Genomic DNA, 55,738 nt, shown 5'->3' with positions numbered 1-55,738 from the left:
GTGGCCTACCGCTACTTCGCCACGCCCAAGCGCAAGTTCATCATCGCCGACACCCCCGGCCACATCCAGTACACCCGCAACATGGTCACCGGCGCGTCCACCGCCGACCTGGCCATCGTGCTCATCGACGCGCGCAAGGGCGTGGTCGAGCAGTCGCGCCGCCACGCCTTCCTCACCACGCTGCTGCGGGTGCCCCACCTGGTGCTGGCGGTCAACAAGATGGACCTGGTCGACTACGGGCGCGACCGCTTCGAGGAGATCCGCGAGGAGTTCACCGCCTTCGCGGCCAAGCTGAACGTCGCCGACCTCACCTTCATCCCGATCTCGGCACTGCACGGCGACAACGTCGTCACGCGGTCGGAGAACATGCCGTGGTACCAGGGCACCTCGCTGCTGCACCACCTGGAGAACCTGCACATCGCCTCCGACCGCAACCTGGTCGACGTGCGGTTCCCCGTGCAGTACGTGATCCGCCCCCAGCGCGCCACCGACCCGGCGTTCCACGACTACCGCGGGTACGCCGGCCAGGTCGCGGGCGGCATCCTCAAGCCGGGCGACGAGGTCATGCACCTGCCGTCGGGTCTGACCACCCGCGTGGCGGCCATCGACACCTTCGACGGCCCCATCGAGGAGGCCTTTCCCCCCATGTCGGTCACCCTCCGCCTGGAGGACGACATCGACATCTCGCGGGGTGACATGATCTGCCGTCCGCACAACCAGCCTCAGGTGGCCCAGGACATCGACGCGATGGTCTGCTGGATGACCGACGGCCTCAAGCTCGGCCCGCGTTCCAAGCTGGTCATCAAGCACACCACCCGCACGGCCCGCGCGCTGGTGCGCGACCTGCACTACCGGCTGGACGTCAACACCCTGCACCGGGACGAGTCGGCCGGCTCGCTCGGCCTCAACGAGATCGGCCGGGTGTCGCTGCGGGTCACCCAGCCGCTCTTCGTGGACGACTACGCCAGGAACCGCATGACCGGCGGCTTCATCCTGATCGACGAGGCCACCAACGGCACCGTCGGCGCCGGCATGATCGTCGACGCCCGCTGAGGCGTCCCCGCGGACCGATCGCGTCATGCGGGCCGCTGCCCGCTCGCATGCCCTCGTGGGGCGATGAGGTCCGTCGGCGCGTTCTCGCGGCTCTGTTTCGCGTCCGATGATGGTCGCCCGGCGGCGTGTTCGCCGCCGGGCGGCCGATCTTCCGGACGTTCGTCCGTGGCTTCCTGTCGAATTCGCGTGGCCTGTGTCGTCGCCTGGTATGACGGCTCGCGATTCGAGAGGTGCACCGATGGACGACGAACGCCACGACCCCGGCCCGGGAACCCCCGTTCAGCACACCGCCGATCTGGTCGCCTCCACAGAACTACGAGAGCTGATCGGCGTCCCCGACGCGGCTCACGCCTCCGACGTCGCTGATCCCTCCGGCGCCGCTGACGCCCGGTCGGGGTGAGCCGGGGGCGGTGCCGGACCGGCTCAGGTCAGGACGAGCCAGGTGCGGCCGTCGATGAGCTCGCGGGCCGCGTCGAGGTGGCCGGCGTGGCAGGCGGTCTCGGTGATGACGTGCATCACGACCTCCCGCATCGTGTGGAGGCGCCAGTCGCCGAACAGGTCCCCAGGCCACCAGGCCGGCGGGGCGTCCAGCGGCGTGGCGGTGAGCACGGCGTCGGCGGCCTCGATCTCCCGCCGATAGAGGGCGAGGATCTCCTCGGCGGGCACGTCCGGATCGACCTGCCAGGCGTCGTCGGACGGGTCGAGCGCGTCGATGACGGCCGGGTCTCCGGCGATGACGGCCCTGAACCAGAATCGCTCCACGTCCAGTGCCAGATGCCGCACCAGGCCCAGGCAACTCCATCCCGACGGCAGCACCGGCCGCCGCAGGTCCTTCTCGCCGAGCCTTTCCAGGATCCCCAGCACGTGGCGTCGTTGATCGTTCAGGGCGTCGAGCAGGACCTCGGTCTCAGTGGGAGCCGTTCGCGGCATGCTTGTCATCCTCCTCATCGGCGCGGTCGAGCAGGGCCCGGCGCTCCGGCTCGCTGTGGACGGCGGTGGCGGCCCGCCGGAACAGGGAGGCGGCCCGGGCGTGGTCGCCGTCACGGGCGGTGAGATCGGCCTCCGCGGCGACCGCGAGCGGATAGTCGTCCAGCGCGCCGCCGGAGCGGGCGCGGGCCAGCAGATCCAGGCCGGTCGCCGGACCGTAGGCGTAGCCGTGCGCCACGGCGCGGTTCAGTTCCACCACGGGGGTGGGTTGCAACCTGGCCAGCCGGTCGTAGCAGCGGGCGATCGCCGGCCAGTCGGTGCCGGAGGCCGACTCCGCCGTGGCATGGCGCGCGGCGATGTGCGCCTGCAGCGCGTACGGGCCGTCCTGGCCGAGACCGGCCAGGATGTCCAGGCCGTCGGCGATCGCGGCGTGGTCCCACAGCGACCGGTCCTGCTTGGCCAAGGAGAGCAGGTTCCCCTCGGCGTCGCGGCGGGCGTCGCGCCGGGAGTGGTGGAACAGGAACAGGGCCAGCAGGCCGGCCACCTCGGGCTCGCGCGGCATGAGCAGCCGCAGCAGCCGCGCCAGCCGGATCGCCTCCTCGGCGAAGGCGGGCTCGCCGCCGGCGGTGTAGCCGCGGGTGAACAGTAGGTACAGCACCGCGAGGACGCCGGGCAGCCGCTCGGCGAGCGCCCGTCCGGTGGGCACCCGGTAGGGAATACCCGCACCGGCGATCTTCGCTTTCGCCCTGGTCAGGCGGCGGGTCATGGTCGACTCGCTGACCAGGAAGACGCGGGCGATGTCGGCGGTCGGCACGGCGCAGATCGTCCGCAGGGTCAGCGCCACCCGCGCCTCCATCGACAGCGCCGGGTGGCAGCAGGTGAAGATGAGCCGGAGCCGGTCGTCCACGATCGTGTCCTCCGCTTGCGAGGCAGGAGCACCCCCGTCCTCGGTGGTGAGCGCGAAGACCGCCAGCTCGCGCAACTTGCGGCGCTCCACCGACGCGCGCCGCAGGGTGTCGATCGCGCGGTTGCGGGCCACCGTCATGAGCCAGCCGCCCGGATTGTCCGGCACTCCGTTCACGGGCCACCGCTGCAGGGCCAGCGCCAGCGCCTCCTGGGCGCAGTCCTCGGCCAGCGTCCAGTCACCGATGACGCGGATCAGTGCGGCCACGATGCGGGGGTAGGCGTCGACGGCCGTCGCCGCGGCGGCCGCCTCCGCCGGGGACCCGTCAGGGCGACTCGTCACTGCTCGAAGTCGGCGAACGGCCGCAGCTCCAGCCGTCCCTCCCTGGCCATGGGGTGGGCGCGGGCCACCTCGATCGCCTCGTCGAGGTCGGCGCACTCCAGCAGGTCGAAGCCCACGATCACCTCCTGGGTCTCGGCGAAGGGGCCGTCGGAGACCAGCAGCTCCCCGTTGCGCACCCGGACCGTGGTGGCGGTGGACGTGGGAGCCAGCGCCATACCTTGCAGGCGCCGGCCCTTGGCGTCGTTCTCCTCCACCCACACGTCGATGTCGGGCACGTTCTCCTTGTCGGTGTCAGGCTCGGTATCAGTGCAGACGAACATCATGTACTTCATCTCAGTGCTCCTCGGCTCGGTGTCGATCGCACCCTAGTGACGAACGACCCCCCCGTTTCCGGACAACCCGCGCAGATTTCTCCCTCCAGCATGTCGCCCCTCTCACTGGCCCCCTGACCAGCCCACTGGCCCACAGCAGAGCAGGGATGTTCTCATGGGGTCGAGCCCGCGTTCTTGAAGGTCGAGCCCCGTCTTTAGGATCGAGTCGCGCTCCGGGAAGCGGTGCTTCTGGCGCTGTCTTCTTGGGTGACCCTCACCTCGTGGGCGATCCATCGTGGCGCACCGGATCGGGGCCGCTCCCGCCTGACTGTGCGGTCTCTTCTCTGGCGCCGTGACGGTGGGGTGTGGTGCGGCGATGACGGCGCCGTATGCGGCGGGCGACCGGTCCTGCGGCGGTCACACGGTACGAACGGACTCTCGGCGGGGGTGCTCGGGATCCAGGTCGGCAGGCTCGGTCGTGATCTCGCACCAGACGGTGCAGCCGGGGCCGTCGGGGTTGGAACGGAAGCCCCAGTTCCCCGCCGACAGCATGTCGACGATGGCCAGGCCCCGGCCGCCTTCCCCGAGAAGGAACGACGGCTCCACCTGGACCCGCTCGGCCAGGAGCAACGCCTGCTCCACCCTCACCCGAGGACGCGTGGTTGACGGGCCTCTGTCCGTCACCTCGACCCGGAGCCGATGCCCGTCCGCGAGCAGTCGAAGGACCAAGGCTCGGGCGTGGTCGTCGTGGTCGTTCTGGCCGTCTTGGGTGTCCTGGCCGCTTTGGTAGGCAGCGGTGGCGTGGCGGACGGCGTTCGTGACGAGTTCGGAGACGGCCAGGCGTACCGGCTCGTAGGCCGGGTGCTCCGTTCCGAGCCAGTTCCGGACGGCGGAACGGGCCTGCGAAGCCGACTCTGGGGTGCTCGGGAGGTAAAGCTCTTTCAGCGTATCCGGCGCCATTGACATGCCTTTCGCCCGGTCGGTCCGACGGAATTCTCATTTCACTCGGCCGGGCCGGCCGAGGCGCCGCCATGGATCCGGGGCGGTTCTCATACGGTGGCAAACAATGGGAGACGGTAATGGCGCTTCGGGGTTCGCATTGTGTTCACAATCGCGTGAACCTCCTCGCGGTACTTCGCGAACTCCCTGCATGATGGCCTGGAGCCGTTACCGGCGGAGAGAAGGGAACCCGGCGATGACCATCCCCCTGGCACCGGATCCGTCCATATCCCCGCGCATTCAGTTCGGTACAGAGCTACGCAAATTCCGACTTTCCGCCGGGTTCACGCAGCGGCAACTGTGCGATGCGATTCACCTGTCCGTCAGCCAGCTCAGCATGATCGAGAACGGACACCGGGCGCCGACCATGGATTTGGCGCAACACGTGGACGAGGCCCTCGGGCTCGGCGCCACCCTCACCGGCCTCCTCGACCGCCTCAACCGCGCCGCCGCCCAACTACCCCGCTGGTTCCGCCCCTGGCTCGACTACGAACGCGAAGCCGAGGCCCTGCGGATGTGGGAGCCGCTCATGGTCCCCGGTCTCCTCCAGACCGAGGAGTACGCCCGAGCCATCCTGAGCCGCGAGCCAGGTACCACCGCCGAACAGACTGAGGAGCAGGTCGCTGCGCGACTTGATCGGCAAAGCATCCTAAGACGGCCGATGCCGCCAATGCTCTGGGTCGTCCTTGATGAAGGTGTCCTCCATCGCCCCATCGCAGTGCATGAAACCATGAGGGGGCAGTTCGAGCACCTTCTCGGCGTGGCGCAGACTCCGCGCATCTCACTGCAGGTGCTTCCTTATAGGGCACACAGCGTGGTCGGGCTACTTGGTGGCTTCGTCATCGCCGACATGCAAAGGGGAACTTCCTCCGTCGCCTATATCGACTCCCAAAGCAGGGAGGATCGGGTAAGCGATCGATCGGAAGAAGTCGAAGCTCTAGCATTCAGATACGACGTGATCCGAGCAGACGCCCTGTCGCGGCAGGACTCGCTGAGCATGATCAAGGAGGCGGTGCGGAGATGGACGACGTGACGTACGAACTCGCCGGAGCCGACTGGCGTAAGTCTTCTTTCTCTGGGAGTGACGGAAGCAACTGCGTTGAGGTGGCTCGGTTGTCCAATGGGCGGCGCGGTGTGCGCGATAGCAAGGACCACTCCCGGGTATCCATCGTCGTCAGCCCCTTGGAGTGGAGCGTCTTCCTCGACCACGTGAAGACCCAGCACTCCGCCTGACCTTGATCGACCAGCGGGGGCAGGAGCGGAGGCGGACGGCGAACACTTAACGGGCCGAGCCGTGACCAGACGATTGGACGGCCCGCCCGGCATGCAGGTGGGTGGTCCAGGTGTGGCTGCCCACCCCCATTGTCAGTCCCGGGCGCAGGCGGCAGTCGTTGGTGCCCGACACGACACAGGCGGCAGGCGTTGGTCCCGACAGGACACGGGCGTATGGCTCAGCTACGACCGCTGACCCTTGGGGCTGATCACGTGGTTGGACGGTGCAAGGTGCGCAGGACGTCGAACTCGTTGCCCTCGGGGTCGGCCATGACCACCCAGCTCCGGTCGGGGCCCTGTCCCACGTCCACCTTGGAGGCGCCGAGGCCGAGCAGCCTGGCCACCTCGTCGTCGGTACTGCGGTCGATCGGGCTGACGTCGAGGTGGAGCCGGTTCTTCACGGTCTTGCCCTCGGGCACCGGGATGAACAGCAGGGTGGGCGGCATCTGACGGGCCCGGACCTCCTCGACGGTCGGCTCCCAGGAGCCGATCTCGACCGTGCCGTCGCTCCGGTCGATCACCTTGAAGTCCAGCACCGCGCACCAGAAGGCCGCGAGCCGCTCCGGATCGTGGCAGTCGACGACCAACTCGGTGAACCTACTGGTCATGACTCCCCCAGACAGTGCGGACGGGGGCTCAGTCTATTGGGGCCGCTCAAGCTGGCCGGCGCGCCTCCGGGTCGCGTCACGGGAGCGAACCCACATCTGTGCGGGCCCCGGCCAGGAACTCGTGCTGCGGACCTCTGAGGTGGTCCCACATCGAACCCTCGGCCGCGATCTGATCAGGCAGGCGCCATAGGACGTGGTCCACCGCGCTCGCGTAGGCCCGAGCGAGCTGGTACATCTGAGGGCTGAACAGAACCTCGACCATCCGCTCGGCCACCCAGAGACGGTCGATGATGTTCCGGGCCGCCGCGAACCACTCAGGCGTTCCGGCGGCATCCCAGTCAGGGGCCTGATCCCGCTCTTCGGCGATGCGAATACCTGCCTGCGTGATCGCGATGAACTCGCGCAGCAGTTCCAGCCGCTCCGAGCGTCGAGCCTCGGCCCGCTGAGCCGTCTGCCGCTTCTCCTCATTCCTGCCGGCAAGTCGCACGGTGGTGAACTGAGCCAGATACGACAGCAGTCCTCCTAAGATCACACCGAACAGCGAAGCCCAGACCTGCATCTCCATGGCAGTTGTTTATCAGCTCGTAGCCGGGATGGGTCGCCGCTCTGCTCAGCGGCGCCTGGACTCACTTCCGCGACCATTCGAACCGCCCACCATCAGCTCGGCGGCCCGATCGTGCTGATCTGGGACTTCGCCAACACCTACCTGACCACCGCGACATCCTCGACGCTGCCTCCTCGGCACCGGAATTCGTCCCCCCGCCGGCTCGGCGTGACTATTACGGTCATCCCCCATGTCGAGTAACTTCGATCCTAATCCTACTTGCTCTTGGAGCTCTGATCACGATCAGTACGAATTCGTTGCGATGGCTGAGCAGACCTGATACAGCAGGACATGATGCGGTCATGTCGATTACCTAGGGGTGTGGTGTGCGTCCAGCAGGGATTCTCCTGGCATGCATTGTCGGACTGATATTGGCGTGGAAATGGGGCGCTTCCGTATATTCGGGTGACGGCAGTGCCGCATCAACGCCGACACCTGTCATCACGGTCCTGTCGACGGTGACGGTCACCGCCACCGCCACCGCCACCGCTAATGCTGCACCTGCGTCGGTGTCGAGTTCCAGACAGGCGTCTGACGTCTCTCCGGTGCATGGATTCACATTGATGATCTGTGGGGCCGCCGTGACACTCATGTGCGTAACGCTTGCGAAGGTGACTCGGAGGGCGACTTGATGATTGGTATCGTACTGGCTATTACGTGCCTCCTCGTCGCCGCGATTTCGTTACACTTGGCGAGTGGGTTTCAGCGAAGTATTAAGAGGGTCGAGGATCTGGTCGGCAACGTTCAAGGGGACATAGATGACATGCGAGGAGGCACTGAAAGCTCGCATGCAGAACTGAAGAAAATCAATGAAGATCTGCAGCGGCGGATGGCCCGAGCCGAGCGGGCCCTGAGTGGATACACTGAATTGGATCGCAGATTGGAGGACTATAAAAGCAGCACGGCAAAGCTGTCCGACAGATTGGACGACAGGCTCCAGAAACATTCAGAGACGTTGTCGGGCGAGGTTCGATCTCTCGTGGTCGCCGAGCTCAAGAGGGAGAGGGCCCGATCTAATCGAGATTCGTCCATGGCGGAGAATGCTGGGGGAGTTACACCGAACGCCCCCTTGACCGTCGATGTTTATGCTCACGGTGAAAATGAGGGCCCAGAGGTAGGTGGGAGCAGAACTGTAAGAGTCGCAATGATCGAAGCATTGCTTGCCACCGTAAGAAATGTCGGAGCCACGGATATAGTCTTGGACGGCCAGTGGGGAGGATCCTGGCATGTGCACTACTTGGCGTCCTTTCCTTCCAGATCGAGTCTTGAAGGTCTTCGTTCCACTCTCTTGTCAGTGATAGCCGCTCCCGTAGAAGGAGAGCAGCGTACGGCTGCGCAAGAAAGTTTGAAGCAGGTGATCGCAACTGCAAGCATCGCCGGCGCTGCGGTAGCCCTAGGTCCGCTCATCATCGACGCGGGGAAGGACTCGGCGAAGGTGGCTGTCCTCACGGTTGATGAGTTTCGGCGCGCGAGCCTTGACAATGTTTTCGAGGACCCTGTGCGATTGCGTCATACTTTCGGCGTGATGGAGCCCTTTAGGATAGCTTACTTGGATGTACACGAAGCTGCCATTTCGCGGCCGGTCGACACTCCAGCGTCTGCACCGGTTGATCCATCAAGCATAAGGCGCGACCCGCCCCCCTTCGGGCGCGACGATCCCGTGGACCTCGATTTCCCTGGTCCAGATAGCTGGGGCGGCCTGTGACACCCCATGTGAGAGGTTGCGATGACTTCGTTAGCAGCCCAGATCGGCACGATGATAGCTGCTTTGGTTGCCGCGATAGCCGCATTCAGCGTGGCTTATCTCGCCCGTCGCCAGGTTCGCGTGGAGGCGGAGGCCGCCCATAACCGCAATGTGCAAGTGCAGCAGGAGCAGTATCGGAGAGAGCGTCGGAAGAACCTGTACGAGATCAGAATGCGCGTCTATTCAAGACTGTTGCTGAACCTACATGAATCTGTGGACGCGCTTCTTCTTTACCAGGAGGGTGGCTCGCAAGAAGCGTGGGCGGACTGCTCAAAGAAGCTGAGCGCTCTCGTGTTGAGCCGTGAAGAAATGTTGTTAGTGGCGAGTTTGCCTGCCGCCGAGGCGGCCAGTGGTGCGGTGGACACGCTGTTGAAGAGAGCGAAGATGGTAGTGGAAGGCGATGAAACCCTTGTTCAGATCGATGGTCCGATGAGGAGTCTGTTGGTCGAGATGCGGGCGGATTTGGGGCTGTGGGAAGCCGAATCTTCGGACCCCTCGAAAGATGTGGTTCGGAGGTCACGAAAAGGAGAAGAGTGAACGGCCTGGTTCGGCCCGGTCTTCGGACGCGATCGCCGGCTCGGCCCGGCCTGCTCCTCGGAGGTGACCGCTATCGCCACCGCGTGGAGGTGACGACCGGGATGGGCAGCCGCACCTGGACCACCAGCCTGCTCGCCGGGTGGGCCCGTCCGATTCTCGGTGATGGCTCGGCTCGGTCGGCTGTTCGGCGAAGGTGTTCCGCGATCGGGATGAGCGGCGGGAGATCCGGATGAGGGCCTTCGGCGCACTCCCGTTCTGCGCTGTGGGATCTCGGTTGCGTGCGTGTGAGGTGGCGTGGGAGGGTCGGACACGTTCAGGTGTGCAGGTACACGGTGAGGAATGAAGTCCATGGTTTCGGCGAGCCTTAGTGGCCGCCGTCGGCGCTGATCGGGTTCTCTGCCAAGAGCACCTTCAGTGTCCGCGTCCGTCTTACGGCGGCCCCACGTGCGGTGTCCGACACCGCTCCATCTCCTTCTGCGGAGATGGCCCCGGCCCGAGGCCGGGTCTGACAAAGCATGCGGCTCCCGATCGCGGGAGCGCGCTTCACCATGTCATCTACGTGAGGTCATCATCACCGTGGGCACCAACGTCCAGAGTTTCGCCGTCGCCAACCTCCGCCGCCGTCCCGTGGTCGTGGAGGTCGGTGGCTTCGTCGTGGGGGTCGACCCCAGCACCACCAGCCCATTCATCAACTACGCGACCCCGTTGCCCGGCGCTCGGCCCACCGGCCGGGACGTCGCCGCGCTGATCGACGCGTTCCGTGAGCGCGGTCTCAAGCCGCGGCTGGAGTTCGCGCCGGACGCCGCGCCCGCCGTGGAGGCGGCGCTGAGCGAGGCTGGATTCACCGTGGAGGAGGTCCACGAGTACCTGGTCTGCACCCCAGCCACGCTGACGATGCCGCCGACGCTCGGTGAGCTCGCATCCGCGTCGACGTCCACGTCCGCATCGGCAGCCAGGTCATCGGCATCCAGGTCATCCGCATCCACGTCGGCGTCGTCATCTACGTCGGCATCCGGAACCGCATCCGCGGCCACGTCGGCAGGCGCGGAGTACGGATGGTTCCGCGTGGAGAGTCCCAGTAAGGAGGCGGAGTACAGGGCGATCGACGCGGCGTTGGCCGAGGCGTTCAGCGGGGTGTTCGCGTCGTCTCCGGAGGGGGCTGCGCGGCTGCGTCGTACCGAGGACGATGGCGGGGCGGTGCGGTTCGTCCGGGCGTCCGAGGGCGGCTGCGCCGGCGCGGCCATGTGCTCCGCGCCGGCCGAGGGGACCGCCGAGCTGGCGGGTGTGGGGACCCGTCCCGCCTTCCGTGGCCGAGGCATCGCGGCCGCGGTCACCGCCGCGCTGACCGAGACCATGTTCGCCCGCGGGGCGCGGTCGGTGTGGCTGGAGTACTCCGGTGACGGCTCGCGCCGCGTCTACGAACGCGTCGGCTTCCGGCCCGAGGGCACCCGCCTCTACATGTCGCTCGAGCCTGCGGATGAAGTCGACTCGCCGGCCGGCGGGTGATGATTCACCTGCTCGGTTGACCAGCGCGAGTCTGCCGGTCGGCGGCTGGTGGCCGCCGACCGGCCCTCAGCCGGCCGCCGGCCAGCTCTGAGCCAGCCCGCTCGACCGGCCGCGGACCAGCCTCACGAGCGTCGGCGCGCTAGCGGTAGTAGCCCTCCACCGGGACGCGGGCCTCGTCGAAGAGGGCGGGGCCTTCGGCGGGGGCGTCGGTGAAGGCGGTGCCGGGCGGCTTGAGGGTGTCGAGCTGCTCGCCGGACAGGGCGTAGACGACCCGGCCCAGGCCCGAGCGGGCGATCGCGCCGGCACACATGCCGCAGGGCTGACAGCTGGTGTACATCGTGGTGGCCGCCGCGGTGGCCGGGTCGAGCTCGCGGGCGGCCCAGCGGGCGAGCTTGAGCTCCGGGTGGGCGGTGATGTCCCGATCGGTGAGGGAGGTGTTGTGGTCCTCGGCGAGGATGGCGCCGTCCGGGCCTGCCAGCAGCGATCCGAACGGCGGGTTGCCGCCGGCGCGTGCCTTGGCGGCCAGCTCGATGGCCCGGCGCAGCAGTTCTTCGTCCTGGTGTGTCATGGTCAGTCCTCCACGGTCTGTTCGGTCGTGGTCCACCGGCTCGCCACGGTCGCGAGGGCGTGCCAGGCCCGCTCGGGGCGCAGGGTCTCGTCGGGGTCGCCGTCGAACGGGTCGAGGACGACGGTGGTGGCGCCCAGGTCGCGCAGTTCGCGAAGGTCCTCGTCGATCTGGTCGGCGGTCCCCACGCCGGCGAGACGGTCGGGGGAGGCGACGGGCATGTCGGTGACCTGAAGAGCGATGCGCGGCACGAGCTCGGGAACCGGACGTCCTTGCTCGCGGGCGAACTCCCGAATGCGTTCCAGCGCCCCGTGCAGCCATGGCATGGTGAAGCGCAACGGGTGCCATGCCTCGCCGAAGCGGACGGCCCGGCGCATACCGGCGTCGCTGTTGCCGCCGACCCAGATGGGGATGCCCGCCGCCTGGTAGTCCTCCTCGTTCTCCCAGGCGGCGCGGATGGCGCGCAGGTTCTCGTCGGTCAGCGCGCCGCGCCGCTCGTAGGGCACGTCGAGGGCGGCGAACTCCTGCCGGGCCCAGCCGACCCCCACCCCGAGGACCAGGCGTCCGCCGCTGAGCTGGTTGAGGTTGGCGGCCATGCGGGCGGTCAGCAGCGGGTGGCGGTAGGGGAGCAGCAGCACCGTCGTGCCCAGCCGGATCCGGTGGGTGATGCCGGCCAGCCACGCCAGCGTGGTGAACGGCTCGTAGAACGGCGGCGGGTACTGCTCGGCGACGTCCGGCGTCACCACGAGGTGGTCGGAGACCATGAGCAGGTCGAAGCCGAGGCCCTCGACGGTCTGTGCCCACTGCCGTAGCGTTCCGGGGTTGGTGCCGGGGCCGAAATTCGGGACGTTCACGCCTATTCGCACAGCTTAAGGCTAGCCAGCCGCCATGATCGCGGGAAGGGACTGTTCCCGGCGTTGGGGCCGCTCAGCCGGGATATGTGCCGGTATATTCGGCGAATGGCCGTGAATCTTGATGCGACCGACTGGTCCATCCTGGCCGAGCTCCAGCGCGACGGCCGCGTACCGCTCACCGAGCTGGGGCGCCGGGTGAGCCTGAGCGCCTCCGCCGTGACCGAGCGGGTGCGGCGGCTGGAGGCCGAGGGCGTCATCACCGGATACCGGGCCGAAATCGACCTGCCGAAGGTCGGCCTCGCCGTGCTGGCCGTGGTGCGCCTGAAGTACCCCGGCAGCCGTCACGAGCCGCTGCACCGGATGCTGGCGGAACGCCCGGAGATCCTGGAGTGCCTGCGCACCACCGGCGAGGACTGCTACACGCTGAAGGTCGCGGCCACCTCCATGGTCCACATGGAGAAGGTCGTCGACGAGCTGGCCGGCTTCGGCAGCACCACGACGAACATCGTCTACAGCCACACCCTCCCCTACCGGGGCCCACGGACGCCCGGTTCCTAGGTTCGCCTCGCGAAACGGGCGGTGCCGGCGGCGGGACGTGCGCTCGGACCGGGGGTTCCGGCGGCGGGACGTGCGCTCGCGGGCCGGGGCGTGAACTCGTCCCGGGGGTTGTGGAGAGACATGGGCGACACATCCCCCACGGGAAGGCCGGCTCGATGCCATGGTGCCGACGATGACCGCACCCCCCACCGCTAGGAGCGTCCTGGACTCGGACCTGATCGCCGAGTCCAGAGGACGACCGGAGGCGTTCGCGACGCTGTTCGACCGCTACGCCGCGATGCTCTACCGGTACGTCTCCCGCCGCCTCGGCCCCGAGGTCGCCGAGGACCTGGTGGGCGAGACGTTCCTCATAGCGTTCGGCCGCCGGGACCACTATGACCTGGCTTATCCCGACGCGCGGCCCTGGCTGTTCGGCATCGTCACCAAGCTGGTGTCCCGGCACCACCGCGCCGAGGCGGCCCGCTACCGCGCCCTGATGCGCAACCCCGTGGACGCCGTCGTGGAGGGGCATGCAGAGCAGGTCGCGAGCGAGGTGACCGCGAGAGCGTCCCGGTCGGTGCTGGCCCCGGCGCTCGCGGGGCTGTCCCAGGGCGACCGTGACGTCCTCCTGCTGATCGCCTGGGGGGACCTGTCGTACGAGGAGGTCGCCCACGCGCTCGGCATCCCGGTCGGCACGGTCCGTTCGCGCCTCAACCGGGCCAGGCGCAAGGTGCGCGCCGTCCTCGGTGACACCAACCCCATGCACGAGCAGGAGGAGGACCGATGGACGAGCTGAGGGTGCTGCGCGACTTCGGCCGCGACCTGGAGCACGAGCCCCCTGCGACGCTGGCCGGGCAACGCCGCCGGCTCCTCGATGTGATCGCCGCCGCCTCCGAGACGTCCTCCGATCGGGCCCCCACGGGCGCCACCCATGACCGGGCCTCCTTCACCACGGGCGCGACCTCTGACCGGGCCTCCTTCACCACGGACGCCGCATCTGACCGAGCGTCCCTCGCCACGGGCGCCGCCGCCGATCGAGGTTCGGCCGCCTCGGCAACCCCGGCCACGGTGGCGTTCGGGGGCCCCGGGGCGGGCGCGGGCCGCGGACGGCGCGGGCGATGGGCGGCACTCGCACGGCCCCGGCGCGGCGCGGGGTGGGTGGCGCTCGCGGGGGCCGCCGCCGTCACCGCCGCGCTCGTGATCGTGCCCACGGTGCTGCTCCGCGGCGCCACGCCCGCCGGGACGACCGTGTCCGCGCCGACCTGGGACCGGCCCGCGAAGCCGGGCGGCGGCGCGCTCAACGTGCTCGTCGTGGGCTCCGACCAGCGGCCGGGGCCGAAGGGCATGCCCGCCGGCTCCCTCGGCGAGCGGAGCGACGTCATGATGCTGGTGCACGTGGCGGCGGACCGTAAGAAGGTCCAGGCGATCAGCCTGCCCCGGGACTCCATGGTCCGCATTCCGGCGTGCCGGTCGCGGTCCGGTCAGGACATCCCCGCACGCACGGACATGATCAACCAGGCGTTCGCCGCCGGGGGACTGAGCTGCGCCTGGAAGACCGTCGAGAGCACCACCGGGGTCCACGTCGACCACGCGGTGGAGATGCGCTTCTCCGGGTTCAAGGACATGGTCGACGCGCTCGGCGGGGTGGAGGTCACGCTGCCCACGGCGGTGAAGGACCCCAAGTCCAAGCTCGACCTGCCCGCCGGCCGGCAGTTGCTCAGAGGCGAGCAGGCGCTGGCGTACGTGCGGACCCGTTACGCGCTCGGCGACGGGTCCGACATCTCGCGAATTCGACGGCAGCAGGCGCTCCTGCGTCCTCTGCTGGACCGGGTACTGGCCAGCGTCGACGAACCGGACAAGCTGCTACCACTGTTCCAGGCCGCGCGGAGGGCCTTCACCACCGACGTCGACATGGACTTCGACACCTTCCTCACGATCATGCAGGGTGTCCGGGCGAACGGCGCCGGCTCCGTCCGGATCATGATCGTGCCGGTACGTCCCTACCCTGCCGACCGCAACCGCCTCGAGTGGGTCCAGCCGGACGCCGCCCGCCTGTTCGCCCAGCTCAGAACGGACTAGACGAATCCGGCGAACCGCCACCCCGGACCGGCCTCCGGGGTGGCGGACTCCGGCGAGGGATCGGTCAGGGGGCGACGCCGTTCAGAACGGGGATGAGGTGCTCCTCCTCGTAGTCCAGATGGGCTTCCAGTTCGGCGGTGAGCCGTTCCACGTCGGCGAGCACGGAGGCCGTGTCGGGGGCGGTGGCAGTAGCGGTGCCGGCAACGGTGCCAGGAGCGGTGCCAGGAGCGGTGCCGGGAGCGGTGGCGGGGGCCGTGCCGGGAGCGGACCCCTCGCCCGAGAGCAGGTTCTGCAGCTCGTCCAGCAGCCGCTTGATCGTCTCGTGCTCCTCGCGCAGCCGCGCCAGAGGCGCGGCGAGCTCCGGATGCCGCTCGCCGAGGGTGGGGAGCATGTAGGCGTCCTCCATCAGGTGGTGGTGGTGGAGCCCCTGGCAGACGGTCAGGCAGTTGACGCGCAACTGCGCCCCGAGGCTCCGGCCCGACGCGGCGACCTCCTTGCGGATGAGCGCGAGCTCCCGCCGGAAGGCGTCGTGGACGGCCTTGAGGAAGTCGCCCGGCGCGCCGGAGGGGGGAGGTGGGCCGAGGGGGCGCAGGGCGACGACCGGGATGATCCGGGAGGTCTTGGCCTGATAGGCGGCCCATCCCGGGTCCGCCTCGGCGGCGCGAGCGAAGATCTCCTCACGTTCCTCCCCTTCCAGGACGACCGCGTCCGCCTCGTAGGTGAAGATCCCGTTCTCGACGGTGACCCGTGGATGGGCGAGGAGGTTGTGGTACCAGTCGGGATGCTTCGGACTGCCGGCGGCCGAGGCGATGATGACAAGCCGCTCGCGGTCCGGCAGGTAGGCGACCGGGGTCGTATGACGGGCTCCGGTTCTGGCCCCTGTCGTGGTCAGCAGGAGGAGCCGCGCGTCCTCGAAGGGGGCGCCCACTTTCCCGCGGTTGGCGCGGAACTCGTCGATGATCTTCTGGTTCCAGTTTTCGGGCATGGTCAGATCTGCTCCTGGCGTGTTCGGGTCCGCGGACGCGCCGCGGCGATTTCTCGTCCGTGGTCGCGCCGCGGTGATGGGTCAACGGCCGGTGTCCGGCGGGCCTGGGGCGGATCCACGCGCGACGCGCCGCCGTACGCCCGTGCTGGAAGATCGCCGGACGACGGCGGAGCGGACGTGCGGAACCGCGTCGGCACGCGGTGCACTGCTGTGGCCGTACTGGGGGTGGAACGGCGTGACGTCACCGCGCGTGGTCGGGCCGCCGGAGCGGCGCATCCGTCACCGGGTGGTCAGAAGCGAGGGCGACTCTCCGAGGGAGGCGGGTTTTGTGCCGCCCAAGGGAGTTCTGTGCCGCCGGAAACAGCTCTGGACCGCCGGAGGGAGCTTGTGTCACCGGAGGAGGGGACGACGCGCGGGCGCGACGCGATGATCAGGCGCGGCCTGTGGAGTAAGAACTCACGACATCATCCCCTATAGGTCGGGTGCCGCCCTGCCCGTCGCCTTCGCGGCCGACGTCACAACGACACGCGGATCATTACAGGCCGTCCCCGCAAACCCTGTCAACCCCCCACCATCAATCTCACACCGGCACGAGCACCATGGCCACGTCCCCACCGCCCACCGGCGCCGGCCTCACCGCACCCCCATCCCGCCGCCGCGGCGTCGTCAAGGTGTCCACGTGGGATGCGGTGTGACGCTGATGTGGCGCGCGCGATGCCGGGGCTCACCGCACCCCCATCCCGCCGCCGCGGCGCCGTCAAGGTGTTCACGTGGGATGCGGTGTGACGCTGATGTGGCGCGCGCGATGCCGGGGCTCACCGCACTTCCAGTACGCAGTCGCGGCGCCGTCACGCTGTCCACGTGGGATGCGGTGTGACGTGGGGCACGCGATGCCGGGCCGGCCACCCGCATCCCGCAGCCGCGGCGGCGCCGTCGAGCTGTCCACGGGGAATGGGGGTGTGGGGCCGATGTGCGATGGCGGGCCGGTCGGCCTGGTCGGACGCTGTCGTGGCTCCGCCGCATGGTCTTGGGGAAGACATGGTGGACGGCGGGAAAAGGAGGTAGATCCTTTACTGTTTCGGCACGCCTCGATTACTGTGCGCGCTAATCTGTGCACGTTGTGTAATGGCCGTCCATCGGGGGTCCGTCGCAGTGGCTGTTCGTGTGGTCTTCATCGGTGGGCTGGGGCGCAGTGGGACGACGCTGCTCGAGCGGCTGCTCGGCGAGATGCCCGGCGTCACGCCGCTCGGCGAGGTCGTTCATCTGTGGGAACGTGGTGTGTGCTCGCGCGAGCCCTGCGGATGCGGTGAGCCGTTCACCTCATGCGCGTTCTGGCGGAGGGTCGGCCTGCGCGCGTTCGGCGGGTGGTCCCCGGGCCTGGCCGATCGAGTGCTGACCCTGCGGCGCCGGGTCGACCGCACCCGGCACATCCCCGCGCTGGCTCGCCGCCGCTGCCGGGTCGGTCTCAGCGGGTACACCCGGGCCTACACCCGCGTCTACGAGGCGGCCGCGCAGGTCGCCGCCGCCCCGGTCGTGGTCGACTCCAGCAAGCACGCCTCGCTCGCTTTCTGCCTGAGCACCTCCCCGGTCGTCGATCTCAGTGTGGTGCACCTCGTCCGCGATCCCCGGGCGGTCGCGCACTCGTGGGACCGGCGGGTGAGCAGGCCCGAGAACGGCGCCCGCATGACCCGCTGGCGGCCGTGGCGCACCTCCCTTCACTGGGTCGTGCAGAACCTCGCCTTCGAACTGCTCGCACGGCGCGGCGGCAGGGTGATCCGCGTCAGGTACGAAGACCTGCTGGCCGATCCGCGCTCAGTGCTGGGCGCGTTGCTCGCCGATCTGCGGCTGGACGGGGGTGACCTGCCGTTCCTGCGTCCTGGGCTCGCCGAACTGTCCAAGTCCCACACCTGCGCCGGCAACCCCATGCGCTTCAGGGCCGGCCCGCTCCAACTCGCGAGGGACGACTCCTGGAGCGAGCACCTGGCCTGGCGTCACCGATGGCTCGTCACCGCGCTGACCTGGCCGCTCATGCTCCAGTACGGCTACCGCGTACGCGATCGGCATGCCGCGGAGCCCCTGCCCGAGCCCGCGGCCGGCCCGTGGCTCACCACCGGCGTCACCGCCCAGGAGTGCCGATGAGCCCGTCGGTCGGCGTGGTCGTCCCCACCCGCGGTGACCGGCCCCGGCTGCTCCGCGCGGCGGTGGCTTCCGTGCTGGCGCAGGCCCGCCCCGAGGCCGCGGACGTCATCGTGGTCGTCGACGGTCCCGCTCAGGTGCGGGCGGTCGCCCGACAACTGTCCGACGGCGCGCCCCCGGCGGCGCCGCGCACGGCCCAGCCCGCCGAGGACGCGGTCCAGGTGGTGCTTGATCGGCCGGGTCCTGGGCTGTCAGGACCGGATAGCGGTGCGGTTGGGGTGGTGTGTGATCGGCCGGGTCTTGGGCTGCCGGGGGCGGATGGCCACGGTGCGGTCCGAGTCGTGGTCAATCGGCCGGATCTTGCGCTGTCGGGACCGGATAGCGGTGCGGTCGGGGTGGTGGTTGACCGGCCGGATCCTGCGCTGTCAGGTCCGGATAGTGGTGCGGTCCGGGTGGTGTGTGATCGGCCGGGTCCTGGGGTGCGTCGTGGTGCGGTCCGGGTGGTGGCCAATCGGTTGAGTCCTGGGCTGCCTGGGGCCCGTAACACCGGCATCGCCGCGTTGGACACCGATCTGGTGGCCTTCTGCGACGACGACGACGTGTGGCTTCCCGGCAAGCTGACCGCCCAGCTCGCGGCGCTCGACGCCGACCCGGACGCCGAGTTCGCCGGGTGCGCCATCGAGGTCGAGTACGGCTCGCACCGCGTCGTCCGCCTCGCCGGCACCGACCAGGTGACCAGGCGGCATCTCACCCGCTCCCGCATGGTGATGGTGCACTCCTCGACGTTCCTGTTCAGGCGCGGCTCGATCTGGCCGGACGAGAGCGCCCCCGGCGGGCAGAACGAAGACTGGGACCTCGCCCTGCGCGCCGTCGGCCGCCACCCGATCGCCTACGTCGACCGGCCCCTGGTACGGGTTCGCTGGGGCGGTTCCGCGTACGCGACACGGTGGGCCGACCGCATCGCCGGCCTGGAATGGATGCTCGCCCGTCATCCCTACCTGGCCGCCGACCCGCGCGGAGCCGCGCGCATCTACGGCCAGCTCGCCTTCCACCACGCGGCGCTCGGACGCCGTGCGGCCGCATGGCGGTGGGCGCGCCGCGCGTTCGCCGCCCGCCGGGGCGAGCCGCGCGTCCCCATAGCCCTCGCGGTGGCCTCCGGCCTGGTCCCCGCCCACACCATGCTCGGCCTGCTGCACACCCGAGGGCACGGCATCTGATGACGCCCCGCACACTTCCCGGTCACCCTCTTGTCGCAGACATCGCGGACGCCGCCGGAGGCCCCGGTTCGGTGGCCATCACGGGAGCCGCCGGTTCGACGGATACCGCCATGTCCTCAGGGGCCGCCGGAGCCGTCGGCGGTGCCGTTGACGCGAGGCTCGGCGGCCGGGCGCGGGTCACGGTGGCGGGGGTCACGGTCGACACGCTCACCGAGGAGCAGGTGGTCGAGCATGTCGTCACGGCCCTGCGGCAGGGGCGGGGCGGGCATGTCGTGACCCCGAACGTCGACATCTGCCGGGCCTGCTCCCGCGACCCCGAGGTGCGGGCCATCGTCGAGGGCGCCGACCTCGCCGTGCCGGACGGCATGCCGCTGGTCTGGGCCTCCAAGCTGCTGGGCACCCCGGTGCCCGAGCGCATCACCGGGGCCGATCTGATCTGGTCGCTGTCGGCGGCGGCCGCGTCCGCCGGGCTGTCGGTCTACCTCGTCGGAGGGCTTCCCGGCGTCGCCGTACGCGCCGCCGAGGTGCTGAGCGACCGTCATCCGGGGCTGCGCGTCGCCGGGGTGGTGTCGCCTCCGTTCGGGTTCGAGACCTCGGCGGAGGGGCTCGCCGCCGTGCGGGAGGCGTTGCTGCGAGCCCGTCCCGACCTGGTGTTCGTGGGTCTGGGCTTCCCCAAGCAAGATCGCCTCATCGGCCTGCTCCGCGCCGACCTCCCCCGGGCGTGGTTCGTCGGCTGCGGCTCGGCCATCGGGTTCGCCGCCGGGGCGGTGCGGCGGGCGCCCGAGTGGATGCGGCGCTCCGGCCTCGAATGGCTGTTCCGCCTGGCTGCCGAGCCGGGCCGGCTCGCCCGTCGTTACCTGGTCGACGATCTTCCCTTCGCGCTGCGCCTGCTCACTTCGTGCCTCCTCCGGCACGCCGCCCGCACGCTCAGGCCCGACCGCTAGAGCGCGTCCGACGATTCGAGGTGGCGGAGCCGACGCGTCAGGGCTCCGATGGTGGGTCACCACGCCTGACCACGAGAGATCATCTGCCGCGATCACCGTGATCATCTGCGGGACATGCTCTGGCGTCTTGGGCTGCGTGGCCCGGCCGCTGGTGCGGTGGCCCTCACCTTCGCCGGGCCGCCTCCCCTTCAGCCCGGTTCGATGCCGGCAGCGTGACGGTGACGGCCAGTCCGCTGCCCTCGGCGTTCGGCGCCGCCGTCACCGTGCCGCCGTGCGCGTGCACGATGGACCTGACGATGGCCAGGCCCAGACCGGTCGACCGGGAGCCCGCGGCACGGCCGGACGCCAGCCGCTGGAACGGCTCGAACAGCCGGTCGACCTCCGCGGGAGGGATGACGTCGCCACTGTTGCGCACCGTGACCACCGCTACCCCGCCGGCCGCGCCACGATCGTCGACCATGTCGCGATCGTCGACCATGTCGCGTCCATAGGTCACGTCACGTCCGTCGACCATGCCGCGTCCGTCGACCATGCCGCGTCCATCGGCCACGTCGCGTCCATCGACCGCATAACGACCGTCGATCGCTTCACGACCGTTGGCCGGGCCGTGGCCGGTGGTGACCTCGACCCAGCCGCCTTCCCGGTTGTGCCGGATCGCGTTGTCCACCAGGTTGCGCACCAGGCGTTCGAGCAGGACCGGGTCGCCGTCGACCAGGGCGGGACGCAGGTCGGTGGTGACGTCCAGGCCGGCGCGCTCGGCCTCGTCGTCCGCCTCGCTCACCGCGACGGCCGCCGCCACCGCCAGGTCGTACGGCTCGTGGGCGATGACGCCGCTGTCGCTGCGGGCCAGTGCCAACAGGCCGTCCAGCAGCCGTTCGGCCCGGCCGGCCGCGGTCAGCACGTTGTGTGCCATGGCCTCCCACTGGGCGGGCGTGCTCTCCCGCTTGCCGAGCAGCACCTCGGCACCTGTACGGACGATCGCGAGCGGGGTGCGCAATTCGTGCGAGGCGTCGGCGACGAACCTCCGCTGGCTGTTGAACGAGGCTTCCAGCCTGGCCACCATTTCGTCGAAGGTGTCGGCCAGTTCCTTGAGCTCACCGCGCGGTCCGGTGAGTGCGACGCGCTCGTGCAGCCGGTCCTGGGAGATCCGCCGGGTCGTGGCGGTGAGCGTCCGCAGCGGCCGGAGCATGCGCCCGGCGACGACCCAGGAAACTCCGAGTCCCAGCATGGCGGTGACCGCCAGTGCGATCGCAGAGGTTCCGGCGCTCTTCAGCAGCGTGTCGGCCCGCAGCCGGTCGAGGCCGCTCTGCTTGATCTCGTCGAACCTCGCGGGGTCGCCGGCGCTGGACTTCTCGTCCCTCAGCAGCGAGTCTTCTCCGGCCGAGGCGTCGCCCGTCGCCCCGGCCGAGGGGCGGCGTCCGATGCTGTCGGTGTACAGGCTCTGGTAGAGCAGGGCGTAGTTCAGCGCGAGGAGCGCCGCGCAGGTCGCCACGAGCACGACCGCGTAGACGAGGGTCAGCCGCAGCCGGATCGACGGGTGCTTTCGGCGGCGCCTCACAGCCGGTAGCCCGCGCCGATGACGGTCTCGATCAGCGGTGGGTCGCCCAGTTTGCGGCGCAGCCGGGCGATGGTGACCCGCACGGTCGCGGTGAAGGGGTCGGCGTGCTCGTCCCATGCCCGTTCCAGCAGGTTCTCGGCGCTGACCATGCCTCCGTCGGCGCTCATGAGGATCTCCAGCACGGCCAGTTCCTTGGTGGTCAGCGGGATGATCCGGCCGTCGCGGGTGACGACGCGCCGCGCGGTGTCGAAGGTCAGGCCGGCGCGCCGCAGGACCCGTGGAGCGTTGTTGGCGCGGCGGGCCAGCGCGCGGATCCGCAGCACCAGTTCGTCGAAGACGAACGGCTTGGCCAGGTAGTCGTCGGCGCCGAGGATCAGGCCGGCGACCCGGTCCGCCGCCTCGCCCGCCGCGGTGAGCATGAGGACGCGGGCGTCGGCGCCCCCCGCGGCCAACGCGGTGCACACCTGGTCGCCGTGGACGAGCGGCAGGTCACGGTCGAGCACGATCACGTCGTACCGGTTCGCGCCGGCCTTGTGCAGGCCGTCGAGACCATCGGCCGCGAGGTCGACCGCGATGCCCTGATCCCGTAGCCCGTCGGCGACCTGTTCGGCCAGCAGCACTTCGTCCTCGATCAGCAGCACTCGCACCCCTGCACCCTCCCTGACCGCAGTATCCGCGATCGCGCATTACACCGGTGTTACCCGCTCTGTGACGACGGGGTTGCCGGCGTCCTGCTCCACTGGGCCGACAGGACCAGAGGAGAACACCGATGAGAACGCAACTACTGGCCGGCTGCCTGCTACCGCTCTTGCTGGTGGCGACGGCCGCCTGTACCCGACCGGCCGACGGCGAGCACGTCGCCTCGGCGGGCGGCTCGGCCGCGCCGGCGGCGACGGCGAGCCTCAGCCTCCTGGACCAGGGAATCAGGTGGGCACGGTGCATGCGGGAGCACGGGGTGCCGCAGCCGGATCCGGTGGTCAATCACGGTGACGGCATCCGTTACCAGGGGCTCGCCAAGGACGCGGTGGACGGCAACGTGCTGGAGAAGGCACAGCAGGCGTGCGAGAGCCTCCGCCCCGTCCTGCCGGCCGACGTGCGGCAGTTGAAGCAGGGGCTGTCGCGCGTGCTCGCCCAGTGCATGCGGGAGCAGGGGGTGGCGGGCTTTCCTGATCCGGAGCCCGACGGTCACTTCGAGATCGAACCGTCGGTGGAGAACGACCCGCGGTTCCCCGCGGCGAAGGAGACCTGCGACGCGCGGGAGGACGCGGCGGCCGCGTCGGCGCGGCCGAGCTCGCGGCGGAGCCCGTGAGCGGCGTGGCGCCGGCGAGCGACAGAGAACGGACGGGCGACGCGGTGCCGGCGGGTGACGCGGAACGGGCGGGCGATGTGGCGCGGGTGGACGACCCCGTGCCCGCGAGCGACGGAGAACGGGCGAGCGACGGCGAAGGAACGGATGACGGAGAAGGGACGGGTGACGTCGTGCCGGTGAGCGGCCGCGCCGCCCGACGGAGGCGCGGCGGGACCGTCGCGGTCCTTGGCGCCGTCGTGCTCGCGGCAGGTGCGGCGACCGCGGGCGCGGTCGGATTCGGCGGCGGCGGATTCGGTGGCGGGTTCGGCGGCGGGGGCGGCACGGGTGCGCCGGCCGCGGCGAACCTGCCGCCGGCCACCGCCCAGGTGACCCGGATGACGATGCTGGACACCGACGAGGTGCCAGGTGATCTGGGTTACCGTGCCGAGACCGCTTTGGCCGGCCGGATCGCGGGTGTCGTCACCAAGATGCCTCTGCCCGGCGACGTCATCGCCAGGGGCCGGCGGATCTACCGGGTGGACGACACGCCGGTCGTGCTCATGTACGGCGACGTCGCCGCCTACCGGACGCTCGCTCCAGGCGTCACCGGCGCGGACGTGCGGCAGCTCGAACGCAACCTCAAGACGCTCGGCTATGGCGGGTTCACGGTGGACAAGACCTACACGTGGAGCACCTCGGTCGCGGTGCGGCGATGGCAGAAGGATCTCGGCCTGCCGCGGACCGGCCAGGTCGAGCTGGGGCGGGTGGTGTTCGCCCCGGGCAGGATCCGGATCGACGCCGTCTCGGCAGGGGTGAACCGGTCCACCGGCGGCGGGCAGGAGGTCCTGCGGTACACCGGGACCGGCCGCCAGGTCACCGCCCGGCTGGAGGTGTCCAAGCAGCGGCTGGCCCGCAAGGGGGTCCGCGTACGGCTCCACATGCCCGACGGCCGGAAGGTCGCCGGCCGGGTGGAGCGGGTCCGTACGGTGGTCCTGCGGCCGACCGGCTCCGGAGGGCAGGCGGAGACCTCGATCGAGACGATCATCGGGCTGCGCGATGCCAAGGCGGCCGCGGGGATCGAGGTGGCCGTGGTCAGTGTGGTCTTCACCGCGGCCGAGCGCGAGGACGTGCTCACCGTGCCCGTCGCGGCGCTCGTGGCGTTGGCCGAGGGCGGCTACGGCGTCGAGGTGGTCGAGGGATCCGCCACGCGCTACGTCAAGGTGAAGACCGGCCTGTTCGCGAACGGCCGGGTCGAGATCACCGGCGACGGGCTGCGCGAGGGCACGACCGTGGGGATGCCGCGATGATCGAACTGACCGACGTGACGAAGGTGTACCCCGGCGGTGTGCGGGCGCTCGCCGGCGTCACCCTGACCATCGGCGCCGGCGAGCTGGTCGCGGTGGTCGGCCCGTCCGGCTCGGGTAAGTCGACCATGCTGCACGTGCTGGGCACGCTCGACCGGCCCACTTCCGGCCGGGTGGTGGTCGACGGCCACGACGTGTCGCGGCTGTCCGACCGGCAGTTGTCGGCGCTGCGCGCGACCCGCATCGGCTTCGTGTTCCAGCAGTTCCACCTGGCCTCGGGCGTGCCGGCGCTGGACAACGTGGCCGACGGCCTGCTCTATGCCGGGGTCGCCCTGAGGGAGCGGCGACGGCGGGCCGGGGCGACGCTGGAGCGGGTGGGCCTCGGACACCGGCTCGACCACGAGCCGCATGAATTGTCCGGGGGTGAGAGGCAGCGGGTGGCGATCGCCCGGGCGGTGATCGGCGACCCCGCGCTGCTGCTCGCCGACGAGCCGACCGGCAACCTCGACTCCGCCTCGGGCGAAGGGATCATGGCCGTGCTGCGGGAACTGCACGCCGCCGGCACGACGGTCGTGGTCATCACGCATGACCTGGACATCGCGGCCCGGCTGGACCGGCAGGTGCTGATGCGCGATGGCAGGGTGGTCGGCGACACCGTCACCTTGCCGCACGAGGCGGGAGTGACCACGTCATGACGGGCCGGCAGACCCGCCCCCGGCTTACGCCCGCCCGGCTGTCCCCGCGTGAGGTGGTCCGGGTCGGCGCGACCGGCTTACGCAGCCGGCCGACCCGGGCACTGCTCTCGGCGCTGGGCATCGCGATCGGCATCGCCGCCATGGTGGCGGTGGTGGGCATCTCGTCCTCCTCGCGGGAACAGCTCGAACGGCAGCTCGCCGCGCTCGGCACGAACCTCCTCACGGTCGTCCCCGGACAGACCTTCGACGGTCAGGAGGCGAAGCTTCCCGCCGAGGCCGAGGCCATGATCGCGCGGATCGGACCGGTCACCGCCGTCTCCGCCACCGGGGCGATCCGCGACGCCAAGGTGTACCGCTCGGACAGGATCCCCAAGGTGGAGACCGGCGGGCTGACCGTGTCGGCCGCCCGGGCGAGCCTGCCGGAGACCGTCGGTGCGACGCTGCGCAACGGCGTCTGGCTGAACGGCGGCACCGGCCGGTACCCGGCCGCGGTGCTCGGCGCCGAGGCGGCCGGGCGGCTCGGCATCGGCCGGGCCGGGCCGGAGACGATGATCCTGGTCGGCGGCGAGCGGTTCACCGTGATCGGCGTGCTCGACCAGGTGAAGCTCGCACCCGAGCTCGACACGGCCGTCCTGATCGGCTGGCCGGCCGCCACCGACCTGTTCCGCTTCGACGGGCGGGCGACCACCGTCTACACCCGGTCGCGGGACAGTCAGGTCGAGGCGGTGCGCGCCGTCCTGGCGGCCACCGCCAACCCGCAGGCGGCTGGTGACGTCAGCGTGTCCCGGCCCTCGGACGCCCTGGCCGCGAGCCGGGCGGCCAACGCCACCCTGAACGGACTGCTCCTCGGCCTCGGCGCGGTGGCACTGCTGGTGGGAGGCGTCGGGGTCGCCAACACGATGGTGATCTCGGTGCTGGAGCGCCGGTCCGAGATCGGCCTGCGCCGTTCGCTCGGCGCCACCCGAGGGCAGATCCGGACGCAGTTCCTCGCCGAGTCGCTGCTGCTGTCCGCGCTCGGCGGCATCGGCGGAGTACTCCTGGGCATCGCGGTGACCACCGGCTACGCCGCTTATCAGAGCTGGCCGACCGTCGTGCCGGCGTGGGCGACGACCGGCGCGCTCGCCGCCACCGTGCTCATCGGCGGCGTGGCCGGGCTCTACCCCGCGATCCGCGCGGCCCGGCTGTCCCCGACGGAGGCGTTGGTGATGCTCTGAGTCCGTCCGCGCGGTCCGGTTGTCCCCATCTGAGTCCGCCCGCACGGCCCGCTTGTCCTCGACTGAGGCGTTGGTGATGGTTTGAGTCCGCCGGCGCGGCCCGGTTGTCCCCAGCGGAAGCGCAGGTGATGAGCTGGGCCTGCCCAGGCGGCCTGGCTGTGTCTTCGTCGGAGCGCTGGGACGATCTACGTTTGGACGACTATGGCGAGGGCGTTCGGGGCGGCGCTCCTGGTCGTGTGGCCCTTTCCCGTGGTGTCCTCGATCATGATCACGTCCCCGGTCGTGAACGTACGCGTCTCGCCGTCGCTGACGGTCACCTCGATCGCGCCGCTCATCATCACCATGAGCTGCTCGCGCGGCGCGGGATGCGCCTCGCTCGACCAGTTGTCGGGCAGGGCGAGGAACATCGAGCGCGCCGCCGCCGTGGGCGGCGAGACGAGGATGGCGGGGGCCGGCGGGGCGAACTCGGCCAGGCCGAGCGTCATGCTGTCGTCGGTGAAGTGGGATTCGCCGTCCTCGTCCGCGTGCAGCCGGACGACGGGGACCGAGTGGTTCTCGTTCATGCCACCTATCCTCTGACCAGCATGGATGTGCTGACAATTCCCTCCATGACATTGCCTTGACGCATGGAGGGGGCCGGCCGGGGTCACCGGGCGGCGAGGACGCGCACGCGAGCGGCCGTCATCGCGTGATCGCTTCGATGCGCGAGAGGTCCTGGGCGGTGAGCCCGGCGGGCGGGCGGGCGGCGGCGCTGGCCGAGTCCATGCGGCGGTAGGCGGTACGCGACAGACCCGTCCAGGCGAATCCCCCCGCCCGAGGGGATCCGTCCGCCAGGGTGGATCCGTCCGCCAGGGTGGATTCGCGCGCTTGGGTGGACGCGTCCGCCAGGGTGGATTCGCGCTCCTGAGAGGACGCGTGCCCCTGAGCGGATCCAGCCGTCCGGGTGGACCCGTCCGTCCGGGTGGACCCGTCCGTTCGTGTGGATCCGCTTGCCCGGGTGGAGTCGTCCGTCCGGGGGAACCCGCTTGCCCGGGTGGAGCCGTCCGTTCGGGTGGAGCCGTCCGTTCGGGTATCGCCGTGGCGCGCGGCGGAGGCGCCGTGCGGCGGGCGGGCCGCGCGGGGGCCGGTCGTGCAGGCGCGCTCGACGCGCCGGGCCGCGCGGGGCGTCCAGGGCAGGCCGCACCAGGCGTACAGATCGCGGTAGCCGGCGAGCGGATCGGCGGCCAGGTGCTCGTAGGACACCAGGCGGACGGCGGGGTGGCGGGCGGCCAGTTCCCCGGCGACCTCCCGGGCCACGGCCCACAGTGTGGCGATCGCGGCGACGTGGTCGGGGGAGCCGGCCAGCGGGCGCACCCGTCCGACCACCGGGTGGTCGCGCAGCAGGAGCGGCTGTTCCAGCAGCTCGTGAAGGTGAACGGTCCAGCCGAGCCGCCGCCAGCTCGCCACCAGGGACGCCGGATCGCGCACCAGCAGCACCACCCGGCAGCCGAGGCGCTCGGCGAACCAGCCCGCCGAGAACAGCGCGAACGGGTCGTCCAGCAGCGCGCGGCGGCGGCGTGCCCGGCCGAGCGCGAAGGCCGAGGCGTTCTTCGCCAGACGCGCCAGATCGCCCGGCGAGCGGTTGCGGCGCAGCTCGGCGACGTACTGGTAGCGCAGGGCCACGGTGTCGGCGAAGGCGCGCCGCCACGGCTCCTCGTCGTCCCGGCAGATGTACTGGAACCGGTGCTCCACCGTGGCGTTCAGCACGCCAGGGGAGCGCCCGGGCGGGCGCTGCGGGTTGAGCGGCTCGTTGACGTACACCGCGCCGCCCCCGGCGGTGAGCATCTTGCCCGCCCAGCTCGTGCCGCTTCGCGGCAGCCCGGTGACCAGGATGGGCGCCGCTTCTCGCGTCACACCGCCTGGTCGCGGCGCGCGCTTCATGTGTCTCCTCGGGGGCCGGTGTCGCCTTCTCGGTCGCTCATCTCGCCTTCTCCGAGCATCGCGTCGTCTCCCCGGGGGCCTCGTGTCGCCTTTCCGGGTCTCATGGCGGCTCTCCGGCGGACATCACGTCGCCTCTTCGGCGCGCCAGAGGCGGAGGGAGGGGAGGCTGTGGGCTCCGAAGGGACGCAGCCCGTACAAGCGGGCGATCTTCACCAGGGGCATCAGGTTCTTGGCGAACATCCCGCCGGACCAGCCGAGGGCGGCGCCCAGCGCCCCGTGCGAGGGGACGAGCGCGACGTCGAGCGCGACGGTGACCGCGATCGCGCTCAGGATGTTGGCCGTGCTCGCGGCGGTGTGTCCCGCGGCGATCAGCATGACGTCGGCCATGCCGCACGCCGTCGCCAGCATCATGGTGGCGGCCAGGACCACGGCCACGGTGGCTCCGTCCGGGTAGCCGTCGCCGAAGGCCCGCAGCAGCCAGGGGGCGAGCACGGCGTAACCCAGCCACACCGGCCAGGTCAGCAGGACGAGCCACATCGTGGTCATCTGGTACAGCCTGCGGGCGAGGGGGAGATCACCCTCGGCCATGGCCCGGACGAGCCGGGGCTGGGCCGCCTGGGCGAACCCCTGGTTCACGAGCTGGCCGACCACCTTGAACCGGGTGGCGGCCGTGTACAGCGCCGCCTGCGCGGGCCCGGCCAGCACGGCCACGACGACGACGTCCAGCCGCTGGAACACCGCCTGCGCCGCCCCGCCCAGCGCACGCGGACCGGTGTACCGCCAGAACGCGCGGGCCGCGCGGGGGACGTACGGCCCGGTGGGCATCCGTCGGCGCAACCAGAAGGCGCTCAGCGCGAGCACCGGCAGCGCGGGCGCCGCCCAGGCCGCGGCCAGGAGCCACCCGGTGCCGGACGCGGAGCCGGGCGTCCCCGCGCCCTCAGGCAGGACGCCGGTGGTGCCGGCCAGGGCGACGGCGCCGACCAGGAGGAGCTGCGCGCCGGGCTGGAGCACCCCGCTCAACAGCGCGGTCGGGCGCATGACCCCGAAGCCCCTGGTCGCCGACACCAGGATGTCGGCCAGGACGATCACGGGAAGCGCCAGACCGAGCCCGCGCAGCGCCGCGCCGAGCAGGACGACGGCGAGATCCGCGCCGGGCGAGGGCGCCGCGGTGGTCCCCCACGCGACATGGGCGGGGCTGGTCGTGGTGTGGGTCAGCGCGGTGGCGAGCGCGTCCGCGTAGGCGAAGACGAGGGCCGCGACGGCGAAGGACAGGATGACCACGGGCGGCAGGGCGGCCCGCAGGTATCCGCGGGGCGCGGCGGGCATGGCAGAGGCGGCGGACGTTGATACGCGAAGGGTGGCGCGCCCTGCGGGGGCGGGTTGCTGTGAGGGGGTGGCGGTGCGGGCTGCGGCGATGAAGTAGATCAGGCCGTTGCCGCAGTCGAGGCGCAGGACGCCGGCCGCCATCAGGCACACGGTGGTCGCGGTGAAGAAGCAGCCCGCCGTTCGCGCGTCGAACCCGCGGGTGACGGCCACCACGATCAGGAACTGCGACCCCGCGGCCACCGCCGCTCCCACCAGCCCGGCCGCGCCGCCCTTGACCACCGATCGCGTCGCGCCCGCTCCGCCGGCGGAGACGACAGGCATGGGGTGCGGGGTCAGGGGCGCCATGAGGGGCGCTCGTCGAGCCAGGGTTCGAGGCGGGCGTCCCAGGGGGCGAAGTGCTCCGACAGCCGTCGCCGCAGAGCCGCCGGCATGTCGCACGGGCGGGGGCGGGCGTTGTGCCGCTCGAACACCGGGTCGCCGAGACGGGGCAGCCCGAGGAACTCCAGCACCCGGTCGTACGCGCGCTCGGGTGCGGTGAACAAGGACCCGCTGTCGAGCACCAGGATGCGGTCGCGACCGACCAGCGGCTCCAGCCGCGCGAGCTGTTCGGCGTACTGGCCGCGGGCGACATAGGCGTGGTGCCGGTGGGCGCGGCTGCGCGCGGCCGGGTCGGCGCGCAGCCGTTCCTCCTCGCCGTCCAGGCGGTAGGGCTCCAGCGCGAGCGCCCGCTCGAACGACGCCTCGGTCTCGAACCCGCGCGCCACCTCGTGCGCGTGCGCCGAGTAGGCCCGCTCGACCGGGTCGCGGACCAGGGCGATCAGCTTCACCCCCGGCAGGTCGGTGGCGATGCGCGAGGGGACCATCGGATGGAACAGGTAGTACGGCGAGGATTCGAAGCTGAGCGGGCGGATGCCGAACCTGCGTTCAAGGCGGTGCGCGGTGACCTTCAGCGGGAAGTGCGCGCGATACCAGGAGGAGCCCTTGCCGTAGGCCATGTCGAAGTAGTGCACCCCTTTGCGCAGCACGGGTTTGAGGATCAGGGGGTGCTGTGCCAGGGCGCGGTACAGGGAGGTGGTGCCGCAGCGCTGAGCGCCGGTGATCAGGAAGGACGGCAGGAGCCGCCCGGTCACGGTGAGCCGGCCCGCCGTATGGGACAGGGCGTGCGCGGATCTCTTCACCGTGCGGATCAATGCAGGACCTCCAGATGGTCGAGGGCGGGGTTGAGCCACGCGGCCGGCGGGCCGAGCGGCTGGTGGCCGTCCCCCTCATGGCGGTCGGCCAGGGTGATCAGGTACTGGACGGCCGTCCACCGCGCCGCGCCCGCCGAAGGGCCGTACGGCGCGAGCGTGCGGACGGCGCCCGCCACGCACGCCTCGGCGGCGAGCCGGGGAGGCATCCGGCGCAGTGCCCGCTGGAAGAAGTGGTGCAGCGCGTCGAACCCGAGCGGCACGCCGGTGGTGAAACGCTCCCAGTCCCAGACGGCCAGGCGGCCGTCGGGGGAGAGGGCCATGTTCCACGGCGAGAAGTCGCCGTGCCAGGCGTGGTCGCCCCGCCCGTCCGCCGGGAGGCGCAGGACACGTGCGGCGCCGTCGTTCACCTCGTCGCCGGCGGCGCAAGAGCGCGCGGGGTGGCCGGTGGCGAGGTGACGCCCCGGGTCGGCGGCGAGAGAGCGCACCTGGTCGGTGGAGGCGGAAGGACGCGGGTCGCCGGTGGCGAGGGGGCGCGCCGGGTCGGTGAGGTCGTCCTCGCTGGGGCGCTGGGAGGGGACGAACGGAGAGGGGCGGCCCTCGCCGGGCGTGGCGCGGGGGACGGCGAGCGCGGCGATCTCGTGGACGGCGTCCTCCAGCAGGGCCGCGGGGACGCGCCGCCGCCGCGTGGCCAGCGGGGACAGGGCGAGCACGTCGAGGCCGTTCCAGACGCCGTGGTGCAGCACGGTGGGCGCGGCGACGACCCGCAGTGGCAGCCCGGCCAGCGCTTCGAGCACCGCGCTCTCGTGCCGGACCAGTGACCGGGAGCGCTCGGTGTCCCCGATCTTGACGAACGCGAGCGGCTCCCCGGAGCCGGAACGGATCTCCAGGATGGGCTTGCGGTTGGCCCGCCGGGCCGGCCGGACGTGCACGATGACCTTGACGGGCCGGCCGAACACCTCGCTGAGGTAGGTCTCGATCGTGCCCGGCCCGTGCGGCAGGCGCCGTCGTCCCGGCAGCCAGCGGGAGCGCGGCACGAGCCGCCGGGGCAGGTACCTGCTCGGCAGCACGGCGTACGCGGCCCTGGCGCCGGAAGAGACGGAGTCCGTGCCGGGATCGATGCTGGGGCCGACGGTGGAGTCGACGGTGGAGTCGACGGTGGAGTCCGTGGTGGAGGAAGTGGAGTGGCTGGCCGGAGACGAGCGGTCCGTCTCCGGAGGAACGGAGACCGCGGTGCCGGGATCGGTGGCCGAGGGCTGGGACGGCGTGGGAGCGGGGGTCGGGTAGAGCAGGGTGGTGACCTGGTCGAGATAGCCCAGACGGGCGCGGTAGTCCCTCACCGGAACGCCTCCATTGGTGCGGTGGTCGTCGTACCGGTGGTCCGTGTCGGACGACCGGCCTCATTACCGACTGCCCGCAGACGACCGCGGGTCACACCACCGACGGTCCGCATCGGGTCAGTGACCGCCCTGTTGTCGTTCAAGATCGGTTCGGTGCCCGCCGCGCCGTTCGTCCCGATCGGGGCGGTGAGGGCCCGCGATCCGGCGGGGCCGGGGGGCGCGGCGCCTGGGACGGGGGCGTTGCGCCAGAGGAGGGCGTAGGAGACCAGGTAGAGGATCAGCGCGGTGACCAGGCCGTCGTACACGACCATGTACATCAGCACGAGGATCATGACCAGCGTCCCCGCCTGGCCGATGGGGGTGCGGTCGTGCCGGAACCGGCGGACGGCCCCGGCGAAGAACGCGATGTACAGCGCGGCGCCGGTGTAGCCCTGAGTGATCAGCAGCAGCCACAGCTGCCCGTCGCTGCCGAGCGGGGGGTGGCCGCATTCGGCGCACCAGTCGGTGCGGCCCGTGGTGATCGTCTGGTAGTTGCCGAAGGCGTTGCGGGTGTTGCCGTACCCGATGACCGGCGAGTGGGCGGCGGCCTCCAGCGTGCCGGCGACCGTGAAGGCCCTGATGCGGTTGCTGTGCGGGCTGTCCAGGCGCTGGGCGACGATGGCGCCGAGCGGCCCGGCCCAGAACGCGAGCGCCGCCGCCGCGAGGGCCGCGCCGACCGCGAGCGCCGTGCGCGACCGGGCGCGCACCAGGACGTAGGCGACGGTGACGGCCAGGCCGATCCACAGGCCGCGGTTGAGGGAGTAGACGATGGGCACGGTGGCCAGCGCGACGACGGCCGCGCACAGCAGGCGGCGGACGGTGCCGCCGTAGGTCCACCAGCCGACGACGAACCAGATGAGCAGCACCGAGATGTTGCTCCCCCAGGCGTTGGCCCATTCGAAGGGCGCTTCGGGGCGCGGCGAGGCGTGCCCCAGGACGTGCTGCACCTGCGCGGCCGTCGGGTGGATCAGGTTGCGGACGTAGGAGTTGCCGCCGATCCACTCGGGCAGCGCCATCTCCAGCGGCGAGGTGAACTGGAAGCCGGGGGCGAGCACGCCGAGCAGCCCGCCGGCCACGGTGGTCACGCAGAGCACCCCGAGCATGCGCACCAGCGTGCGCTGCGGCAGCTCGTCGGGGGTGAGGTTCCCCAGGTACAGCACCATGATCATGAGGGACAGGTAGAGGGCGAGCCGCATCGCGTACCCCAAGACGCGGCCGGCGCCGAGGTCGCCGTAGGTGCCGGGCGGCATTTCGCCGAGCATGAGGGCGCTGACCAGGTATCCGGCGATGAGCAGCGCCCACAGGCCCATGCCCTTGGGCACCGCGATCGGCCGCCGCCGCCACAGCACGACGGCCATCGGGACGGCCAGGACCACCAGGGACAGGCCGCCGAAGCCGAGCGCCCACCACAGCGGGTAGCCCACGAGCAGCGCGGCGATCGGCCGGCGTGCCGGGGGCGGCGGCCGCAGAAGCCGTCTCATGAGGCGCGGGAGGCGGGGTTGCCGGGGTGACGGTGGTGGCCGTGCGGCAGGGAGGCTTGGCCGCGGGGCAGCGGAGCGGGCGAGGGCAGCAGGATCACGCCGAGGGGCGCGGTGTCGGTGCGCCTGAGCTGCCGGACGGCCTGGGCGAGCTGCTTGGACCGGGCGGCGCGGCGCTCGACGACCAGCACCGCGGCGTCGGCGCGCGCCGCCTGGTCGGTGCGCACCCAGATCGGGGCCAGGCCTGTGAGCGCCACGCGCAGGTCGTCGGCGATCGGCTCGGGGTCGGTGTCGGGGGAGACACCGCGCACTAACAGCTCGCCGCCGTCGCGCAGGTGGCGGGCCACGGCCATGGCCAGCTCGCGCAGCTCGCGGGCGTTCTCACCCTCGCACAGGACGGGCAGCCCGGTGAGGCGCTCGATGTCGGCGGCCGTCCTGAGACGGGTGTCGAAGCGGTCGCGGACCATGGCGGCGCCGGCCCCGGCGAGCAGGCCGAGGAACAGCCCGCTGCCGAGGTAGAGCGGAGGGCTCGGCTGGGAGGGCGACGCGGGCGGGCGGGCGTCGCTGATGACGGTGCCCGGGGTGATCGCCACGGTCTTGAGGGAGTCGTACTTGACGGTGAGGTTGTAGACCTGCCGGCTCAGGACGTTCTGCCGCTGGCCGGCGATGGTGCGCGCCGCCGAGCCCGGGGCGGTGCGGGGCAGGCCGGCGGCGGTGGCGGCGAGCCGGGAGTCGATCTCGCGCAGCTTGCCGGAGAGCACCTTGAGCTGGGCGTCCAGGGCGCGGGTGGCCGTCGCCTCGCGGTTGGCGAGGTAGGCCTTGGCGAACGCCTGCGCGCCCGCGGCGGCGCTGACCGGGTCGGCGGCGGTGTAGGAGATGGCGAGCACGGCGGAGTTGGGCGGCACGGTGACCGCGACGCGGTCTCTGAGCGGGTCGGGGTCGTTGACCTTGAGGGCGCGCGCGGCCCGGGCCGCGACCACGGCCGAGCGGGCGACCTGCGCCTCGGTGTCGAGGTTGAGCGGTTCGCGCTGGCGGGGCGTGGTCGGGTTGGTCTGGTCCTGCACTCCGGTGGGGGCCACCAGCACCTCGGCGGTGGCCGTGTACGAGGGTGGGGTGGTCGCGAGCACGACGCCGCCGGCGCACACCCCGGCGAGCAGGAAGACGGTGAGGGCGACGCGGCGCCGCACCAGCATCGAGCCGAATTCGGCGAGCTCGCGCCCGGGGGCCGGGCCGGAGACTGAGGACGCCGGGTGGTCCATGGGAACGGCATGCCTCTCGGTGCGGAATTGTTCCTGCGAAATCCGCCCGGTTCGCTGTGATGTGCCGGGCGCCGCGTGGTGAACGGTTCCCGAGGGGCGGATCCAGAGAACTATAGGCACAACGCGGGATGCCGCGACCGCATACCGGAGTTTTTGGTGGACGAGGCATCGTCCCAGCTCAGCGTCATAATCGGATATTTCCGTTATTGGGGTCCGGTATGACGTCCGCCGTGACGTGGAGCCAACGACGGCGCGGACGCCGGACCGCCGGGAAAGCGCGCCGAGTTACCGGCGGCATGGCACCGATTAGTGGGAAGGTGAATAGCGACCTTCGGGGAAGACCGGGGAGAAGGGGGTTTGAGTGCATTGCGAAAAGTGACGGGAATATGGTTTTTCGGCACCGGGCTCGCCGTCGGCTGTGGTCTGATCATTTACGCCGTGGCCTCGGTGAAGCCCCCGCAGCTCGCCGTGGAGGGAGACCGCGTCCCGGGCGCCGGCGTGACCGCCACCGACGACGCCCCCGACTGCGCGGCCACCGCCAAGCTCATTCCGAGCTGCGGAGCGTGGTGGGGGGTGGCCCCGGAGGTCTTCGGCGGACGGTCGCCCGCCCGGTCCATCGCCGCCGCCGAGGAGCGCATGGGGCGAAGGGCCGACATCCTGCACGTCTACCACCGGGGCGGCGACCCGTTCCCCACCCCCGAGGAGCGCCGGCTGGCCAGGAAGCGCATCCTGCTGATCAACTGGAAGCCCTCCGTGCACCACACGTGGGCCGAGATCGCCGCCGGCGCCATCGACGGCCGCATCGACCGCGTGGCCCGGCGCATCAGGCGCACGCTGCCCGAGCGCTTCTTCCTCACCGTCCACCACGAACCCGAGAACGACGTGCGCGCCCGCCCGGGGTCGGGGATGACCGCCGAGGACTACGCCGCCATGTACCGCCATGTCGTGCTACGCCTGCGCGAGCGCGGGGTCAAGAACGCCGTCACGGTCATGACGTACATGGGGGCGCCCAACTGGGCCGCCAAGCCGTGGTTCGAGCGGCTCTACCCCGGAGACGACGTGGTCGACTGGATCGGCCTGGACCCCTACGCCGACCGCCGGGTGAACGACTTCGCCGGCCTGGTGGACAAGACCCGTGACGACCACTCCGGCTGGCCCGGCTTCTACCGCTGGACGCAGATGCGCTTCCCCGGCAAGCCGATCATGGTGGCCGAGTGGGGCGCCTTCGAGCGGCTGGACGAGCCGGCGTTCAAGGTGTCGTTCTTCAATTCGGTGCGCCGCCAGATCAAGGGATATCCGCAGATCAAGGCCCTGGTGTACTTCGACTCGCCGCGCGCGCCGCGCGGCGACACCCGCTTCGACGCGACGGTGGCCGCCCGGCGCGCCTTCACCGAACTGGCCCGCGCGCCGTACTTCAGCTCCACCCCGGTCCCCGACCACTGAGCCGGAGCGCGGGCAGGGCGGAGGCTCAGCGCAGCCAGCCGCCGGCGGTGAGCACGTCGAGCACCCGCTCGACCCCGCGCTCGACCGATATGCCCGTCGTGTCGAGCGTCAGATCGGCGTCCTCCGGCTCCTCGTACGGCGAGGAGATACCGGTGAACTCGGGGATCAGCCCGGCCCTGGCCTTGGCGTACAGGCCCTTGCGGTCGCGGCGCTCGCACTCGTCCAGCGGCGTGGCCACGTGCACCAGCAGGAAGTCGGCGCCGACCCCCTCGACCATGTGGCGCACCTCGTCGCGCGTCGCCGCGAACGGGGCGATGGGCGCGCAGATGGCGAGACCCCCGTGCCGGGCGACCTCGGCGGCGACGAACCCGATGCGGCGGATGTTCAGGTCGCGGTCGTGCCGGGAGAAGGTGAGCCCCGCCGACAGCAGCCGCCGCACGACGTCGCCGTCCAGGTAGGTCACCGTGCGGGTGCCGCGTTCGAGCAGCGCGTCGTGCATGCCGCGCGCGATCGTCGACTTGCCCGACCCGGACAGGCCGGTGAAGAACACCACCAGGCCGCGCCGGTGCGGCGGCCCCGGCAGCGTGACCGGCTCGGGCCCGGCCAGGTGCTCGACCGCCCCGTACGCCGTGGCGACGTGCTCGCGCAGTTCGAGGTCGATCTCGGGCTCACGGGGGGCGAGCGGGACCACGGCGACGGCGGTGCCGGACGGCAGCCGGTCGCGCGCCTTGAGCGCCGCGCGGACGACCGCCGGGCCGCCCTCGCCGAAGGCCAGCGGCAGCAGCAGGATCGCCGCGTCCAGCTCGCGGGCGGTGGCGGTGATCTCGTCCAGGTCGTCCAGCGGCCCCCGCATGGTGACGGCGAGGACAGGACGCTCGCCCAGCTCGGCCCGCACCTGCTCCGGTGAGCGCCGCAGCCGGGCGAAGGGGCCGTGCTCGGGCGCGCCGAGAGAGGTCACCGGGCCGGCGACCAGGCCGTCCGCCGTGCGCTCGGTCACGCTCACGACGGCGACCGCGGCGCCTTCGGGGTCGCGCAGCGTGAGCTCGTCGCCGGCCGAGACGGGGTGGTCGTGCGGCACCAGGAGCGTGACCGGGTCGGGCCACGGCGTGCCGTCGGGAAGGCGGCCGTCCTCGGTGACCGAGGCGGCGTCGGCCGAGCCGAGGAACCCCTTCAGCGGGGCGAACGCGCCCGAGAGCAGCAGCTCGAGGTCGGCCAGTTCGCGCGCGTCGGGCACCCACTCGGGGGCCGTCCCGGAGGGCGGCGTCGTCTGCTCCACGTTTCCCACCGGGACAGGATAGTGCGGGAGTGCGTCCACGGAACGGGGTGAGGCATAGCGGGGGGCGGCCGGTCGCGTCCTAGGGGCACGACGACTTCTGGAGGTGATCGTGGACGTTGCCGAGGAGCGACGTTTCCGCGAGTTCGTGTCGGCGCGGTCGCCCGCGTTGATGAGGCTGGGCTTCCTGCTCACCGGCGGCGACCAGCACGCCGCAGAGGACCTGCTGCAGACCGTCCTGGCGCGGGCCGCCGCGCGGTGGAGCCGCATAGACGACCCCGAGCCGTACGTCCGGCGTGCCATGTACCGCCAGCAGGTGAGCTGGTGGCGGGGGGCGTCGCGGCGGCGCGAGACGGTGGTCGCGGACCTGCCCGAGCGAGCCGGGCGCGACGACACGCATCTGGCCGACACCAAGCTGATTCTGCGCCGCGCGCTGGCCCGCCTCACCGCGCGCCAGCGCGCCGTGCTCGTGCTGCGTTACTTCGAGGACCTGCCGGAGGCCGAGGTCGCCCAGATCATGGGCTGCTCGGTCGGCACGGTCCGCAGCACCGTCCACCGGTCCATAGCCCGGCTGCGCTCCGTCTCGCCTGAGCTCGCCGACCTCCGCGCGCCGCACCACCCGTTCGAGGAGGTCACCCCATGACGCCCGAATCCCTTCTGCCCGAGACCCTTCGCGAGTGGTCCGAGGAGGCGACGGTGCCGCCCGGCCTGAGCGACCGGGCGCTGGAGCGGCGTTCCCGGCGGCGCCGTGGCACGGTGGTGCTGGCCCTCGCGGCCTCGGCCGCCGTGGTCGCCGGGGCCGTCCTCGTGCCGCAGACGCTGTCCCGGGGGGCGGGTCGGCCCGTCCCGGCGACGGGGGTGACCGGTTCGGCCTCGCCCACCGGCGAGAACGGGCCGGAGCCGACGGCGACCACGACGGCCGCGGTGACCGAGCGGGGCCTCGACGTGCACGCCGACCCCCGGAACTCCCCGCCGAAGACCCTCATCGCGGCGGGACGGATCGCCGTGTCGGCGTACCGCATCTGGGCGCCGGAGAAGATCGGCCCCACGTCCGAGCGCCGCCGCGACCAGTGGTTCCTGTACGACCCGGGCACCGGCCGGTACGAGGAGACCCCCTGGGCGGCGCTCGACGTGGCCCCGGGCATGCGGTTCGCGGCCGTGCTGGAGCGCGACCTGCCGGCCCGCAGGGTCGGCATCCTGGACATGACCACCCGCGAGATCGTCCGGTGGGTGGACCTCGACCATCCGGTGGCGGACGTCTCCTGGTCGCGCGACGGCGCCAAGGTGCTCGCCACGGCCTACGACCGGGACCCGACGATCCGGTTCGACGTGTCCGCCGACGGAACCAGCTGGCGCGAGCCGGACCCCGGGCGCACCGGCTTCCAGGTGGTGGACGTCGCCTCCGGCCGGGCGTCGTTCATCGCCGTGCCGCCGCCGGGCGGCAGCCCCTACCGCCCGTTCGCCTGGGCGGATGACGGCACGCTCGTCTGGCAGTTCAACCCGGCCTTCGGCGAGGCCGGGGAGCGGCGGGAACTCGTCTACGACCTGGAGGGCAGGCCGCACGACCCGCCCGCGGGGCCGCTGGAGACCGACCAACGGGCCGGCGTCTCCCCGGACGGGACGATGTACGCCTCCTTCGGGCGCCCGCCGGGTCCTGAGACGTCGGTCAAAAAGGTCGCCACGGGCGAGCTCGTCGGCAGGCAGAAGATGCTGCAACTTCTGGCCTGGGCCGACGACGAGCACCTGATCGGCCTGGGCTGCGCCGGCGAGTGCCGCAACGAGTTCAACAACGGGCTGGTGCTGGTGGGCATCGATGGCAAGCACACCGTGCAGCTGTCGGGCGACCGGAAGAACAGCGAGCGGCCCGGAAGCTGGGAGCCGCTGCTCACCGTGCGCCGCTGACCTCCCGCCCGCCCGGTGCGAGAGGCCGACACAGGGGCCGGGCTCTCAGATCAGGCGGGCGAAGTGGTTCTGCGGCTTGCGGATGACCAAGGTGATCTCGTCGCGGCCGGCGGGCAGGCGGTCGCCCGAGAGGTGCTGGACGACGCGCAGCGCGGCCCGCACCAGCTTGGGGTGCCGTCCGCGCAGCGCAGGGCCGGAGGTCGCCGAATAGTCCTCGGCGATCATCAGCCCGCGCATCAGGCAGTACGAGTGGATGCCCTCGCGGGAGGCCACCTGCTCGTAGACCGCCCGCAGCGGGCCCACGGCGCCGGCAGGGGCGAGGCGCGCCCACAGCAGGCGGCGCAGCCACCACGGCGTGAGGCGGTCGCAGAAGCCGTACGCCGACGTGCGGTCGCGCATCCTGATCAGCAGCAGCCCGCCGGGGCGCAGGGCGTTGACCATGCGGTCGAGCACGAGCTCGGCGTTGCGCACCCGTTCGAGCAGGAAGGCGGCGTGCACGACGTCGAAGGTGCGCGGCAGCAGCGGCGCGTCGCGCAGGTCGCCGAGGAAGCGGGCGTCGAGGCCGGAGCGGCGCTCGACGGCGGCGCGCAGCACCGGGGTGTCCTCGTCGATGCCGGTGACCCGGGTGTCCACGCGCTCGACGTCGATCGCGTCGCCGCGGGCGCACCCGGCGATCAGGACGTCGAGCCGCCGGCCGAGCTGCTCGGTCCACAGCTCGCGGATGCGGTGACCGAACACGTCGCCCTGGGTCTCCGGCCACCATCGAACCTCTGACATGTGACTCAGAGTAGTCATCCTGGCCCTCTCTGTATTGGATTCACCTGACGAAAGCTCCGGCTTTCGCCGCCGGGAGCGCGCCGCGTCCGCCCGCAAGGCCCGCGCCGGGCGGCCGGGGAGTTTCGCGTTTGCCGACAGAACGGACGGAGGGACGGTTCCCGGCATGGTGCCGCCGAGGGGGAAGTAGCCTTGAGACAACCCCGACTCCGACGAGCCGGGGTCGCGCGTGTCGTCGTGGACACCGTGGGCCGTGCCGGTTCCGTCATGTCGTGATTCGATGGACGTGTTCCGTCTGCGGTCATCGGTGGGTTCGCGGTGTGATGCGCGGTGACGGGCGCCACGCGGGGATCTCGGCCGGCCGATCAGGCCGACAAGATCGAGAAGGCCGGCAGGCCGGGCCCTGAAGCGCGGGAGAAGGCGGGGATGACCATGTGGGGGCATTTCTAATGAGTCTTTCCGGACTGCTCGACCTTGTCGTCGCCGATCCGCAACTCGCCGGTGCCCTTGAGCGCCACGGCGAGGACGTCAACCTGGTCGCGCCGCCCGCGCTGCGGCCGTTCGCCGTGGCCGCCCTCGCGCGCCGGCGGCCGGTCCTGGCCGTCACCGCGACCGCCCGCGAGGCCGAAGACCTCGCCGCTGCGCTCACCGGCCTGGTCGGCGACCACGCCGTCGCCGTCTTCCCGGCCTGGGAGACCCTGCCGCACGAACGGCTCTCGCCGCGCAGCGACACGGTCGGCCAGCGGCTGGCCGTCCTGCGCCGGCTGGCCCACCCCGTCCAGGGCGACGCCGCCGCCGGGCCGCTGGACGTCGTGGTCGCGCCGGTCCGGGCCCTGCTGCAGCCGCTCGTCGCCGGGCTCGGCGACCTCGAGCCGGTGCGGCTGCGCTCCGGGGACGACGCCGATCTTGAGAACGTGGTCGAGCGCCTGGTCGGCAACGGCTACCACCGCGTCGACATGGTGGAGAAGCGCGGCGAGGTCGCCGTGCGCGGCGGGCTGCTGGACGTCTTCCCGCCCACCGAGGAGCACCCGCTGCGCCTTGAGTTCTGGGGCGACACCATCGAGGAGATCCGCTGGTTCAAGGTCGCCGACCAGCGCTCGCTGGAGGTCGCCGAGGGCGGGCTGTTCGCCGCGCCGTGCCGCGAGCTGCTGCTCACCGACGAGGTCAGGGTGCGGGCGGCCGAGCTGGCCGACCGGCATCCCGCGCTGAAGGACATCCTCGACCAGCTCGCCGACGGCATGCCCGTCGAGGGCATGGAGGCATTCGCGCCCGTCCTGGTCGACGGCATGGACCTGCTGCTGGACCACCTCCCGGCCCGCGCGTCGGTGTTCGTCTGCGATCCCGAGCGCATCCGCGGGCGCGCCGTCGAGCTGGTGCGCACCAGCCAGGAGTTCCTCGAGGCGTCCTGGATCAACGCCGCCGCCGGCGGCGAGGCGCCGATCGACCTCGGGGCGGCGGCCTTCCGCGACCTGGAAGAGGTGCGCCACCACGCCCGCGAGCTCGGCCAGTCGTGGTGGACCATCGCCCCGTTCGCCACCACCGACCAGCCCTCGGGCGGCCAGGCCCCCGCGGCGCCCCCCGCGTCGAGCGGCGACGTCTACGGCGAGAGCGAGATCGTCGAGCTGTCCGCGCGCGAGGCCGAGGCCTACCGGGGGGACACCCAGCGCGCGCTCGGCGACATCAAGGGTTGGCTCGGCGAGGGCCGCGCGGTCGTCCTGCTCAGCGAGGGCCACGGCCCGGCCGAGCGCATCGTCGAGCTGCTCAAGGGCGTGGACGTCGCCGCCCGCCTGGTGCCCGGCCTCGAGACCGCCCCCGGCAAGGACGTCGTGAGCGTCACCACCGGCCGGGTCGAGCACGGGTTCGTCGGCGACGCGGTCGCCGTCCTGACCCACCTCGACCTGGTGGGGCAGAAGGCCTCCACCAAGGACATGCGGCGCCTGCCGTCCCGGCGCAGGAACATGGTCGACCCGCTCCAGCTCAAGGTCGGCGACCACGTGGTCCACGGGCAGCACGGCGTCGGGCGCTACGTCGAGATGGTCCAGCGCTCGGTGCAGGGCGCCACCCGCGAATACCTGGTCATCGAGTACGCCAAGGGCGACCGGCTGTACGTGCCGACCGACCAGCTCGACGAGGTCACCCGGTACGTCGGCGGCGAGTCGCCCACGCTCAACCGCATGGGCGGCGCCGACTGGGCCAAGGCCAAGTCCCGTGCCAAGAAGGCCGTCAAGGAGATCGCCGGCGAGCTGATCCGCCTCTACAGCGCCCGCATGGCCTCGCCCGGGTACGCCTTCGCCGCCGACACCCCCTGGCAGCGCGAGATGGAGGACGCCTTCCCCTACGCCGAGACGGGTGACCAGCTCGAGGCCATCGACGAGGTCAAGCGCGACATGGAGCGCGCGGTGCCGATGGACCGGCTGATCTGCGGCGACGTCGGCTACGGCAAGACCGAGATCGCCGTGCGGGCGGCGTTCAAGGCCGTGCAGGACGGCAAGCAGGTGGCCGTCCTGGTGCCCACCACGCTGCTGGTCCAGCAGCACCTGTCGACCTTCGGCGAGCGGTTCGCGAGCTTCCCCGTGGTGGTGAAGCCCGTGTCGCGGTTCCAGAGCGACGGCGAGGTCAGGGCCACTCTGGACGGTCTCAAGGACGGCGCCGTCGACATCGTGATCGGCACCCACCGCCTGCTCAACCCCGACATCCGCTTCAAGCAGCTCGGCCTCATCATCGTCGACGAGGAGCAGCGGTTCGGCGTCGAGCACAAGGAGGCCATGAAGCACATGCGCACGCAGGTGGACGTGCTCGCCATGTCGGCGACGCCGATCCCGCGGACGCTGGAGATGGGCCTCACCGGCATCCGCGAGATGTCCACCATCCTCACCCCTCCGGAGGAGCGGCACCCGATCCTCACCTTCGTCGGCCCCTACGACGAGAAGCAGATCGCCGCCGCCGTCCGCCGCGAGCTGATGCGCGACGGCCAGGTCTTCTTCGTGCACAACCGGGTCTCCTCGATCAACAAGGTGGCCGCCCGTCTGCGCGAGCTGGTTCCCGAGGCCCGGGTGGCCGTCGCCCACGGCCAGATGAACGAGCAGCAGCTCGAGAAGATCATGGTCGGCTTCTGGGAGCGCGACTTCGACCTGCTGGTCAGCACGACGATCGTCGAGTCCGGCCTGGACATCCCGAACGCCAACACCCTGATCGTCGACCGCGCGGACAACTACGGCCTGTCCCAGCTCCACCAGCTCCGCGGCCGGGTCGGCCGGGGCCGCGAGCGGGGCTACGCCTACTTCCTGTACCCGCCGGAGGCCCCGCTCACCGAGACCGCCCACGAGCGGCTGGCCACGATCGCCCAGCACACCGAGATGGGCGCCGGCATGTACGTCGCCATGAAGGACCTGGAGATCCGCGGCGCCGGGAACATCCTCGGCGCCGAGCAGTCCGGGCACATCGCCGGCGTCGGCTTCGACCTGTACGTCCGGATGATGGCCGAGGCCGTGCAGGAGCAGAAGGCCAAGCTGTCGGGCCAGGAGGTCGTCGAGGAGCGCCCGGACGTCAAGGTCGAGCTGCCGATCAACGCCCACATCCCGCACGACTACGTCACCTCCGAGCGGCTGCGCCTGGAGGCCTACAAGCGCATCGCCGCGGTGGGCGACGGCGCCGACATCGTGGCCGTCCGCGAGGAGCTCGTCGACCGGTACGGGCGCCCGCCGCAGGAGGTGGACAACCTGCTGGAGGTCGCCCGCTTCCGCGTCCACGCCCGCCAGGCGGGCCTGACCGACGTCGCGCTGCAGGGTCAGCACATCAGGTTCGCCCCGGTCACGCTGAGGGAGTCCCAGCAGGTCCGCCTGGACCGGCTGTACCCCAAGGCGATCCTCAAGGTGGCCGCCGAGACGCTGCTGGTGCCGGTGCCGAAGACCCGCCCGTTCGGCGGGCAGCCGCTGCGCGACCTGGACCTGCTGAAGTGGTGCACCGACCTGGTCGAGGCGATGTTCCTGGAGCCCGCGCGGGCGGCCGGTGGCCAACGAGCACATCGATGAACGGACCTGCGCGCGGTTTGAGTAGAGTAGCCGCGTCTGTCGAAGGGACCGCTAGTGAAGTCGAATCCTGTGCGCCTGCTCCTGGCCGCCGCGGCCGCGTGCGTCGCGCTGACCGCCTGCTCCTCGCCCGTGCAGGTCGGCACGGCGGCCACCGTCGGCGGCGAGCGCATCAGCAACGGCCGGCTGGACTCCGAGATCCGCGAGTACCAGGCGGCGCTGAAGCAGGCCAAGATCAACGAGTCGCAGCTCCAGATGCCCTCGATCCCGCGCGCGGTGCTGCTCCAGCTGATCTACTTCAGCCAGTTCGAGCAGTTCGCCCAGCGCACCGGCCTCACCATCAGCGAGGGTGACGTCGACAAGTTCATCAACGAACAGGGCGGCATCGAGAAGGTCGGCCCGGCCATGCTCGGCAGGGGCGTCCCGCCGTCGGAGGTCCGCAAGTGGGTCCGCACCTCGCTGACCTACCAGAAGGGCCTCGAGCGGTTCGGGGCCAACCTCACCGACCAGGCCTCCGTCCAGGCCGCGCAGCAGAAGCTGTTCGCGCAGCTCGACTCCATCCCGGTCAAGGTCTCCCACCGCTACGGCACCTGGGACACCGAGCAGGGCCTGGTCGAGGAGGCGCGTTTCGGGGCTCCGGCCCAGGGCGCGGCCCAGCCGGCGCCGCCCGCCGCCCAGTAGACACATGCCCCTCCTCGTCGTCACGACGTCGCCCAGGGTGGCTCCGGGCCTGCTGAGCGGGCGGGCGTGGGCGGCCCTGGGCTCCGGGCGGGTGCTCACCGGCTCCGGTGACCACCCGCTGCTGCCCTACCTGGCCGAGGAGGACATCCCGGTCGAGGTCGTGACGCCCGACCCGGCGGCCCTGGCCCGCGAGGGCCGCGACGGCACTGTGGTGTGGCTGGCCGCCCAGGACGGCGACGAGCAACTCATGCGCGCCATCGGCCACGCCGCGCTCGGCATGGACGATCCGCCGGTCATCGAGCTGGTCCCGGGCTCCTACGACCTGCCGGGGGCGCGGCTGCTCGACCTGGTGGCCGTCATGGACCGGCTGCGGCGCTCGTGCCCGTGGGACGCCGAGCAGACCCACGAGTCCCTCCTGCCGTACCTGCTGGAGGAGTCCTACGAGGTCATGGAGACCATCGAGGACGGCGACCACGCCGCCCTGCGAGAGGAGCTCGGCGACCTGCTGCTCCAGGTGGTCTTCCACGCCCGGCTGGCGCAGGAGCGCTCCTCCGAGGACGGCGGTTTCGACGTCGACGACGTCGCCGCCGGCATCGTCGACAAGCTCGTCCGGCGCCACCCCCACGTCTTCGCCGACACGGTGGTCGAGGGCGCCGAAGACGTCAGCGCCAACTGGGACGCCATCAAGGCCGCCGAGCGGGCCGCCAAGGGCTGGGAGTCGGTGCTCGACGGCGTGCCGATGGGCCAGCCCGCGCTGTCGCTCGTGAGCGGGCTGCAGAGCCGCGCCGAGCGCTCCGGGGTCCCCGACTCGCTCGGGCGCGCGGTCGGGCAGGGCATCGGGCGCGAGCTGTTCGACCTGGTGCGCCGGGCGCGCGCCGCCGGCATCGACCCCGAGGCCGAACTGCGCGCCGCGGCCCGCGCCTACCGCGACCGGGTGCACGCCTGGGAACGCTCCGAGGGGCGCCCGCAGCAGTAGGCGGCGCCTCCGCGCCGGGGAACGGTGTGAGGCGGACGCGGCGGGTGGCCGGAAGCGGTTCGCGGCCAAAGCGGGCATCCGGGAGCGGTATGAGACGGATGCGGCGGGCGTCCGCGTCCCGGTCGCCCCGGGTTCATCCGAGTGTGGGCAACCAGACACCTGATCCGCGGGCGCGTTATCCGTACCCGCCGGTAGACCCCGATAGGCTCGTGAGGCAAACCGTCCGCAACCGCATCGCGTACGACGGTGCGGTGATGGGTTCCGGGGGCCCGTCCCCGGGCTACTGACTCATAGGAGCGCTTCGTGGCTGCCATCGAGGCCGTTACCGCCCGCGAGATTCTCGACTCCCGGGGCAACCCGACGGTCGAGGTAGAGATCCTGCTCGACGACTACAGCACCGGGCGCGCGGCCGTCCCGAGCGGTGCCTCCACCGGCCAGTTCGAGGCCGTGGAGCTGCGCGACGGCGACGAGCGTTACGCGGGCAAGAGCGTGCAGAAGGCCGTGCTCAACGTCACCGACGAGATCGCCGACGAGATCATCGGGTTCGACGCCGAGGAGCAGCGGCTCGTCGACCAGACCATGATCGACCTCGACGGCACGCCCAACAAGGGCCGGCTCGGCGCCAACGCCATCCTCGGCGTCTCCCTGGCCCTGGCCAAGGCCGCGGCCGACAGCGCCGACCTGCCGCTGTTCCGCTACGTGGGCGGGCCGAACGCCCACATCCTGCCCGTCCCGATGATGAACATCCTGAACGGCGGCGCGCACGCCGACAGCAACGTCGACATCCAGGAGTTCATGATCGCGCCGATCGGCGCCGAGACCTTCTCCGACGCCGTGCGCATGGGCGCCGAGACCTACCACGTGCTCAAGAAGGTGCTCAAGGAGAAGGGCTACTCCACCGGCCTCGGCGACGAGGGCGGGTTCGCCCCCAGCCTGCCGAGCAACCGCGACGCGCTCGACCTGATCCTCGTCGCCATCGAGAAGGCCGGCTACACCCCGGGCGAGGACATCGCGCTGGCCCTGGACGTGGCCGCCACCGAGTTCCACTCCAAGGGCGTCTACACCCTCGACGGCAAGGGCCACGGCTCCGACGAGCTGATCTCCTTCTACGAGGACCTGGTCCGCTCCTACCCGCTGGTCTCCATCGAGGACCCGCTGGACGAGGAGGACTGGGAGGGCTGGAAGGCCATGACCGCCGCGCTCGGCGGCAAGGTCCAGATCGTCGGCGACGACCTGTTCGTCACCAACCCCGAGCGCCTCGAGCGGGGCATCACCGAGGGCGCGGCCAACGCCCTGCTGGTCAAGGTCAACCAGATCGGCACCCTGTCGGAGACCCTCGACGCCGTCGACCTCGCCCACCGCAGCGGCTACCGCTCCATGATGAGCCACCGCTCCGGCGAGACCGAGGACACCACGATCGCCGACCTGGCCGTGGCCGCCAACTGCGGTCAGATTAAGACCGGCGCCCCGGCGCGGTCCGACCGCGTGGCCAAGTACAACCAGCTTCTCCGCATCGAGGAACTTCTCGACGATGTCGCCCGCTACGCGGGTCGCGGAGCTTTTCCGCGCTTCCAGGGCTAGTTTCTTCCGTACGGCTTGCGCGCTTATGGGCGCAAGCCGTACGGACCCGGGAGGACCATGAAGAAGCGACCGCAGTTGACGGGACGGGCCGCGATCCTGGCGGTCGTCGTGTGCGCGATCGCCATGAGCCTCGCCTATCCGGTGCGCGAGTACGTCGCGCAGCGACGCCAGATCGCCCAGCTGGAGAGGCAGCAGGCCCAGGCGCTGAAAGACCTCCAGGAGCTGGCCGAGCGCAGCCGGCGGCTCGACGACCCCGCCTACATCAGGCAGCTCGCCAGGGGCCGGCTGCACTACTGCGGCGACGGCCGCCAGACGTGCTACGTCCTGCTGGACCCGGCGAAGAAGGCCAGGAAGCCTGCGGCCGGGGCCACGTCGCAGTCCGCGCCCCCGTGGTACCAGACATTGTGGGAGTCCATCGAGGCCGCCGACCGCGGCACCGGCCAGAGCGTCGAACTCGGCGCCCGCACCCCCGCCCCCTGACCTGTTGCGCGATGCGCGCCCGAGGCTCGGGCCATGGCTCTGTGGTCTCTGGGCATCGGTGGTCGTGGGGTGCTGGATACTTACGTGTCCGGGTTTTCGGTCCGGGTGTGCCCGACGGGCCTGCCCGTCGTTCTCAGGGGGAGTGCGCGATGGTCGATCCGGCCGACACGGCCGCCGGAGGCCGGGAAGGGGCGCCGGAGGTGGACCCGGCGGACGCCGCCGTGATCGAACGGCAGCTCGGCCGCCCGCCGCGGGGCCTGCGGGCCGTGGCCCACCGGTGCCCGTGCGGACTGCCCGACGTCGTCGAGACCTCCCCGCGGCTGGCCGACGGCTCGCCGTTCCCCACGCTGTTCTACCTGACCTGCCCGAGGGCCGCCTCTGCCATCGGCACACTGGAGTCCTCCGGGCTCATGAAGCGCATGCAGGCGCGGCTCGCCGAGGACCCGGCCCTGGCCGAGGCGTACGCGAAGGCGCACGCCGCCTACGTCGAGAGACGCGACCAGGCCGCCGCCGAGGACGGCCTGGAGCCCCTGCCCCGCGACATGCAGAGTGCCGGCGGCATGCCCGACCGGGTGAAGTGCCTGCACGCCCTGGTGGGCCACGAGCTGGCCATGCCGGGCACCAACCCCTTCGGCCGCGAGGCCCTCGACGCCCTGCCCGAGTGGTGGAGCGACGGGCCCTGCGTGCCGGCCGGCCCCGACGAGCCCGAGGAGGGCGCATGACCCGCGTGGCGGCCATCGACTGCGGCACGAACTCCGTCCGCCTGCTCATCGCCGACCTCACCGGCGGCCCGGCGGGCGCCGACAGCGCGGCTGGGGACGGCGGTGCCGCCCGGGACGGCGGCGCGGGCCCTGCCGGGGGTACGGCCGCCGGGCGGCTCGTGGACATCGAGCGGCGCATGGAGATCGTCCGCCTTGGCGAGGGCGTCGACCGCACCGGGCGGCTGGCCCCCGAGGCGCTGGAGCGCACGTTCACCGCGATGCGCGGCTACGCCAAGCTGATCAGGGAGCACGGCGCCGAGCGGGTGCGCGTGGTGGCCACCAGCGCCACCAGGGACGCCGCCAACCGCGCCGACTTCGTCACCGGCGTGCGCGAGATCTTCGGCGTCGACCCCGAGGTGGTCACCGGCTCGGAGGAGGCCCACCTGTCGTTCCTCGGCGCCACCGCCGGGCTCACGGGCGTCCAGGCTCCTGTGCTGGTGGTGGACATCGGCGGCGGCTCCACCGAGTTCGTCCTGGGCTCAGCCGACGTGGAGGCCGCGATTTCGGTCGACATCGGCTGCGTCCGCCTCACCGAGCGCCACTTCGCGGCGGCCGGCGCGCGTCCCGGGGCCGGGTCCGAGGCCCGGTCCGAGGCCGTGGCGGCGGCGAGCGCCGACATCGAGGCGGCGCTCGACCGGGTGGCCGAGGCCGTGCCGGTGGGCCGGGCGCGCACGCTGATCGGCCTGGCAGGGTCGGTGACCACGGTCGCGGGCATCGCCCTGGACCTGCCGGCCTACGACCCCGAGCGCATCCACGGCTCGCGCGTCCCGGCGGCCACGGTGGGCGAGGTCTCCCGCCGCCTGCTCGAGATGACCCACGACGAGCGGGCGGCGATCTCGGTCATGCACCCCGGCCGGGTGGACGTGATCGGCGCGGGCGCGCTCATCCTCGACCGCATCGTCAGCCGGTTCGGCTTCGGCGAGGTCGTCGTCAGCGAACACGACATCCTCGACGGCATCGCCCGCGGCCTCGCCTCCTGACGGCCCGCCGAGGCGCTCAGCGCCGGCGGGCCAGAAGAAGCTCCATGGCCTCGTGCGGGGCCTTGGCCGGTGATCCGGCGTCGAAGGGGGGCTGGGGGTCGTACTCGATGGCGAGTTGGGCGGCCTCGGCCGCCGTCCGGCCGGCGATGCGCTCGAACAGCGTCAGCGCCATGTCGATGCCGGAGGACACCCCGGCGGCCGTCACGATCTTTCCCTGGACGACGACGCGCTCGGGCGTGTAGGTCGCGCCGAAGGCCTCGAGCGTTTCGACGGCGCCCCAGTGGGTCGTGGCGCGGAGCCCTTCCAGCAGGCCGGCGCCGCCGAGGATCAGCGACCCGGTGCACACCGAGGTCGTCCAGGTCGTGCCGTCGTGCAGCCGCCGGATCCACGCGGTGAAGGCCTCATCACGCATCATCGTCCGCGCTCCCGGTCCGCCGGGGACGACCAGGACGTCGCAGGAGTCCACCTCGGCCGGCGTGGCGGTGGCGGACAGGGCCAGCACCCCGACCCCGTCTCGGACGGGGCCGGCCTCCGGGGCGGTGAACACCACCTGGGCCTCCGGCAGCATCCGGAGCACCTCGTACGGGCCGACGACGTCGAGAGCGGTGAAGCCTTGGAAGAGCGGGATGACGATTCGCATGGTGAGTCCTCGGTCGGTGGTCCGGTCGGGTGCCGCCGGGCTTCGGCGGTCCTCGACGTCGTGGCGGCGACGACAGGCGTCGTGATGATCCTGCCAAAGGCGGCGAGCGCGGCGCGGGTGGCCGCGGAGTGGTCGGGGCATGCTCGGGTGACCGCGGGGTGGTCAGGGCATGCCGGGGTGGCTGGCACGATCGGGGTATGAGCTTTGTTCCCCCTGGCAGTGGCTGGCCGGAGGACCCGGCCGGGCCGGACACTCCTGTGGCCGGCACGCCCGAGGAGGTCGCCGATCTCGCCCGCACGAGCGGCACGCTCGCCGAGCTGACCGCCCGGCAGTCGGTGTGCCGGGCGTGTCCCCGCCTGGTCGAGTGGCGGGAGGAGGTCGCGGAGGTCAAGCGGCGGGCGTTCATGACGGAGACCTACTGGGGCAGGCCCATCGCCGGCTGGGGGGACGACAAGCCGCGCGTCCTGCTCGTCGGGCTCGCACCGGCGGCGCACGGCGGCAACCGCACGGGCCGGGTCTTCACCGGTGACCGCAGCGGCGACTGGCTGTTCGCCTCGCTGCACCGCACCGGGCTGGCGGCGCTGCCCACCAGCACCCACGCCGGGGACGGGCAGCGGCTGCTCGGCGCGCGCGTGGTCGCGGCCGTCCGGTGCGCCCCGCCGGCCAACAAGCCGACGGTCGAGGAACGGGCGGCGTGCTTCCCGTGGCTGGCCCGGGAGCTGGAGCTGGTCGCCGATCCGCTGCGCGTCATCGTCGCCCTCGGCGGGTACGCCTGGCAGGCCCTGTGGCCCGCGCTGCGGCAGACCGGGTACACGCTGCCGAGCCGCAGGCCGCCGTTCGGGCACGGCGCCGAGGTGGAGATCGCGCACGGCGGCGCGCCGGTGCGCCTGCTGGGGTGCTATCACCCGAGCCAGCAGAACACCTTCACCGGGCGGGTGACCGAGGAGATGCTCGACGCGGTCTTCGCCCGCGCGGTGGAGCTCTCGGGCTGACGCCAGCGCCGGAGCAACGGGCCCGCCGTCCTCGCGACGGCGGGCCCGTTCCGTTCCGCGGACGTGCCGACCTGGAGTGAAGTTCGTCACTAGACGAAAGTTTTGCCGAACTTCTGTGGAGAAACCCCTGTTCAGGAGGCTAGTTTCGGAAAAATCGCCAAAGTTTGATGCCTGACGGGATTGGCGTCGATAGGCAACCGTGACGTAAGCTTGTGAATGGTTTCACAAGCGACCATGCCGCGAAGGGGCACTCACGTGGACCAGAAGGCGAAGCACATCCTGATCGTCGGCGGAGGGTACGTCGGCCTCTACACGGGCCTGCGGCTGCAGCGCCAACTGCGCGACGAGCTGCGCTCCGGGCGCGTCCGCATCACGATCGTCAGCCCGCAGTCCTACATGACCTACCAGCCGTTCCTGCCGGAGGCCGCGGCCGGCAACCTGTCGCCGCGCCACGTCGTCGCGCCGCTGCGCCGGGTGCTGAACCGCGTCCGCATCCTGAACGGCAAGGTCACCAAGGTGCACCACGCCAACAAGTCCGTGACGTTCGAGCCCAGCACCGGCCCGGCCAAGGAGCTCACCTACGACGTCCTGGTCATGGCGGCCGGCTCGGTCTCGCGCACGCTGCCCATTCCGGGCCTGAAGGACGCCGCCATCGGCTTCAAGACGGTCGGCGAGGCCATCGCGCTCCGCAACCGCGTGCTCGCCCTGTTCGACCGGGCCGACTCCACCGACGACGAGCAGGTGCGGCGCAGGGCGCTGACCTTCGTCGTGGTCGGCGCCGGCTTCGCGGGCGTCGAGGCGCTGGCGGAGCTGGAGGACATGGCGCGCGACGCGGTGCGCTACTACGACACTCTCAACGAGAGCGACCTGCGCTGGGTGCTCGTCGAGGCCAGCGACCGCATCCTGCCCGAGGTGGGCCCCGAGATGGGCAAGTGGACGCTGGAGGAGCTGCGCGAGCGGGGCATCGAGGTCAAGATGCGCACGCTGCTGGAGTCCTGCGAGGGCGGCCACGTGATGCTGTCCGACGGCGACCGCTTCGAGTCGGCCACGATCGTGTGGACGGCGGGCGTCAAGGCGAGTCCCGTCGTCAACGCGGGCGACCTGCCGCTGGACGAGCGGGGGCGCGTCAAGACCACGACGCGGCTCACGGTCGCCGGCGTCAAGGACGCCTTCGCGGCCGGCGATGTCGCGGGCGTGCCCGACATGACCAACCCCGGGCAGTTCTGCGCGCCCAACGCCCAGCACGCGGTGCGGCAGGCCAAGGTGCTCGCCGACAACATCGTCCGGCACCTCAAGGACCGCCCGCTGCGGGAGTACCGGCACAAGTACGTCGGTTCGGTGGCCGGGCTGGGGCTGCACAAGGGCGTCGCGAACGTCTACGGCATCAAGCTTCACGGATTTCCTGCGTGGTTCATGCACCGCACCTACCATCTGTCCCGGGTGCCTACGTTGAACCGCAAGGTCCGCGTGGTGGCCGACTGGACGCTCGCGCTCTTCTTCAAGCGGGAGACCCTCTCACTGGGTGAGATCGAGTCTCCGCGTGAGGAGTTCAAGGCGGCCGCCGCCACCGGCTGACCGCTTCTGGTACGGCTCGCGCCCGAGGACCTCGGGCGCGAGCCGTACCGTTGTCTGTAGGCATAACAAGGATGCGTGGTGGAATTGGGCTACTTGAGCGGTCTGTTGTTCATTGCCCGAGTCGCGGGGGCGTGCGACGTATACGGTTATCTTGCGGACTACGGAAGGAAGAGCGGAGACGTGGGCTCTGACCCGTTACGCAAGTGTGGTCCGTTACGTATGATTACGGCGCCCCCGTAGCCCAATGGCAGAGGCAAACCCCTTAAAAGGGTTCCAGTGTGGGTTCGAGTCCCACCGGGGGCACTCTGCCGGCTATATGAAACACCCCGTGATAGTAACGACGGGCCTCTTGCCCCTATAATTGTTGGTTCGCCACCCGGAGCCGCGTGTTTATCCCCGGCCTCCGTGCGGGTCCCGCGGGCCCTGCTCCGTCCGCCACGGGCAATCGTTACCGTCTTGTGTCCTGCCGCGACGCCGTCCCGGCGCTCCCGCCGGTGGCCCCGCTATTCGCCGCCCGGCCCGTCGATGATCTACGCACGGTAATTGCTTATAAGCGATAAAGTCACCATAAATAGGGTAGCGGTCAACAATGGTGGAAAAATCCACCTACAGCGGAGGTTAGGGACGGGACGGAACCTCCCATTCCAGTGACGGTACGTTCCGCGAAGCCCCGAGTCCGCCATCGGACGCCGACCTCGCCGGTCGGAGAAGTCACGGGCGCGCCGTCCGGGCGGACCGCGGTGATCCAACCGCAACATGCGGGGCGGAACTCAGGTGGAGAGTCGGTCGTTGTACTCGTTGCCGCCGGAGGCCGGGATGCCGTCCCCGGCGGCGCAATACGGCAGGGTCGTCCTGACCGCCATGACCGATGACGAGTTTTCGCGTGCAAGCGGCATCCCCTGTGAGGCTCGACGAGCAGGGTGATCGCAGGTCGCAGTGGAGGCAGTGATGCAGAGCAGGAACCCGGTCCTCAACAGGCTGGGTAAGAACAACCGTCAGTCGTGGGCGGGCCCGACCGCCAGTCCGCAGTACCTGCAGGAGATGTACAACACTCCGTCGTACGCTCCGCCGACCGCGACGCGGCCGATGACGATCGACGATGTCGTCGTCCGGGGCTTCATCACGCTCGGCACCCTCGTGGTGTCCGCGGCGCTCGCCTGGTACCTCAACCTGGGTCTCGCGGTGGCCATGCCGGCGGCGATCGTCGGCCTGGTGCTCGGCCTGATCGTCTCCTTCCGGCAGAGCACGAACCCGGCGCTGATCCTCGGCTACTCCGTGGCCTACGGCCTGGCCATCGGGGTGATCAGCAACGCCTACAACTACATCTACGAGGGCATCGTCTTCCAGGCCGTGCTCGGCACCATGGTCGCCTTCGGCGGCACGCTCGCGGTGTACGCGCTCAAGATCTTCCGGCCGACGCCGAAGTTCACCAAGTTCGTCGTCGCCGCCGGCTTCGCGGCCGTCGGCCTGATGCTGGTCAACTGGGTCGCGGGCTTCTTCACCGACGGCGGCCTCGGACTGCGCACCGACAGCCCGATCGGCTGGGTGTTCAGCGTCGCGATGATCCTGCTCGGCTGCTTCTTCCTGCTGCTGGACTTCGACTCCATCGAGCAGGGGGTGCGCGCGGGCGTCCCCGAGAAGTACTCCTGGCTGATGGCCTTCGGTCTCACGGTGAGCCTGGTGTGGCTCTACCTGGAGATCCTGCGCTTCATCAGCTACTTCTTCAACAACGATTAGATCCTCGCCACGGACGCCCCGCCCGGTCCCGGGCGGGGCGTCCGTATTTGCTGGTTCCTGACCGAAAACCGGCATGGCAAGCGCAGGTATGGGTATGCCAACGCGCTGCGACCAATGATCTACCTGGTGAGATGCAAGTCTGGCCTTTGGGCCCTTGCCATCACGGGGCTGGTGATGCAGTGTCGAGCAAAAGAGGCTTCACTCATGGAGGTGCCCATGTCGTTGAACCACTCACCGGAGACGCAGAACAAGCTGATCGCCAGGGTTCCGGACATCACCGGACGCGCACTCCCAGAGTGGTTCCAAGCCATCGACAACGGCCCGTCGTTCCTACGCTGCGATGAGCGGGCCAACTGGCTCGCCGACGAGCACGGGCTGACCCACGGCTACGCCGCCGCGATCGTCATCGAGCACGAGCGGCAACGCCGTTCCCGCATGGGCTTCATGTAAGTCCTGCAGTCCCAGCGCCCACGTCTCCGTCTGGCGTGGGCGCCGTTCTGTGCCAGGGGCCGGCGCCCGCCGTGACGTCCCTCCGCCGGCATGGATCATCATGGAGACATGGATCTCGACAAGGCCCGTGAATTCCTCGGCGCCAACCACCGCGCGGTGATGCTCACCTACCACCCCGACGGCCGCCCGCAGATGTCACCGGTGACGGTCGGCGTGGACGCCGACGGGTACGCGGTGGTCAGCACCCGGGAGACCGCGGCCAAGACCCGCAACCTCCGCCGTGACCCCAAGGTCGCGCTGTGCGTGATGAACGACGGCTTCTACGGCGACTGGATCCAGATCGAGGGCACCGCCGAGGTCGTCTCCCTGCCCGAGGCGATGGAGCACCTGGTCGGCTACTACCGCACCGTCGCGGGCGAGCACCCCGACTGGGACGACTACCGCGCGGCCATGACGCGGGACCGGCGGGTGATCGTCCGCATCGACCTCACCCGCGCCGGCCCCGACGTCCACGGCTGACCGTCCCCCGGCCGGGCGTCCGCGAGCGACCCTCTGCCCCGGCGTCCACGGCTGACCGCCCCCGGCCGGGCGTCCACGGCCCCAGGGCCACGTGGCGCGCCCGGTCGCCGGGGAGGCGTCTAGTGCGGTGTCCACATACGTTCGCCGGGGTGCGACACGCCGTACGGGTTGCGAGCGTTTGATCGCGTTTGCCTCCACTGTCGGTACCAGGAAT

Annotated in this window: 54 protein-coding genes and 1 tRNA gene (1 of these 55 cut by a window edge); 33 read left to right on the top strand and 22 right to left on the bottom strand. The window is 71.2% G+C overall.

Features of this window, described 5'->3' with window-relative positions:
* A protein-coding gene (cysN, locus tag ABZU32_RS30985) for a sulfate adenylyltransferase subunit CysN (RefSeq protein WP_354927572.1) crosses the window boundary here: on the top strand, nt 1-1,053 show its 3' portion. It extends 210 nt beyond the left edge of the window; the window shows 1,053 of its 1,263 coding nt (coding positions 211-1,263); its start codon lies off the left edge, out of view; the stop codon is at nt 1,051-1,053.
* A 238-nt stretch (nt 1,054-1,291) separates the two neighbouring features.
* A complete protein-coding gene (locus tag ABZU32_RS30980; protein WP_354927570.1) occupies nt 1,292-1,453 on the top strand; it encodes a hypothetical protein in 162 nt (53 codons plus the stop codon).
* Nucleotides 1,454-1,476: 23 nt separating this feature from the next.
* Here ABZU32_RS30980 and ABZU32_RS30975 read toward each other — a convergent pair whose 3' ends face one another.
* The 4 genes from ABZU32_RS30975 to ABZU32_RS30960 all read right to left on the bottom strand — a co-directional run bounded on the left by ABZU32_RS30975 (nt 1,477) and on the right by ABZU32_RS30960 (nt 4,503).
* Entirely contained in the window at nt 1,477-1,983 is a 507-nt protein-coding gene (locus tag ABZU32_RS30975; RefSeq protein ID WP_354927568.1) for a DinB family protein, read from the bottom strand.
* Nucleotides 1,961-3,226, bottom strand: a complete 1,266-nt coding sequence (locus tag ABZU32_RS30970) for a sigma-70 family RNA polymerase sigma factor (protein ID WP_354927566.1) — start codon at nt 3,224-3,226, stop codon at nt 1,961-1,963. Before ABZU32_RS30970 ends, ABZU32_RS30975 begins: the two co-directional genes overlap by 23 nt.
* Complete coding sequence (locus tag ABZU32_RS30965; protein ID WP_354927564.1) at nt 3,223-3,558, bottom strand: YciI family protein; 336 nt, start codon at nt 3,556-3,558, stop codon at nt 3,223-3,225. The genes ABZU32_RS30970 and ABZU32_RS30965 overlap by 4 nt, the downstream gene beginning before the upstream one ends.
* A 396-nt stretch (nt 3,559-3,954) precedes the next feature.
* Entirely contained in the window at nt 3,955-4,503 is a 549-nt protein-coding gene (locus ABZU32_RS30960) for an ATP-binding protein (protein ID WP_354927562.1), read from the bottom strand.
* A 229-nt stretch (nt 4,504-4,732) separates the two neighbouring features.
* Here ABZU32_RS30960 and ABZU32_RS30955 point away from each other — a divergent pair, with 229 nt between their 5' ends.
* Both ABZU32_RS30955 and ABZU32_RS30950 read left to right on the top strand, forming a co-directional pair.
* On the top strand, nt 4,733-5,569 hold the full coding sequence (locus tag ABZU32_RS30955) for a helix-turn-helix transcriptional regulator (RefSeq protein ID WP_354927560.1): 837 nt from the start codon (nt 4,733-4,735) through the stop codon (nt 5,567-5,569).
* Nucleotides 5,557-5,769, top strand: coding sequence for a DUF397 domain-containing protein (locus ABZU32_RS30950; protein WP_354927558.1), 213 nt, complete (start codon nt 5,557-5,559; stop codon nt 5,767-5,769). Before ABZU32_RS30955 ends, ABZU32_RS30950 begins: the two co-directional genes overlap by 13 nt.
* Before the next feature lie 248 nt (nt 5,770-6,017).
* Here ABZU32_RS30950 and ABZU32_RS30945 read toward each other — a convergent pair whose 3' ends face one another.
* From ABZU32_RS30945 to ABZU32_RS30935, 3 genes are all read right to left on the bottom strand, one after another.
* Nucleotides 6,018-6,416 (bottom strand): VOC family protein, encoded by a 399-nt coding sequence (locus ABZU32_RS30945; protein WP_354927556.1) that lies wholly within the window; start codon nt 6,414-6,416, stop codon nt 6,018-6,020.
* Between the two features lie 76 nt (nt 6,417-6,492).
* On the bottom strand, nt 6,493-6,981 hold the full coding sequence (locus ABZU32_RS30940; protein ID WP_354927554.1) for a hypothetical protein: 489 nt from the start codon (nt 6,979-6,981) through the stop codon (nt 6,493-6,495).
* A 352-nt stretch (nt 6,982-7,333) separates the two neighbouring features.
* On the bottom strand, nt 7,334-7,612 hold the full coding sequence (locus tag ABZU32_RS30935) for a hypothetical protein (RefSeq protein ID WP_354927552.1): 279 nt from the start codon (nt 7,610-7,612) through the stop codon (nt 7,334-7,336).
* 39 nt (nt 7,613-7,651) lie between these two features.
* Here ABZU32_RS30935 and ABZU32_RS30930 point away from each other — a divergent pair, with 39 nt between their 5' ends.
* The 3 genes from ABZU32_RS30930 to ABZU32_RS30920 all read left to right on the top strand — a co-directional run bounded on the left by ABZU32_RS30930 (nt 7,652) and on the right by ABZU32_RS30920 (nt 10,807).
* Nucleotides 7,652-8,725, top strand: coding sequence for a hypothetical protein (locus ABZU32_RS30930; RefSeq protein ID WP_354927550.1), 1,074 nt, complete (start codon nt 7,652-7,654; stop codon nt 8,723-8,725).
* A 21-nt stretch (nt 8,726-8,746) separates the two neighbouring features.
* Entirely contained in the window at nt 8,747-9,301 is a 555-nt protein-coding gene (locus tag ABZU32_RS30925; RefSeq protein WP_354927548.1) for a hypothetical protein, read from the top strand.
* Between the two features lie 576 nt (nt 9,302-9,877).
* On the top strand, nt 9,878-10,807 hold the full coding sequence (locus ABZU32_RS30920) for a GNAT family N-acetyltransferase (protein ID WP_354927546.1): 930 nt from the start codon (nt 9,878-9,880) through the stop codon (nt 10,805-10,807).
* A 139-nt stretch (nt 10,808-10,946) separates the two neighbouring features.
* Here ABZU32_RS30920 and ABZU32_RS30915 read toward each other — a convergent pair whose 3' ends face one another.
* Together ABZU32_RS30915 and ABZU32_RS30910 are read right to left on the bottom strand one after the other, a co-directional pair.
* The gene (locus tag ABZU32_RS30915) at nt 10,947-11,375 is read right to left on the bottom strand and encodes a nucleoside deaminase (RefSeq protein ID WP_354839833.1); all 429 of its coding nucleotides are present in this window, start codon (nt 11,373-11,375) and stop codon (nt 10,947-10,949) included.
* 2 nt (nt 11,376-11,377) lie between these two features.
* Nucleotides 11,378-12,238 (bottom strand): LLM class flavin-dependent oxidoreductase, encoded by an 861-nt coding sequence (locus tag ABZU32_RS30910; RefSeq protein ID WP_354927544.1) that lies wholly within the window; start codon nt 12,236-12,238, stop codon nt 11,378-11,380.
* Between the two features lie 93 nt (nt 12,239-12,331).
* Here ABZU32_RS30910 and ABZU32_RS30905 point away from each other — a divergent pair, with 93 nt between their 5' ends.
* The 3 genes from ABZU32_RS30905 to ABZU32_RS30895 all read left to right on the top strand — a co-directional run bounded on the left by ABZU32_RS30905 (nt 12,332) and on the right by ABZU32_RS30895 (nt 14,842).
* Complete coding sequence (locus ABZU32_RS30905) at nt 12,332-12,784, top strand: Lrp/AsnC family transcriptional regulator (protein ID WP_354927542.1); 453 nt, start codon at nt 12,332-12,334, stop codon at nt 12,782-12,784.
* 172 nt (nt 12,785-12,956) lie between these two features.
* Nucleotides 12,957-13,559 (top strand): sigma-70 family RNA polymerase sigma factor, encoded by a 603-nt coding sequence (locus tag ABZU32_RS30900; protein ID WP_354927540.1) that lies wholly within the window; start codon nt 12,957-12,959, stop codon nt 13,557-13,559.
* Complete coding sequence (locus ABZU32_RS30895; RefSeq protein WP_354927538.1) at nt 13,547-14,842, top strand: LCP family protein; 1,296 nt, start codon at nt 13,547-13,549, stop codon at nt 14,840-14,842. Before ABZU32_RS30900 ends, ABZU32_RS30895 begins: the two co-directional genes overlap by 13 nt.
* A gap of 64 nt (nt 14,843-14,906) precedes the next feature.
* Here the strand turns inward: ABZU32_RS30895 and ABZU32_RS30890 are convergent, their stop codons facing one another.
* Nucleotides 14,907-15,827, bottom strand: coding sequence for a nitroreductase/quinone reductase family protein (locus tag ABZU32_RS30890; RefSeq protein WP_354927536.1), 921 nt, complete (start codon nt 15,825-15,827; stop codon nt 14,907-14,909).
* Between the two features lie 1,152 nt (nt 15,828-16,979).
* Between ABZU32_RS30890 and ABZU32_RS30885 the strand changes: the two genes are divergently transcribed.
* From ABZU32_RS30885 to ABZU32_RS30875, 3 genes are all read left to right on the top strand, one after another.
* Complete coding sequence (locus tag ABZU32_RS30885) at nt 16,980-17,966, top strand: sulfotransferase (RefSeq protein WP_354927534.1); 987 nt, start codon at nt 16,980-16,982, stop codon at nt 17,964-17,966.
* Nucleotides 17,963-19,180 (top strand): glycosyltransferase, encoded by a 1,218-nt coding sequence (locus ABZU32_RS30880; protein ID WP_354927532.1) that lies wholly within the window; start codon nt 17,963-17,965, stop codon nt 19,178-19,180. The genes ABZU32_RS30885 and ABZU32_RS30880 overlap by 4 nt, the downstream gene beginning before the upstream one ends.
* A 110-nt stretch (nt 19,181-19,290) precedes the next feature.
* Complete coding sequence (locus ABZU32_RS30875) at nt 19,291-20,124, top strand: WecB/TagA/CpsF family glycosyltransferase (RefSeq protein ID WP_354839856.1); 834 nt, start codon at nt 19,291-19,293, stop codon at nt 20,122-20,124.
* A 163-nt stretch (nt 20,125-20,287) separates the two neighbouring features.
* Here the strand turns inward: ABZU32_RS30875 and ABZU32_RS30870 are convergent, their stop codons facing one another.
* Together ABZU32_RS30870 and ABZU32_RS30865 are read right to left on the bottom strand one after the other, a co-directional pair.
* Complete coding sequence (locus ABZU32_RS30870) at nt 20,288-21,682, bottom strand: HAMP domain-containing sensor histidine kinase (protein WP_354927530.1); 1,395 nt, start codon at nt 21,680-21,682, stop codon at nt 20,288-20,290.
* Nucleotides 21,679-22,329, bottom strand: coding sequence for a response regulator transcription factor (locus ABZU32_RS30865; protein WP_354839861.1), 651 nt, complete (start codon nt 22,327-22,329; stop codon nt 21,679-21,681). The genes ABZU32_RS30870 and ABZU32_RS30865 overlap by 4 nt, the downstream gene beginning before the upstream one ends.
* A 122-nt stretch (nt 22,330-22,451) precedes the next feature.
* Between ABZU32_RS30865 and ABZU32_RS30860 the strand changes: the two genes are divergently transcribed.
* From ABZU32_RS30860 to ABZU32_RS30845, 4 genes are read left to right on the top strand one after another with little or no spacing between them, the layout of a single operon-like run.
* Nucleotides 22,452-22,991: a hypothetical protein gene (locus tag ABZU32_RS30860; RefSeq protein ID WP_354927528.1), complete on the top strand. Its 540-nt coding sequence runs from the start codon at nt 22,452-22,454 to the stop codon at nt 22,989-22,991.
* Nucleotides 22,988-24,277, top strand: a complete 1,290-nt coding sequence (locus ABZU32_RS30855; RefSeq protein WP_354927526.1) for a peptidoglycan-binding domain-containing protein — start codon at nt 22,988-22,990, stop codon at nt 24,275-24,277. The genes ABZU32_RS30860 and ABZU32_RS30855 overlap by 4 nt, the downstream gene beginning before the upstream one ends.
* The gene (locus ABZU32_RS30850; protein WP_354927524.1) at nt 24,274-24,969 is read left to right on the top strand and encodes an ABC transporter ATP-binding protein; all 696 of its coding nucleotides are present in this window, start codon (nt 24,274-24,276) and stop codon (nt 24,967-24,969) included. The genes ABZU32_RS30855 and ABZU32_RS30850 overlap by 4 nt, the downstream gene beginning before the upstream one ends.
* Nucleotides 24,966-26,183: an ABC transporter permease gene (locus tag ABZU32_RS30845; protein WP_354927522.1), complete on the top strand. Its 1,218-nt coding sequence runs from the start codon at nt 24,966-24,968 to the stop codon at nt 26,181-26,183. The genes ABZU32_RS30850 and ABZU32_RS30845 overlap by 4 nt, the downstream gene beginning before the upstream one ends.
* Before the next feature lie 185 nt (nt 26,184-26,368).
* Here ABZU32_RS30845 and ABZU32_RS30840 read toward each other — a convergent pair whose 3' ends face one another.
* The 7 genes from ABZU32_RS30840 to ABZU32_RS30810 form a co-directional block, all read right to left on the bottom strand.
* Entirely contained in the window at nt 26,369-26,746 is a 378-nt protein-coding gene (locus ABZU32_RS30840; RefSeq protein ID WP_354927520.1) for a hypothetical protein, read from the bottom strand.
* Nucleotides 26,747-26,864: 118 nt separating this feature from the next.
* Nucleotides 26,865-28,076, bottom strand: a complete 1,212-nt coding sequence (locus tag ABZU32_RS30835) for a sulfotransferase (protein ID WP_354927518.1) — start codon at nt 28,074-28,076, stop codon at nt 26,865-26,867.
* Nucleotides 28,077-28,226: 150 nt separating this feature from the next.
* Entirely contained in the window at nt 28,227-29,750 is a 1,524-nt protein-coding gene (locus ABZU32_RS30830) for a polysaccharide biosynthesis C-terminal domain-containing protein (RefSeq protein WP_354927516.1), read from the bottom strand.
* Nucleotides 29,751-29,761: 11 nt separating this feature from the next.
* Nucleotides 29,762-30,607, bottom strand: coding sequence for a sulfotransferase domain-containing protein (locus ABZU32_RS30825; RefSeq protein ID WP_354927514.1), 846 nt, complete (start codon nt 30,605-30,607; stop codon nt 29,762-29,764).
* 8 nt (nt 30,608-30,615) lie between these two features.
* Nucleotides 30,616-31,956 carry a hypothetical protein gene (locus ABZU32_RS30820; protein WP_354927512.1) on the bottom strand — a complete coding sequence of 447 codons (1,341 nt, stop codon included), beginning with the start codon at nt 31,954-31,956 and terminating at the stop codon, nt 30,616-30,618.
* A complete protein-coding gene (locus ABZU32_RS30815; protein ID WP_354927510.1) occupies nt 31,953-33,476 on the bottom strand; it encodes a hypothetical protein in 1,524 nt (507 codons plus the stop codon). The genes ABZU32_RS30820 and ABZU32_RS30815 overlap by 4 nt, the downstream gene beginning before the upstream one ends.
* The gene (locus tag ABZU32_RS30810; RefSeq protein ID WP_354927508.1) at nt 33,473-34,732 is read right to left on the bottom strand and encodes a hypothetical protein; all 1,260 of its coding nucleotides are present in this window, start codon (nt 34,730-34,732) and stop codon (nt 33,473-33,475) included. Before ABZU32_RS30810 ends, ABZU32_RS30815 begins: the two co-directional genes overlap by 4 nt.
* Before the next feature lie 438 nt (nt 34,733-35,170).
* On the opposite strand from ABZU32_RS30810, the gene ABZU32_RS30805 reads away from it, so the two are divergent.
* Nucleotides 35,171-36,175, top strand: a complete 1,005-nt coding sequence (locus ABZU32_RS30805) for a glycosyl hydrolase (RefSeq protein ID WP_354927506.1) — start codon at nt 35,171-35,173, stop codon at nt 36,173-36,175.
* A 25-nt stretch (nt 36,176-36,200) separates the two neighbouring features.
* On the opposite strand, the gene cysC is transcribed toward ABZU32_RS30805, so the two are convergent.
* A complete protein-coding gene (gene cysC, locus ABZU32_RS30800; protein WP_354927613.1) occupies nt 36,201-37,451 on the bottom strand; it encodes an adenylyl-sulfate kinase in 1,251 nt (416 codons plus the stop codon).
* Nucleotides 37,452-37,560: 109 nt separating this feature from the next.
* Between cysC and ABZU32_RS30795 the strand changes: the two genes are divergently transcribed.
* Both ABZU32_RS30795 and ABZU32_RS30790 read left to right on the top strand, forming a co-directional pair.
* Nucleotides 37,561-38,091, top strand: a complete 531-nt coding sequence (locus ABZU32_RS30795) for a SigE family RNA polymerase sigma factor (RefSeq protein ID WP_354927504.1) — start codon at nt 37,561-37,563, stop codon at nt 38,089-38,091.
* The gene (locus tag ABZU32_RS30790; protein ID WP_354927502.1) at nt 38,088-39,350 is read left to right on the top strand and encodes a hypothetical protein; all 1,263 of its coding nucleotides are present in this window, start codon (nt 38,088-38,090) and stop codon (nt 39,348-39,350) included. Before ABZU32_RS30795 ends, ABZU32_RS30790 begins: the two co-directional genes overlap by 4 nt.
* 45 nt (nt 39,351-39,395) lie before the next feature.
* Here ABZU32_RS30790 and ABZU32_RS30785 read toward each other — a convergent pair whose 3' ends face one another.
* The gene (locus ABZU32_RS30785; RefSeq protein ID WP_354839904.1) at nt 39,396-40,127 is read right to left on the bottom strand and encodes a class I SAM-dependent methyltransferase; all 732 of its coding nucleotides are present in this window, start codon (nt 40,125-40,127) and stop codon (nt 39,396-39,398) included.
* Nucleotides 40,128-40,573: 446 nt separating this feature from the next.
* Here ABZU32_RS30785 and mfd point away from each other — a divergent pair, with 446 nt between their 5' ends.
* The 7 genes from mfd (at nt 40,574) to ABZU32_RS30750 (ending at nt 49,611) form a co-directional block, all read left to right on the top strand.
* Nucleotides 40,574-44,155: a transcription-repair coupling factor gene (gene mfd, locus ABZU32_RS30780; protein WP_354927500.1), complete on the top strand. Its 3,582-nt coding sequence runs from the start codon at nt 40,574-40,576 to the stop codon at nt 44,153-44,155.
* A 54-nt stretch (nt 44,156-44,209) separates the two neighbouring features.
* Nucleotides 44,210-44,833: a SurA N-terminal domain-containing protein gene (locus ABZU32_RS30775; RefSeq protein WP_354839910.1), complete on the top strand. Its 624-nt coding sequence runs from the start codon at nt 44,210-44,212 to the stop codon at nt 44,831-44,833.
* A 4-nt stretch (nt 44,834-44,837) separates the two neighbouring features.
* Entirely contained in the window at nt 44,838-45,809 is a 972-nt protein-coding gene (locus ABZU32_RS30770; protein WP_354927498.1) for a MazG family protein, read from the top strand.
* Between the two features lie 303 nt (nt 45,810-46,112).
* Nucleotides 46,113-47,390, top strand: coding sequence for a phosphopyruvate hydratase (gene eno / locus ABZU32_RS30765; RefSeq protein ID WP_354927496.1), 1,278 nt, complete (start codon nt 46,113-46,115; stop codon nt 47,388-47,390).
* A 57-nt stretch (nt 47,391-47,447) separates the two neighbouring features.
* On the top strand, nt 47,448-47,870 hold the full coding sequence (locus ABZU32_RS30760; RefSeq protein ID WP_354927494.1) for a septum formation initiator family protein: 423 nt from the start codon (nt 47,448-47,450) through the stop codon (nt 47,868-47,870).
* 149 nt (nt 47,871-48,019) lie between these two features.
* Nucleotides 48,020-48,592 (top strand): DUF501 domain-containing protein, encoded by a 573-nt coding sequence (locus tag ABZU32_RS30755; RefSeq protein ID WP_354927492.1) that lies wholly within the window; start codon nt 48,020-48,022, stop codon nt 48,590-48,592.
* A complete protein-coding gene (locus ABZU32_RS30750; RefSeq protein ID WP_354927490.1) occupies nt 48,589-49,611 on the top strand; it encodes a Ppx/GppA phosphatase family protein in 1,023 nt (340 codons plus the stop codon). Before ABZU32_RS30755 ends, ABZU32_RS30750 begins: the two co-directional genes overlap by 4 nt.
* A 16-nt stretch (nt 49,612-49,627) precedes the next feature.
* Here ABZU32_RS30750 and ABZU32_RS30745 read toward each other — a convergent pair whose 3' ends face one another.
* Complete coding sequence (locus ABZU32_RS30745; protein ID WP_354839926.1) at nt 49,628-50,251, bottom strand: DJ-1/PfpI family protein; 624 nt, start codon at nt 50,249-50,251, stop codon at nt 49,628-49,630.
* 197 nt (nt 50,252-50,448) lie between these two features.
* Here ABZU32_RS30745 and ABZU32_RS30740 point away from each other — a divergent pair, with 197 nt between their 5' ends.
* The 6 genes from ABZU32_RS30740 to ABZU32_RS30715 all read left to right on the top strand — a co-directional run bounded on the left by ABZU32_RS30740 (nt 50,449) and on the right by ABZU32_RS30715 (nt 55,524).
* Nucleotides 50,449-51,243 (top strand): uracil-DNA glycosylase, encoded by a 795-nt coding sequence (locus ABZU32_RS30740; protein WP_354927488.1) that lies wholly within the window; start codon nt 50,449-50,451, stop codon nt 51,241-51,243.
* Nucleotides 51,244-51,459: 216 nt separating this feature from the next.
* Nucleotides 51,460-52,818, top strand: a complete 1,359-nt coding sequence (locus tag ABZU32_RS30735) for an NAD(P)/FAD-dependent oxidoreductase (RefSeq protein ID WP_354927486.1) — start codon at nt 51,460-51,462, stop codon at nt 52,816-52,818.
* A gap of 230 nt (nt 52,819-53,048) precedes the next feature.
* Nucleotides 53,049-53,121: transfer RNA gene (locus ABZU32_RS30730), tRNA-Leu, on the top strand.
* A gap of 645 nt (nt 53,122-53,766) precedes the next feature.
* On the top strand, nt 53,767-54,555 hold the full coding sequence (locus ABZU32_RS30725; protein WP_354927485.1) for a Bax inhibitor-1/YccA family protein: 789 nt from the start codon (nt 53,767-53,769) through the stop codon (nt 54,553-54,555).
* Between the two features lie 216 nt (nt 54,556-54,771).
* On the top strand, nt 54,772-55,005 hold the full coding sequence (locus ABZU32_RS30720; RefSeq protein ID WP_248961667.1) for a DUF4287 domain-containing protein: 234 nt from the start codon (nt 54,772-54,774) through the stop codon (nt 55,003-55,005).
* A 108-nt stretch (nt 55,006-55,113) separates the two neighbouring features.
* Nucleotides 55,114-55,524, top strand: coding sequence for a PPOX class F420-dependent oxidoreductase (locus ABZU32_RS30715; RefSeq protein ID WP_354927483.1), 411 nt, complete (start codon nt 55,114-55,116; stop codon nt 55,522-55,524).
* Nucleotides 55,525-55,738: the final 214 nt, after the last annotated feature.

The organism is Sphaerisporangium sp. NPDC005288, assembly GCF_040607475.1.
GTDB lineage: Bacteria > Actinomycetota > Actinomycetes > Streptosporangiales > Streptosporangiaceae > Sphaerisporangium > Sphaerisporangium rhizosphaerae.
The sequence above is the reverse complement of the archived record's forward strand: the minus strand, read 5'-3'. Positions and strand labels throughout refer to the sequence as shown.

Bases quoted from the DNA above. Each gene is read 5' to 3' on its own strand.
- ABZU32_RS30980 (WP_354927570.1), top strand. From the start codon at position 1,292: ATGGACGACGAACGCCACGACCCCGGCCCGGGAACCCCCGTTCAGCAC.
- ABZU32_RS30975 (WP_354927568.1), bottom strand. From the start codon at position 1,983: ATGCCGCGAACGGCTCCCACTGAGACCGAGGTCCTGCTCGACGCCCTG.
- ABZU32_RS30965 (WP_354927564.1), bottom strand. From the start codon at position 3,558: ATGAAGTACATGATGTTCGTCTGCACTGATACCGAGCCTGACACCGAC.
- ABZU32_RS30960 (WP_354927562.1), bottom strand. From the start codon at position 4,503: ATGTCAATGGCGCCGGATACGCTGAAAGAGCTTTACCTCCCGAGCACC.
- ABZU32_RS30955 (WP_354927560.1), top strand. From the start codon at position 4,733: ATGACCATCCCCCTGGCACCGGATCCGTCCATATCCCCGCGCATTCAG.
- ABZU32_RS30950 (WP_354927558.1), top strand. From the start codon at position 5,557: ATGGACGACGTGACGTACGAACTCGCCGGAGCCGACTGGCGTAAGTCT.
- ABZU32_RS30945 (WP_354927556.1), bottom strand. From the start codon at position 6,416: ATGACCAGTAGGTTCACCGAGTTGGTCGTCGACTGCCACGATCCGGAG.
- ABZU32_RS30940 (WP_354927554.1), bottom strand. From the start codon at position 6,981: ATGGAGATGCAGGTCTGGGCTTCGCTGTTCGGTGTGATCTTAGGAGGA.
- ABZU32_RS30935 (WP_354927552.1), bottom strand. From the start codon at position 7,612: ATGAGTGTCACGGCGGCCCCACAGATCATCAATGTGAATCCATGCACC.
- ABZU32_RS30930 (WP_354927550.1), top strand. From the start codon at position 7,652: ATGATTGGTATCGTACTGGCTATTACGTGCCTCCTCGTCGCCGCGATT.
- ABZU32_RS30925 (WP_354927548.1), top strand. From the start codon at position 8,747: ATGACTTCGTTAGCAGCCCAGATCGGCACGATGATAGCTGCTTTGGTT.
- ABZU32_RS30915 (WP_354839833.1), bottom strand. From the start codon at position 11,375: ATGACACACCAGGACGAAGAACTGCTGCGCCGGGCCATCGAGCTGGCC.
- ABZU32_RS30905 (WP_354927542.1), top strand. From the start codon at position 12,332: ATGGCCGTGAATCTTGATGCGACCGACTGGTCCATCCTGGCCGAGCTC.
- ABZU32_RS30900 (WP_354927540.1), top strand. From the start codon at position 12,957: ATGACCGCACCCCCCACCGCTAGGAGCGTCCTGGACTCGGACCTGATC.
- ABZU32_RS30895 (WP_354927538.1), top strand. From the start codon at position 13,547: ATGGACGAGCTGAGGGTGCTGCGCGACTTCGGCCGCGACCTGGAGCAC.
- ABZU32_RS30890 (WP_354927536.1), bottom strand. From the start codon at position 15,827: ATGCCCGAAAACTGGAACCAGAAGATCATCGACGAGTTCCGCGCCAAC.
- ABZU32_RS30880 (WP_354927532.1), top strand. From the start codon at position 17,963: ATGAGCCCGTCGGTCGGCGTGGTCGTCCCCACCCGCGGTGACCGGCCC.
- ABZU32_RS30875 (WP_354839856.1), top strand. From the start codon at position 19,291: ATGTCCTCAGGGGCCGCCGGAGCCGTCGGCGGTGCCGTTGACGCGAGG.
- ABZU32_RS30860 (WP_354927528.1), top strand. From the start codon at position 22,452: ATGAGAACGCAACTACTGGCCGGCTGCCTGCTACCGCTCTTGCTGGTG.
- ABZU32_RS30850 (WP_354927524.1), top strand. From the start codon at position 24,274: ATGATCGAACTGACCGACGTGACGAAGGTGTACCCCGGCGGTGTGCGG.
- ABZU32_RS30845 (WP_354927522.1), top strand. From the start codon at position 24,966: ATGACGGGCCGGCAGACCCGCCCCCGGCTTACGCCCGCCCGGCTGTCC.
- ABZU32_RS30840 (WP_354927520.1), bottom strand. From the start codon at position 26,746: ATGAACGAGAACCACTCGGTCCCCGTCGTCCGGCTGCACGCGGACGAG.
- ABZU32_RS30830 (WP_354927516.1), bottom strand. From the start codon at position 29,750: ATGCCTGTCGTCTCCGCCGGCGGAGCGGGCGCGACGCGATCGGTGGTC.
- ABZU32_RS30815 (WP_354927510.1), bottom strand. From the start codon at position 33,476: ATGAGACGGCTTCTGCGGCCGCCGCCCCCGGCACGCCGGCCGATCGCC.
- ABZU32_RS30810 (WP_354927508.1), bottom strand. From the start codon at position 34,732: ATGGACCACCCGGCGTCCTCAGTCTCCGGCCCGGCCCCCGGGCGCGAG.
- ABZU32_RS30790 (WP_354927502.1), top strand. From the start codon at position 38,088: ATGACGCCCGAATCCCTTCTGCCCGAGACCCTTCGCGAGTGGTCCGAG.
- ABZU32_RS30785 (WP_354839904.1), bottom strand. From the start codon at position 40,127: ATGTCAGAGGTTCGATGGTGGCCGGAGACCCAGGGCGACGTGTTCGGT.
- mfd (WP_354927500.1), top strand. From the start codon at position 40,574: ATGAGTCTTTCCGGACTGCTCGACCTTGTCGTCGCCGATCCGCAACTC.
- ABZU32_RS30770 (WP_354927498.1), top strand. From the start codon at position 44,838: ATGCCCCTCCTCGTCGTCACGACGTCGCCCAGGGTGGCTCCGGGCCTG.
- ABZU32_RS30760 (WP_354927494.1), top strand. From the start codon at position 47,448: ATGAAGAAGCGACCGCAGTTGACGGGACGGGCCGCGATCCTGGCGGTC.
- ABZU32_RS30755 (WP_354927492.1), top strand. From the start codon at position 48,020: ATGGTCGATCCGGCCGACACGGCCGCCGGAGGCCGGGAAGGGGCGCCG.
- ABZU32_RS30750 (WP_354927490.1), top strand. From the start codon at position 48,589: ATGACCCGCGTGGCGGCCATCGACTGCGGCACGAACTCCGTCCGCCTG.
- ABZU32_RS30745 (WP_354839926.1), bottom strand. From the start codon at position 50,251: ATGCGAATCGTCATCCCGCTCTTCCAAGGCTTCACCGCTCTCGACGTC.
- ABZU32_RS30740 (WP_354927488.1), top strand. From the start codon at position 50,449: ATGAGCTTTGTTCCCCCTGGCAGTGGCTGGCCGGAGGACCCGGCCGGG.
- ABZU32_RS30735 (WP_354927486.1), top strand. From the start codon at position 51,460: ATGGTTTCACAAGCGACCATGCCGCGAAGGGGCACTCACGTGGACCAG.
- ABZU32_RS30725 (WP_354927485.1), top strand. From the start codon at position 53,767: ATGCAGAGCAGGAACCCGGTCCTCAACAGGCTGGGTAAGAACAACCGT.
- ABZU32_RS30720 (WP_248961667.1), top strand. From the start codon at position 54,772: ATGTCGTTGAACCACTCACCGGAGACGCAGAACAAGCTGATCGCCAGG.
- ABZU32_RS30715 (WP_354927483.1), top strand. From the start codon at position 55,114: ATGGATCTCGACAAGGCCCGTGAATTCCTCGGCGCCAACCACCGCGCG.